Source organism: Streptomyces sp. NPDC037290, from assembly GCF_055603245.1.
The window spans coordinates 52,508-106,998 of record NZ_JBVJVZ010000005.1; the positions used below are offsets into that span (position 1 = coordinate 52,508).

A 54,491-nucleotide genomic window follows, 5' to 3' on the forward strand; every position below is an offset into this window, starting at 1 on the left:
CGTCCAGCCGGGCGCGGTCAGCCGCGACGAGCAGTGGTGGCAGGTGGTCACCGGCGTCGTCCGTCTCCACGACGACTGGACCGAGCCCTTCTACGCCGTCCACCGGGCGGCCGACGGCGAGGTCCAGGGCCTGGTGGCGTACCGGTCGGACCAGACCTGGAACGGCAAGCAGCCGGACCAGACCGCCAGTGTGCGGGGGCTCATCGCCACCACGGTGGCGGCCGAGCGTGCCCTGTGGCACTTCCTGTGCTCGATCGACTGGATCACCAGGGTCGAGAGCGGCTACCGCGGCCCCGACGACCTCCTCGCCCAGTACCTCCCCGACCCCCGCGCGGCCCGGATCGCCGGGCACGCGGACTGGCTCTGGGTGCGGATCCTGGACGTCGTACGGGCCCTGGAGGCGCGGACGTACGAGGGGGCGGGCACGGTGGTGCTGGAGGTGCGGGACCCGGACGGCCTCGGCGGGGGCCGGTTCCGGCTGGAGGCCTCGCCCGAGGGGGCGTCCTGTGTGCCGACGCGCGCACAGAGCGCCGATCTCACCCTGGAGGTGGGGGAGTTGGCCTCGGTCTGGCTCGGGGGCGAGTCCCTGCTGCGGCTCGCCGCGCTCGGCCGGGTGCGGGAAGAACGAGAGGGCGCCGCCCGGAAGGCCGACGCCCTGTTCCGCTCGTCCGGGCGACCGTGGTGCCCGGACATGTTCTGACCGCTCCCTCCTGCCGGTGACGCTGACCGTTCATCCGTAGCGAGCTGTTCAGTTGTGGCTGTGCTGCGGTGTTCAGTTGTGGCTGTGCGATGTCGTGTTCAGTTGTGACTGTGCGCTTCGGTGGCCGTCCCCTGTCCGGGCTCCCGGCTCCCCTCCGGAAGGGAGCCCGATCGGCCAACCACTGGGAAGCTTGACCATGTCGTGCGAGTTGGCAGCCAACTCCACTGTACTTATCTCCGTTGGGAAGCGGCTCATAACCAGCCGTCGGCGAACTGCCGCAACTTGGCGGGAAGTTGTAGTGTTTGTCCGTGGACCCGGAGCACGCCTCCGCCAGTGGAGGGACGAGGTCACAGCGGCCTCACGTGTCCCACCGCGACATCGCCGACGAACTGCGCACCCGGATCAGGTCCGGGGTGCTGCGGCCGGGCCAGCGCATGCCCACCCAGGCCGAGCTGGCCGTGGAGTTCGGCGTCGAACGGGGTGCCGTGCGGCAGGCGTTGCGCATCCTGCAGTCCGAGCGGCTGCTGACCAACGTTTCCAAGGGCAGCCCGGCCACGGTGGCGGCGGTGCCCGGGCCGGCCTGGCCGCCGGCCGGACCGGTGGCGCCGCCGCAGCCCACCATGGCCGGCCTCGCCCCCCGTATCGCGGCGGCCTTCGCCGCCCCGCACGTGCGGATCGACGCGCTGTGCCTGACCGCGGTCTCGCTCACGCTGGCCATCGGCGAGCCGCTCCGGCAGATCCACGCGGGGCGGCTGAAACCGGCCAAGATCGACGTCCGGGTGCTGCTGCCCAGCCGTGACATCGACCTCGCCTTCCCGGCGCCGGTGGCCGCCGACGACAAGGGTCTGCTGCACCGCCGCTGGCTGGCCCAGCGCAACGCCCAGGGCCAGGTCCTGCGGCAGAACCTGCTGGCCCTGTACGCCACGCACGGCGTGGAGGTGCGGGTCCGCTTCCGCGCCCTGCCGTTCACCCCGCCGGTCAAGCTGTATCTGCTGGGCGGCTCGGAGGCGCTGTTCGCGTACTACACGCTGAAGCGCCGCGAGCGGGAGATCGAGCACGAGCACCTGGAGCTGTACGACGCCGACGGCACGCGCTCGGTGCTGTTCGCGTTCGAGCGGCGGGCCGGGCGGCGGGACGCGGCGTTCGTGGAGCAGTCGCGGCTGTGGTTCGACGCGCTGTGGGAGACGATCAGTTCGGACCTGGTGCTCGGTTCATAGGGCCGGGCCCGCGAGGAGCACGGCGAGCAGGACGGCGCCGGCGGAGGCGGCCTTCGGGCTCCTGGTCTCGATGCCACCCGCGAACAGAAGCATGCCGACGGCACCGGCGACGCCGTACTTCCACTGGACGAGCTGTTCGAGCAGGAAAGCGAGGGCAGGCATGGTGATTCCCCCTTACGAAGATTGGCCAACTTGCAAAAGTTGGCAACCAACTCCACCTAAGTTGTCCCCACTTGGTCTTAGTTCATAAACAACTTGCTGGTAACTCCCCATAGATGGATCAGAGTTGTAGCGTTTGGTCGTGACCCAGGAGCATGTGGCAGTGAACGGCAGCGGAAGACTCTCGCCCCAGCAGATCGCCGACACGCTGCGCGAGCGCATCCGCACCGGCGTGCTGCGGCCCGGCGAGCGCCTGCCGACCCAGGCCGAGCTGGCCGGGGAGTTCGGGGTCGAGCGGGGCGCCGTACGCCAGGCGCTGCGGGCCCTGCAGGAGGACGGGCTGCTCAGCAACGTCACCAAGGGCAGCCCGCCCCGGGTCGCCGAGCCGCAGCCCGCGCGGGAGGAGCCCCAGCCGACGATGGTGGCGCTCGCGCCCCGGCTGACCGAGGCGTTCTCGGCACCGCACGTGCGCATCGACGCCGTCTGCCTGACCGCGCAGAGCCTGATCCCGGCGCTCGGCGAGCCGCTGCGCCTGGTGCACGAGGGCCGGCTGCGCCCCGAGCGGATCGACGCCCGCATCCTGCTGCCCTCCCGTGACATCAACCTCGCCTTCCCGGTCTCGGTCGACGCCGGGAGCGAGGAGGACGACGCCGTCCACCAGCGCTGGCTGGCGATGCGCAACGCCCAGGGGCAGGTGCTCCAGTACAACCTCCAGGCGCTGCGCGGCACCCACGACATCGACGTCCACGTCACCTTCCGGGCGCTGCCGTTCACCCCTCCGGTCAAGCTGTACCTGCTCAACGAGGTGGAGGCGCTGTTCGGCTACTACAAGATCGAACGCCGCGAGGAGCCCACGGACAGCGGGACGCTGGAGATGTACGACGCCGTCGGCTCCGAGTCGCTGCTGTTCTCCTTCGAGCGGCGGGCCGGGCAGCAGGACGCGGCGTTCGTGGAGCAATCGCAGAAGTGGTTCGACGCCCTCTGGGAAACCATCACGACGGACCTGACACTCTCCTAGTGACTTCTGATGCGACTTCTGATGCAACGTCTGGTGCGGCGTCTGGTGCGAAGGAGATCGAGAAGCTTCGGGAACTGATCACACGGGCCCGGGTCGTGCTGTGGGACTTCGACGGCCCGATCTGCCGCCTCTTCGCCGGGCACAAGGCGGAACGGGTGGCCGCTGACCTGGTGGAATGGCTGGAGCGGCAGGGCCTGCACGGTCTGCTCACCGACACCGAACGGGACACCCTGGACCCGCAGGTCGTGCTGCGCGCCGTGGGCCGCAGGCGTCCCGGCAGCGACCTGGTCGCCGGGCTGGAGGAGCGGCTCACCCAGGAGGAGCTGCGGGCCGCCGCCTCCGCGCTGCCCACCGCCTACGCCGACCCGCTGATCCGCACCTGGACGGCCGTCGGCGCCCGGCTCGCCGTCACCACCAACAACTCGCCCCGCGCGGCCCGTACCTACCTGGAGACCCGTGGCCTCACCGGCTGCTTCAGCCCGCACCTGTACGGCCGCACCGAGCACCTGCACCACCTCAAGCCGCACCCGCAGTGCCTCAACCGCGCCCTGAGCGCGATGGGCGCCGCGCCCGCGGCCGCCCTGATGATCGGCGACTCCCCCTCGGACCTCGCCGCCGCCCGCGCCGCGGGCGTTCCGTTCCTCGGCTACGCGCGTGACGAGGCGAAGGAGAAACTGCTGCGCGCCGCGGGCGCCCCACACGTCGTACGGTCGCTCCAGCCCCTGCTGCAGATGCTCCGGAGCGGCCGCCCGGTCGGCTAGCATGCCGACACGTCCGAGTCACCGCTCGGACGCGTGCGCACCCGTGCGGGAGGAACGGCAACGAGCCCGCCCCCGGCCCGGCACAGACGAGTGGCGGACCACCCGCCCGGCTGCTCGACTGGGCCCGACCCTTCCTTTTCGCGCGATCGACCCCGGAGCGGCCAGTGGGCGCACCGCCTGTTCCCCGTGCCGCGGCCGGGGGACACGCCGGCAGAGTCCGGACGGACGCCGTCCGGGCGTTCCTGGCCCGCGCGCTGGCCACCCGGCCGAGCGGCGCCGGCTTCCACCACGACAACCACGTGCTCCCGCTGACCGAGCCGCTGGCCCGGCTGCTCGACCGGGACCCGGGCACCCTGGTCACCGTACGGGTGCCGCGGGCGGACGTGCCACCGGTCGTGATCCGCACCTGGGCCGACGAGCCGGCGATCCTGCGGGCGGTGCGAGCCGTGCTGCCGCATGTGCCCGAGTGCCTGCTGGAGGGCGACGGCTTCGCCGTCCACAGCCATGTCGAGGGCACCCCGCTGGCCGAGCTGTGCGGCCCCGGCACCCCGCTCGACGGCCCCCTGCTGACGGAACTCGCGGAGCTGCTCGCCACCGTCGTCCAGGTGCGCGGCGCGGCCCTGCCGCCGCTCCCGGCGTCCTGGCCGGGCAACCACACCGACTCCCAGGCCTTCCTGCGCGCCCTCGCCCACCAGGCCGACCAGCAGATCCGCCGGCCCAACTGGCGCCGCTACGGCGGTCTGTTCACGGCCCTCGGCGTGCCCGAGGACGCCCTGCTGCGGTTCGCCGACCGGGTGCCGGCGATGACCCGGCGGCCGTACGGCCTGCTGCACGGGGACCTGCACCGCGGCAACCTGGTGGTGCCGGCCGCCGGCGCCCCGCCGCTGCACTGCGTGGACTGGGAACTGGCGGGCTACGGCGACCCCTTGCACGACCTCGCCGTCCACCTCGTGCGCATGCGCTACCCGGACCACCAGTGGGGCGAGGCCACCGACGCCTGGGAGCGGGCCGTACGCCGGGTGCGGCCCGCCGCGGCGGCCGGACTGCGCAAGGACCTGCGCCACTACGTCGCCTTCGAGCACGCGCAGTCCCTCTACGCGGACGTGATCCGCGCCGCCCGCTCGCTGGAGGACGCCTTCGGCCGGCGCCCCCTGGACGAGGCGACCGCCGCCGTCCACGCGGCCCTGCGCCGCGCCACCGAGCCGTTGCGGCTGGGCCGGGTGCCGGAGAAGCCGGAGATCGAACGGATCCTCTTCCGGCGCGGGGTCTCGGCCGGCGCCCGGCGGCCCGCCGCGGCGCGCCGCGCGCGCCGGGGCATCGACTGGACCCCGGACCGGCGGGTGCCCGAGCACCCCGCGTTCGGGCACCGCGCGGTCGCCGACGCGCTGTACTTGGAGGGCGCCGCACCGGCCGAGCGGGTGTTCAAGGGCGCCGCGCACCTCAACACGGTCATCCAGGTCCCCGACGCCCCCTTCCCCGTCGTCCTACGCCGCGAGGCGACCGTCGTCCTGCGGCGCGAGCGCAGCTTCCTCAGCGAGCACGCGGTGCTCGCCGCGATCGAGCGGTCCGGGGTGCCCGTGGCCGCGCCCCGGGTGCTGGCGCTCGGCGAGAGCCACGCCACCGACCCCGCCCACCGCTACCGCGGCGACCGGTTCGCCGTCCACACCTACGAGGCCGGCCGCGACCTCGGCCGCAGGCCCGAGCACCCGGTGCACGGGCTGCGGCCGCACGAGGCGGACCGCCTGGTCGACCAGCTGGCCGCGCTGGCCCGGATCGACTACGCCACGGTCGACCCGGTGGCCGGCCGGCCCGGCTTCTACGAGTGGCTCAGCGACCAACTGGTCGCGCTGGTGGCCGGGCTGCCCCGCCCGTCCCAGCAACTGGCCCGCTTCCTGGGCCTGCCCGACGCGCCCAGGCTGCGCGAGATCCTCGCCCGGCACCAGGTCACCGACCGCGCCCCCGCCCTGCTGCACGGCGACCTCAACCCCTGGAACCTGGTGCGCCGCGACGACGACCTGGCGCTGACCCTCATCGACTGGGAGCTGGCCCTGGTCGGCGACCCGCTGTACGAGCTGGTCCGGCACATGCACCTCACCCCGACCCGGCCGGAGATCCGCGACCGCATGTTCCGCCGCTGGGAGAGCCTGCTGCCCGCGGAGTGCACCGGTGACTGGCAGCGGGACTGGCGGGTCTACCGGTGGATCGAGATCGTCCGCTCCGCCTACGTCGACCTCGACCGTCTGGTCACCGGGGCGAGCCTGGACGCTCCCAACGTCCGCCGGGCGGTGGAGTCGTACGCGATGACCCTGGCGGCGGCCACCGCGTCCCTGGGCCTGTCGTCCCCGCGGCGGACCGCCCCCCACCTCACCCGCACCCTGGGCCGGCCCACCCGCCCGGACGGCACCGACAGCGTGCCGTCATGACCGACGCCGCCATCCACCGGGCCGCACCCGGCTCGGTCGTCGTGGTCGGGTCCGGCGACCTCGGCGAGGTCCGCGCCAAGGAGGCCGAGGAGACCCTGGGCGACTGGGAGAAGGACCACCGGGAGCGGATCGACCGGATCCTGGCGGCGGGGGGATTCCAGGACTGACCGGGTCCGGGGCACGGATCACGCGCCGACGTACGCCGCCAGGTGCTCCCCCGTCAGCGTCGAGCGCGCGGCGACCAGGTCAGCCGGGGTGCCCTCGAAGACGACGCGGCCGCCGTCGTGGCCGGCGCCGGGGCCGAGGTCGATGATCCAGTCGGCGTGGGCCATGACCGCCTGGTGGTGCTCGACCACGATGACCGACTTGCCGGAGTCCACCAGGCGGTCCAGGAGGCCGAGCAGCTGTTCCACGTCCGCCAGGTGGAGTCCCGTCGTCGGCTCGTCCAGCACGTAGACACCCCCCTTGTCGGCCATGTGCGTGGCCAGCTTCAGCCGCTGGCGTTCACCGCCGGAGAGGGTGGTGAGGGGCTGGCCCAGGGTGAGGTAGCCGAGGCCGACGTCGGACATGCGGTCGAGGATCCTGTGCGCCGCCGGGATGTGCGCCTCGCCCGCGCCGAAGAACTCCTCCGCCTCGGTCACCGACATCGCCAGCACCTCCGCGATGTCCCGCCCGCCGAGGGTGTACTCCAGCACCGAGGCCTGGAACCGCTTGCCCTCGCACTCCTCACAGGTCGTGGCGACACCGGCCATCATCGCCAGGTCGGTGTAGATGACACCGGCGCCGTTGCAGGTGGGGCAGGCACCCTCGGAGTTGGCGCTGAACAGGGCCGGTTTCACGCCGTTGGCCTTGGCGAACGCCTTGCGGATCGGCTCCAGCAGCCCGGTGTACGTCGCCGGGTTGCTGCGGCGCGAACCACGGATCGGCGTCTGGTCGATCGACACCACACCCTCGCTCGCCGGGACCGACCCGTGCACCAGCGAACTCTTGCCGGAGCCGGCGACCCCGGTGACGACGCACAGCACGCCCAGCGGGATGTCCACGTCGACGTTCTGCAGGTTGTGCGTCGTCGCGCCCCTGATCTCCAGCGCACCGGCCGGCTTGCGCACCGTGTCCTTGACGGCGGCCCGGTCGTCCAGGTGACGGCCGGTCAGCGTACCGCTGGCCCGCAGCCCCGCGAGGGTGCCCTCGAAGCAGACGGTGCCGCCCGCCGTGCCCGCGCCGGGACCGAGGTCGACGACGTGGTCGGCGATCGCGATGGCCTCCGGCTTGTGCTCCACGACCAGCACGGTGTTGCCCTTGTCGCGCAGCCGCAGCAGCAGCTCGTTCATCCGCTGGATGTCGTGCGGGTGCAGCCCGATCGTGGGCTCGTCGAAGACGTACGTCACGTCGGTGAGCGAGGAGCCGAGGTGGCGGATCATCTTCACGCGCTGGGCCTCGCCGCCCGACAGGGTGCCCGCCGGCCGGTCGAGCGAGAGATAGCCGAGACCGATCTCCACGAATGAGTCGAGGGTGTGCCGCAGGGAGGTCAGAAGCGGTGCCACCGACGGCTGGTCCAGCCCCCGCACCCACGCGGCCAGGTCGCTGATCTGCATCGCGCACGCGTCGGCGATGCTGACGCCGTCGATCTTCGAGGAGCGGGCGGCCTCGGTGAGCCGGGTGCCCGCGCACTCGGGGCAGACGGTGAAGGTGACCGCACGGTCCACGAACGCGCGGATGTGCGGCTGCATGCCCTCCTTGTCCTTGGCGAGCATCGACTTCTGGATCCGCGGGATCAGACCCTCGTAGGTCATGTTGATGCCCGCGATCTTCATCCGGGTCGGCTCGCGGTGGAGGAAGTCGTGCAGCTCCCGCTTGGTGAACTCGCGGATCGGTTTGTCGGGGTCGTACAGGCCGGACTCGGTGTAGAGGCGGTAGTTCCAGCCGCCCGTCTTGTAGCCGGGCACCGTCAGCGCGCCCGCGTTGAGGGACAGGGAGTCGTCGAAGAGCTGGGTGAGGTCGAGGTCGGAGACGGTGCCCCGGCCCTCGCAGCGCGGGCACATCCCGCCGGTGACGCTGAAACTGCGCCGCTCCTTCACCTGCTGCCCGCCGCGCTCCACGGTGACCGCGCCCGCACCGCTGACCGAGGCCACGTTGAAGGAGAACGCCTTCGGCGAGCCGATGTGGGGCGTGCCGAGCCGGCTGAACAGGATGCGCAGCATGGCGTTGGCGTCGGTGGCGGTGCCGACGGTGGAGCGGGGGTCGGCGCCCATCCGCTGCTGGTCCACGATGATCGCGGTCGTGATCCCGTCCAGCACGTCGACCTCGGGCCGCGCCAGCGTCGGCATGAAGCCCTGCACGAAGGCGCTGTAGGTCTCGTTGATCAGCCGCTGGGACTCGGCGGCGATCGTGTCGAACACCAGTGAGCTCTTGCCGGAGCCGGACACGCCGGTGAACACGGTCAGCCGCCGCTTGGGGATCTCGACGCTGACGTCCTTGAGGTTGTTCTCCCGGGCGCCGTGCACACGGATCAGATCGTGACTGTCGGCAGCGTGCGGTGCGGTGAGGTCCATGGCGGCCACGCTAGCGGGGGCGGTCCGGCGGGCGCTTCTCGAATTCTGACCGGTCATGTCGTCCGGGCGGGCCCCGAGGTGTCGATGGCCAGCGAGACGGCAAGGGCGCCGAGGACCGTACCCATGACGTACCGCTGCACCTTGAGCCAGGAGGGGCGGCGGGAGAGGAACACGGCGATCGTGCCGGCGGCGAGAACGATGGCCGTGTTGACCGCGATGCTCACCACGATCTGGAACGAGCCGAGGACGATGCCCTGCAGCAGGACGTGGCCCTTGTCCAGGTCGATGAACTGGGGGATGAGGGAGAGGTACATGATGGCGATCTTCGGGTTGAGCAGGTTCGTCATCAGGCCCATGGTGAACAGCTTGCGCGGCGAGTCGTGCGGCACGTCCTGCGGGTCGAAGACGGAGACACCGCCGGGCCTCAGCGCGTTCCAGGCGAGGTGGGCCAGGTAACCGGCGCCGGCCAGCTTCACCGCGACGTACAGCCCCGGCACCGCGAGGAAGACGACCGACAGGCCCAGGTTCGCGGCGAGCAGGTACACCAGGAAGCCCAGTGCCACACCGCCGAGGGAGGTCATTCCGGCGCGCCGGCCCTGGGTGATGCTGCGGGAGACGAGATAGATCATGTTCGGTCCGGGCGTCAGCACCATGCCGAGTGCCACGACCGACACGCCGAGGATCCCGCTCAGTTCCACCATGAGAACCCTTCCTAGCCTCAGAGCAATGCCTGGAGGGTATTGCAGTGCAATGACTCGATGCAATCAATAAATTGCACCGAGTGCAATGCTGTGGTTGGATGGAGGTGCCCGCACGGACGAGGGAGCGCCTTTCTTGAAGGACTACCGGAGCGTCGCCGACGCGGTGGCCGAGGAGATCAGGACCGGCGCCCTGCGGCCCGGCGACCGGCTCCCCCCACAGCGGGAGTTCGCCCGCCGGCACGGCATCGCGGCCTCCACCGCCACACGCGTCTACCAGGAACTGGCCCGGCGCGGCCTGACGGTGGGCGAGGTGGGACGCGGCACGTTCGTGCGCGCGGGGTCCGCGTGGTCCGGCGCCCCGGGCCCCGCCCTGACGGAGCCCGCGGCCGGCCGGGTCGATCTCGAGCTGAACTACCCGGTCGTACCGGAACAGAGCGCCATGCTCGCCGACGGGCTCGGCGGCCTGCTACGACCGGACGCCCTCGGGTGCGCCCTGCGGCCGGTCGGCACGGCGGGGCTCCCGGCCTTCCAGGAGTCCGCCGCCGACATCCTCGCCCGGGGCGGCTGGCGCCCGGACCCCGCGCGGATCCTGTTCGCCGGCAACGGACGGCAGGCCATCTCGGCGGTCGTCGCCGCCCTGGTGCCGCCGGGCGGCCGCCTCGGCGTCGAGGAACTGACGTACCCCGTTGTGCGGGCCGTGGCCGCGCGGCTCGGCATCACCCTCGTCCCGCTGGCCGTGGACGGCGCAGGACTCGTCCCGCAGGCCGTCGAGGAGGCCCACGCGGCGGCCCCGCTGCATGCCGTCTATGTGCAGCCGACGCTGCACAACCCGCTGACGCTCACAATGCCCCAGCAGCGGGTGGAGCACCTGGCCGAGGTCCTGCGGAGGCTGGACCTCGTCGCGGTCGAGGACGCCATCTGGGCCTTCCTGCGCGACGAGTTGCCGCCACTCGCCGCCCACGCCCCCGAGCGGACCGTCCTGATCGACAGCCTCTCCAAGCGCATCGCCCCCGGCCTCACCCTCGGCTTCGCGGTGGCGCCGCACGCCCTGTCCGGCGAGATCGGGGCCTCGCTCCGCTCGGGCGGCTGGGCCCCCGTGCGCTTCGCCCTGGAGGCCGCCCACCGCTGGCAGCAGGACGGCACCGTGCGGAAACTGGTGGCCGCCAAGCAGCGGGAAGCGGCCGTACGGCAGGAGATCGCGGCCCGGCACCTCGCCGGTTTCGCCGTGCAGAGCCATCCGCGCTCCTATCACTGCTGGTGGCAACTGCCCCGCCCCTGGCGCGCGGACACGTTCGTCGCCGCCGCGGCGCGGCACGGCATCGGCGTGGTGCCCGCGGCCGCGTTCACTGTCGGCAGCCACACCCCCGACGCGATCCGCCTGGGCCTCGCCTCACCACCACCGGACGTCCTCTCCCAGGCCCTCGCCGCCCTCGCCGCCCTCGCCCGCTCCACCCCGGACGACCTGGTCGCCGACTGACGCCGTGCCGCGCGCACGGTCTCGAGCGACACCGGATGCGGGCCAGGATGCCGCCGAGCTCGCTGTCCCGAATCGCCGGCGAGGTCATCGGGCCCCCTCGAAGCTCAGTCACGCGGGATGTCGTTCCCCGGGGAGCGGAGTTAGAGGCCAGCCGCTGCAGTGCTGACCGGATGCCTTGCCCGTAGCCGTCGTCGCCGAGTGCGTCGACGTACCTCTGTGCGTGGGCCAGGTGGCCGCGGGCGCGGTCATCGTCCTCCAGCTTGTGGTAGTCAGCAGCGAGGTTGAGGTGCAGAGACGGGTAGAACCCCCGGATCGCCAGTGACGCGTCGTGCTGTTTGGCCCGGTCGTCGGTCACGGCACCGGCCGCTTCCAGTGCCCGCAGGTCCCAGGCGAGTTCGTCCCGCGGGTCCTCCTGGAGGTCGGCCATGTAGTGAGCGAGAACGCAGCGGTGGAAAGGGTCACCGTCCGGCGTGATCTCCTCCCAGATCCCGGCGAACCGGTGCCGGGCGCCGGCGCCGTCCCCCGCGTGCTGCAGGCCGATGGCTTCCTCGATCCGCCGCATCGTCGTGTCCTCGGTGGTCACACGAGCCTCCCCTTGATCGTCAGCGACGCGAGGAAGCGTAGGTACGACCACTGACACCGACTCGGCCTGTCCGCGCGACACACTCTTGCAAGCAGGGTGCTTGCAATTGTTAGCGAGAGTGGGGCAAGGTGGGGGGCATGGCATCGCTGAACGTCGGCAATCTCGGTGAGTACCTGCGCGAGCAGCGGCGGAACGCCCAGCTCTCGCTGCGGCAACTCGCCGATGCCGCCGGGGTGTCCAATCCGTACCTGAGCCAGATCGAGCGCGGGCTGCGCAAGCCCAGCGCGGAGGTGCTCCAGCAGGTCGCCAAGGCGCTGCGCATCTCCGCCGAGACGCTGTACGTCCGCGCCGGGATCCTCGACGCCGAGCGGGACCGGGACGAAGTGGAGACGCGCGCCGTCATCCTCGCCGATCCCTCGCTCAACGAGCGGCAGAAGCAGGTGCTGCTCCAGATCTACGAGTCCTTCCGCAAGGAGAACGGATTCGGGGTCGGCGAGCCCGCCGCGGACGAGGACGGGGCAGGGGACGCGGACGAGGACACCGGCGGCACCGCCGTGCGCGGCACCCGCACGGTCGACGCAGGCGATGCCGATGCCGGCCCGCGGCGGTCGGCCGGATAACCGGACCAGGGCGCCGGCCCCCACCGCGGACCACACCAACCTCAGCCGAACGCGAATCCGGGAGGACCATCACCATGGCCATCACCGACGACCTGCGCAAGACCCTCAGCGACCCGACTCCGCTCTACTTCGCCGCCGGCACCGCCGACCTCGCCCTCCAGCAGGCCAAGAAGGTGCCCGCCCTGGTCGAGCAACTGCGCGCCGAGGCCCCCGCCCGCATCGAGGCCGTGCGCAACACCGACCCGAAGGCCGTGCAGGAGAGGGCCGCCGCCCGAGCCAAGGAGGCGCAGGAGAACCTCCAGACCAAGGTCAACGAGTTCATCGGCACCCTCGACGTCGACCTGAAGAAGCTCGGCGAGCAGGCCCAGGACCTCGCGCTGCGCGGGGTCGGCGTCGCCGCCGAGTACGCCGTCAAGGCCCGCGAGACCTACGAGAAGGTCGCCGAGCACGGTGAGCAGGCCGTGAAGAGCTGGCGCGGCGAGGCCGCCGAGGAGATCGAGGAATTCGCGATCGCCGTCGAGGGCAGGCCCGAGCCGGCCGGGGACGAGCCGAAGCCGGCCGAGGCCCAGGCCGAGCCCGCCGGGGAGAGGAAGCCGGCGCCGAAGAAGACCCCGGCGCCCCGCAAGACCACGACCGCGAAGAAGACGACGCCGCCGGCCAAGTGAGCGGGACCGACGGGATGACGGCGGGCCGGGCACCTTCGGGGTGCCCGGCCCGTTGTACGGGTACGGTGGCTGTACGGACGACTCGACTCGGGTGGTGGGCATTGTGCTGATGACGGCAGTCGGCGGAGTGATGTGGCTGATCTTCACCGCCATACTGGCGCTCGCCATCGTGGCGTTCGTGATGGCCGCCTTCTTCCGCGAGGACGCGTACCGCGCCGCGGACAAGCAGAACAAGGGCTTCTGGCTGATCATCCTCGGCATCGCGGTCGCCGTGAACCTGTTCGTCCCGATGCTGTTCCTGCAGCTCGCGGGCCTGGTCGCCACGATCGTCTTCTTCGTGGACGTACGGCCCGCGCTCCAGCACGTGTCGGGTGGGAAGGGGTTCCGCCGCCGCAGAGGAAGCAGCAGCGACGGCCCCTACGGCCCCTGGAACGGCGGGCGGTAGACACCTCCCGCGGCGAGACCCCTACGGCGCCCGGTCCAGCAGCACCACGGCCACGTCGTCGGTCAGTTCCCCGCCGTTGAGGTCCCGCACCTCACTCACCGCGGCCCGCAGCAGCTCCTCGCCGCGCAGCCCCTCGGCCAGCTGCCGGCGGATCATCTCCACCATGCCGTCCTGGCCGAGCCGCTCTCCGCCCTCGCCGACCCGGCCCTCGATCAGACCGTCGGTGTAGAGCATCAGGCTCCACTCCGGGCCCAGCTCCACCTGCATCCGTGGCCAGCGGGCGCCGGAGAGCAGGCCGAGGGCGGGGCCGTTGTTGTCGTACGGCAGCAGCCGCGCCGTGCGGCCGGGGCGGGCGAGCAGCGGGGCCGGGTGGCCGGCCAGGCACAGGCCCGCGCGGCGGCCGTCCGGTGCGATGTCCACCGTGCACAGCGTCGCGAAGATCTCCTCGTCGGCGCGCTCGTGCTCCAGCACCTCCTGGAGGGTGCCGAGCAGCTCGTCCCCGCACAGGCCCGCCAGCGTCAGCGCCCGCCAGGCGATGCGCAGCTCCACGCCGAGCGCGGCCTCGTCCGGGCCGTGGCCGCAGACGTCGCCGATCATGGCGTGCACGGTGCCGTCGGGCGTGCGGACGGCGTCGTAGAAGTCGCCGCCGAGCAGGGCGCGCGAGCGGCCGGGGCGGTAGCGGGCGGCGAAGCGCAGCGAGGAGCCCTCCAGCAGGGGCGTGGGCAGCAGCCCGCGCTCCAGCCGGCGGTTCTCCTGTGCGCGCAGCCGGCCCTCCGCCAGCCGTCGCTCGGCCGTGTCGGAGCGCTTCCGCTCCACCGCGTAGCGGATGGCGCGGCTGAGCAGCCGGCCGTCCAGCTCGTCCCGGAAGAGGTAGTCCTGCGCGCCCACGCGCACGGCCTCAGCGCCGCGCTCGGCGTCGCCGGAGGCGGTCAGCGCCAGCACGGCATGCCGGGGCGCGAGCTGGAGGACGTGCCTGAGCACGGCCAGCTCGTCGTCGGTGTCGCTGCCGCCCGGCGCCGGGAGCGCCAGGTCCAGCAGGATGCAGTGGACGTCGTCGGTGAGCAGCCGCCCGGCCTCGGTGAGGTTGCGGGCGGTGCGGACGCGCATCGGCTTGCCGGACGGGTCCAGCAGGTCGGGCACGATCGGCGAGGCGGCCGGATCGTCCTCGATCAGCAGCAGGGTGAGAGTGGCGCCGGTGCCGTGCACGGTCGTGGCGTCGCGGTGGGCCTCTTCCTTGAGGGGGCCGCCGACTGCGGGGGCGGCCTGCGCCTGACCACTCTCCACGGCCGGGATCGCTCTCTGCCGCGGTACGGGTACGGGCATCGTGTTGGGTTCCTTCCCTCCCCCCGAGGGCATGGCGGCGTCGAGGGTCTCGAAGCCACCGACGGGGACCATAGCGGGTGCTCCCGCCCCGATGGAATGGTGTGAGCCGCGTCGCTGCCGCGCAGGCCGCTGTCATATGCCGCGTTCCGTACGAGAGTTGGACAGGTCGCCGGGTCGGCGGGGATGACGAAGCTCACGTACGGCCCGGGTTTGCCCGGGGGTTGGAGGTGCGGTGGGTCACATCGTGTGCGTCCCGTGAGGAAATGGCGCGCGTCACATGACCTGGCTCACGCGTCCGGTCGTACGACGCCCAGGATCGGCATGGAGCCGGCGCCCGCCACCGTGATCGTACGGCCGGGGCGCGGGGCCTGGATGATCGCGCCGTCGCCGACGTAGATGGCGACGTGGCTGGCGTCGTCGAAGTAGATGATGAGGTCGCCGGGGCGCATGTCCTTGATGTCGACGTGCCTGAGCTGCTTCCACTGCTCCTGGGAGGTGCGCGGGATGGGATGGCCGGCCGCCGCCCAGGCCTGGGAGGTCAGGCCGGAGCAGTCGTAGGACTTCGGGCCCTCGGCGCCCCACACGTACGGCTTGCCGAGCTGGGCGCTGGCGAAGGCGACGGCCTTCTCGCCCTGTGCGGAGGCCTTGCCGTGGATCCTCTTGAGGATGCCGGTGTCCAGCCAGTCCGTCTGTGCCTTCAGGGCGGCCTGCTGCTCCAGCTGGTCGAGCCGCTCCTTCTCCTTCTTCTCCAGCCGCGACTCCATCTCTTCCGCGGCGGCGATCTGCTGCTGGACCTTCTTCTTGGCGGCGGCCCTGGCCTTGCGCTCGGCGTCCAGCTTCTTCCACTGCTCGGCGGCGTCGTCGGCGTAGTCCTGCAACTGCTTCTGGGTGGTGGCCAGTTCGCCGATGAGGGTCTTCGTCGCCCGCTGGCCCTGGAGTACCAGTCCGGCCCCGTCCAGCACCTGGCCGGGGTCGTTGCTCAGCAGGAACTGGGCGGTGGGCGGGACGCCTCCGGTGCGGTACTGCTCCCGGGCGGCCGCGCCCGCCTGGTTCCTGAGCCTGGCGAGCGTCTGCTGCCCCTGGTCGATCTTCTTCGCCAGCGCGACGATCGTGGCCGACTGCTGCTTCGCCTTCTCCTCGGCCGCGTTGTAGGCGTCGGTGGCGACGGCCGCGTCGTGGTAGAGCGCGTCGAGCTTCTCGCGGACCTTCTCAAGGTCCTTGCCCGGCGGGGGAGTCGGGGAAGTGCTCGCAGTGGGTGACGGGTCGGCGAAGGCCGTGCCCGGTGCGCCCAGCACGGTCACCGCGCAGACCACGGTCACGGCGGCCGAGAGGATGCTGCGCTTGCCCCAGCCCATCACAGATGCCCCCAAGCTGATTTACCGTCAGTAACTTACGGTGCTCCGGGGATGGTGCCATGCCACGGCACAAAGCGACAGAGGCAGGCGGCAGAGGTGGCTGCACCCCGTGCCCACCCCAGCATGACGAGCTCCCCGCCGGTGTGACGAACGACGCGCGAGGATCGTTCCGTCCCACCGCCCCCGAACGGGTGAGGCCGGCTCAGCGGCGCCCGTGCCGGTGAGCTCAGACCAGCGGCGCCAACGCCCCCCACGCCACCGTCACTTCGCCCTGCCGCCAGCGGGCCGGGGAGTCCGTCACCGGCCAGTCGGCCGTCAGGTCCCGTACCGCGCGCAGCCACCGCTGGCGGGCGCCGTAGGAGGCGTAGGGCGCCGCGGCGGCCCAGGCGCGGTCGAAGTCCCGCAGAAAGGCGTGCACGGGCTCGCCGGGGACGTTCCGGTGGATCAGTGCCTTCGGCAGCCGCTCGGCGAGGTCGGAGGGCCGCTCCAGGGAGCCCAGCCGGGTCGCGAACGTCACCGTCCTCGGCCCCTCGGGACCGAGCGCCACCCACACGTGCCGCCGCCCGATCTCGTCGCACGTCCCCTCGACCAGCAGCCCGCCGCGCGAGCCGCCGCCCGCCGGGGCGAGCCGCGCGCACAGCCGCTCCCAGACGGCGGCGACCTCGGCCTCGTCGTACTGGCGCAGCACATTGGCGGCCCGGATCAGGGCCGGCCGCCCCGGCACGGGGACCTCGAAGCCGCCGTGCCGGAAGACCAGTCCCTCGCGCTCGTACGGCCGCGCCGCCGCGACCCGCTCCGGTTCGATCTCGATGCCGGTCACGCGCGCGTGGGGCGCGACCGTGCGCAGCCGGCCGAGCAGTTCCACGGCGGTCCAGGGGGCGGCGCCGTAACCGAGATCGACGGCCAGTGGATCAGCGGCGCGCCGCAGTTCGCCGCCGTGGGTGGCGGCGATCCAGCGGTCCATGCGGCGGAGCCGGTTGGGGTTGGTCGTCCCGCGCGTCACGGTTCCCACCACGGCCCCGCCGCTCGGGCGAGGCCGGGAGCGGGGGAGGGTCGCTGCGCGGGCTGTCATGGGTACGAGGGTAAGCGGGAGTCCCCCGAGGGCGCGGGACTCCGTCCGTGAAGGTAACGATTGGGCAAAGCGGCGTGTTCGGGAAATGGCAGGACACCCGTCCGCTGTTGGACCACCTCGGAGGGCGACGTCGTTCCTCCGTCCGGCATGCCCGCAGCAAGGAGGACCGCCACGTGAGCCAGTACGTCAGCAGGCTCGGGCGACGCTCCCCGTCGGCCGCGTCACGGCTCCGTCTGCTCCGCCGGCCCCGCCGGGTCGCGATGCTCTCCGTGCACACCTCTCCGCTCCACCAGCCCGGCACCGGCGACGCCGGCGGCATGAACGTCTACATCGTGGAGCTGGCCCAGCGGCTCGCCGCGATCAACATAGAGGTCGAGATCTTCACCCGGGCCACGGCCGGCGGCCTGGAGCCCACGGTCCAGCTGGCCCCCGGTGTGCTGGTCCGGCACGTCGACGCCGGTCCCTACGAGGGCCTGGCCAAGGAGGACCTCCCGGCCCAGCTGTGCGCCTTCACGCACGGCGTGATGCAGGCCTGGGCGGGGCACCGCCCCGGCTACTACGACCTCGTCCACTCCCACTACTGGCTCTCCGGCCACGTCGGCTGGCTCGCCGCCCAGCGCTGGGGCGTGCCGCTGGTGCACGCCATGCACACCATGGCCAAGGTCAAGAACGCCAACCTGGCCGACGGCGACAGCCCCGAGCCGGCCGCCCGGGTCATCGGCGAGACCCAGATCGTGGCCGCCGCCGACCGGCTCATCGCCAACACGGCGGAGGAGGCCGACGAACTGGTACGGCACTACGCCGCGGACCCCGCGAAGGTCGCCGTCGTCCACCCGGGCGTGAACCTCGACCGCTTCCGCCCGGCCGACGGCCGCGCCGCCGCCCGCGCCCGCCTCGGCCTGCCGCAGGACGCCCTGATCCCGCTCTTCGCCGGCCGCATCCAGCCCCTGAAGGCCCCGGACGTCCTCCTGCGCGCGGTGGCCGCTCTGCTCGACGAGCGCCCCGAACTCCGCTCCCGCATCCTCGTCCCGGTCGTCGGCGGGCCGAGCGGCAGCGGGCTCGCCAAGCCGGAGGGGCTGCAGAAGCTCGCCGCGCGGCTCGGCATCGCGGACGTCGTACGGTTCCGCCCGCCGGTCGGCCAGGAGCAGCTCGCGGACTGGTTCCGGGCCGCGTCCGTGCTGGTCATGCCGTCCTACAGCGAGTCCTTCGGCCTGGTCGCCATAGAGGCGCAGGCGGCCGGCACACCGGTGCTCGCGGCCTCGGTCGGCGGACTGCCGGTGGCCGTGCGCGACGGCGGCACCGGCTTCCTCGTGCACGGCCACGACCCGGCCGACTACGCGCGCGTGCTGCGCCGGTTCGCCGACGAGCCGTCCCTGGCGGCGAGCATGGGGGAGGCCGCCGCCCGTCACGCCCGGTCCTTCGGCTGGGACACGGCGGCCGCCGCGACCGCCGACGTCTACACGGCCGCGACCCAGTCCCACCGCCGTCGCGTACGCTCCCACCATGGGTGAGGGTGAGAAGGCGGTCGGGCAGGTCCTGGAAGCCGTCCTGCGGGATGCCGAACTGGAGTGGGAGAGCCCCGGGCCCGGTACCTACGTGGTCAAGCTCCCCGGCACCCGCAAGCTCTCCACGACGGTCTCCTTCCTGGTGGGACGCCACTCGCTCTCGCTGAACGCCTTCGTGGTCCGCCACCCCGACGAGAACGAGGCCGGCGTGCACCGCTGGCTGCTCGAGCGCAACCTCAAGCTGTACGGCGTGAGTTACGCCGTCGACCGCCTCGGCGACGTCTACGTCACCGCCCGTCTGCCGCACGCCTCCGTCACCCCCGACGAGATCGACCGCCTCCTCGGGCAGGTCCTGGAAGCGGCCGACGGCGCCTTCAACACCCTTCTGGAACTGGGCTTCGCCTCCTCGATCCGCAAGGAGTACGCCTGGCGGGTCTCCCGTGGCGAGTCCACGCGCAACCTGGACGCGTTCAGGCATCTGATCGAACGCCCCGCGGACTGACGCCTGCGGACCGACTTGCGTCCGCCCTCTTCCCCCTCGGGTAGGGCAGTGGCATGCTCACGGCCGACGTAATGCTGAACGTCATTCATATGCATGAATATGAAGGGGCGGGTGGACATGAGCGGCACGCACCTCACGAGACGGACCCTGCTGGCCGGTGCCACGGCCGTGGCGCTCGGCGCGGCGGCGGGCAGGGCGACGGCGGCCGGACCGGCGGAAGTCCCCGCTCTGTGGCGGGAGTTCCTCCGCACCCCGTTCACCCACCCGCAGATCCCGTACGTCGGCCGGGCGGGCTGCCGCACCCGGAGCCGCGCCCGGGTGGTCGCCGACGTCACCGACCACGGCGCCGTACCCGACGGCACCACCGACTGCGCCCCCGCCATCAACCGTGCCATCGCCGCCGCCGGAAGGGCCGGCGGTGGCACGGTCACCATCCCGCCCGGCACCTTCCGCATCGACGGCCTGATCCGCATCGGCGACTCGGGCGTCGTCCTGCGCGGCGCGGGCAGCGGCCGTACGACGCTCCACGCGACGAGGAACCTCACCGAGCTGATCGGCGCCTACGGCTCCCGCTACGGCGGCGACAAGTCGGCGTGGTCCTGGGCGGGCGGCCTCATCTGGCTGGCCCCGCACGCCCGTTGGGACTCCCTCGTCGCGGCCATCAGGTCCCGCGCCTGGCCCTTCGAGGGCTGGACCGGCAACCAGCGCGACGAGTGGACGCCCCTGACGGCGCTGGAACCGGCCGAGCGGGGGTCCTGGACGGTCACCGCCGCCGACGCCTCCGCCCTGCACCCCGGCCGGCTCGTCCTGCTCCGCCTCCTGGACGACCCCGGCCACACCCTGCTGCAGCACATGGCGGGCGGCGGCCCGGGGCCGGCGTCGTACTCCTGGGACGACAAGACGAAGCTGCTGTCGTACGTCCCCTACGAGTGGCCGGTCCGCATCGCCCGCGTCCAGGGCCGCCGGATCACCCTCGAACGCCCGCTCCCGCTCGACCTGCGCCCCGAATGGAACCCGCAACTCACGACGCACGTCACCGAGCTGACCGGCTCCGGCGTCGAGGGCCTGACCCTGGAGGCGGTCGAGACCCCCCAGTCCCCGCACCTGCTCGACAAGGGCTACAACGGGGTGGTCCTGCAGTGCGCCTACGACTGCTGGGTGGACGACGTCACGGTCACGAACGTCGACAACGGCTTCGGCCTGGTCGCCGCCTCCTCCTGCACCCTGCGCCGCACACGCGTCGCCGGGCGCGGCTCGCACCACCCGTACTTCTGCCGCGAGGGCTCCCACGACAACCTGATCGAGGACTTCACCGTCGAACAGCGCACGGTCCCGGCCCCGCCCGGCACGCAGTTGCACGGCATCAACGTCGAGGGGCTGTCGTCGCACAACGTCTGGAGCCGCGGCGAGATGCGGATGGGCACCTTCGACAGCCACCGCGGCCTGCCCTTCGCGAACGTCCGCACCGACATCACCGTGAACAACAACGGCCGCCACGGCGGAGACGCCAGCGCGGGCCCGCTCTTCGGCGCCCGCTTCACCCACTGGAACATCCGGGTCACCAACGGCCGCGCGGGCCTGATGAAGATCGACGGCCTGGCGCCGTACTCGGCGACCGCCGGCATCGACGCGGTGACCGAGTTCGACCAGATCGACGTCCCCGACTTCACCGGCGACCTGCACTCCCGCCTGGAGCTGTACGGCACCACGGACGCCGTACGCCCGCGCAACCTGTACGACGCTCAGCGCGAGCTGCTGCGATAGCGCCCCGGGGGCACCCCGACCAGCTTCTTGAAGTGCCGGGTGAGATGGGCCTGGTCGTAGAACCCGGTGGCCGATGCCACCTCGCCCGGCGCCAGGCCGTCCAGCAGCAGCCGCCGGGCGCGCCCGACCCGCCGCGACATCAGGTACTGGTGCGGGGCGATGCCGTAGGCACCGCTGAACGCCCGCACCAGATGGGCGGGATGGGCGTGCAGCAGGCGTGCGGCCTCCGCCAGCGGGACACCCTCGACGACCCGGGCGTCGAGCAGCTCCCGCAGGGTCCGGGCGAGCACGGGATCCGCACGGTGTGCCCAGCCGGACGTGCGGCGCAGGTGGTCGCGCAGCCGCTCCCCGACGAGGGTCAGCCTGCTCTCCGCCTCCAGTTCGTCACCGGGCCGGGCGAGGGCCGAGTGCACCTGTTCGACGCGCCGGCGCAGCAGGGGGTCCCGCAGGCCGGGCGTGTCGACGGCGCGCCCGATGAGATCGTCGCCGAGACGGCTGCTGTCGAGGTAGACGACCCGTTTGCGGAAGCCGCCCGGGGTGGCCGGTGAGCCGTTGTGCGGCACGTGCGGCGGGAGCAGGCTGACCGTGTCGTGCGGGGTGCCGTGCTCGTGCCGGTCGAGGTCGTACCGTACGGCCCCGTCGTCCACGATGAGCAGCGTCCAGGCGTCGTGGACGTGCATGGGGTAGGCGTACTCGGTGAAGTGGGCGTGGAAGACCTCCACGACACCCGGTACGCGCGGGCGCCAGGCGCTGACTTCCTGCCGGGCGGCCATGCGAAGAACGTACAAGACAGCGCGGGACGGCGCCCCGCAGTCTCGTTCCATGAGCGCTGAACCCATCCGTTTCGCCACGAAGATCGCCGTGCTGCTGCGTGAGGACCTGGAGCCCTGGCAGCGCCTCAACGTCACCGCGTTCCTGGTCAGCGGCCTAGGCAGCCAGGTGCCCGAGGTGATCGGCGAGCCCTACGAGGACGCGGAAGGGGTCGGCTACCTGCCCATGTTCCGCCAGCCGGTGCTGGTCTTCGAGGGCACCAAGGAGACCCTCACCGCGGCCCACGGCAGGGCGCTGAGCCGCGCCCTGCCCCGCGCCGTGTTCACCTCGGACCTGTTCACGACGGGCAACGACCGCGACAACCGCGCGGCGGTCCGGGCCGTACCGACGGCGCAGCTGGACCTGGTGGGGCTGGCGGTGTACGGCCCGCGCAACGGCGTGGACAAGATCCTGAAGGGTGCGCGGATGCACCCCTGAGGCCGGGGCCGCCGGAGCTGCTCGCCGGGGTCAGCCGAACATGCCGGGCACGTAGTCGCCGGCGGGCTGCTGGACGATGACGTTGATGCGGTTGTAGGCGTTGATGAGGGCGATCAGCGAGACGAGAGCGGCGAGCTGGTCCTCGTCGTAGTGCTTGGCGGCGTTCGCCCAGACCTCGTCCGGGACGCCGCCGGCCGCGTCGGCGATCCGGGTGCCCTGCTCCGTGAGCTCCAGCGCGGCCCGTTCGGCGTCGCTGAACACCTTGGCCTCCCGCCAGGCCGCGACCATGTGCAGCCGCTGCGCCGTCTCCCCGGCGGCGGCCGCGTCCTTGGTGTGCATGTCGAGACACATCCCGCAGCCGTTGATCTGGCTGGCGCGGATCTTCACCAGCTCCTGCGTCACGGCCGGCAGACCGGAGTCCGAGACCGCCTTCCCCGCCGAGTTGACGTACCTGAAGAACCTGCCGGAGACGGGGTTCTCGAAGAGGTTCAGACGAGCGTCCATGATCTGCTCCCATGAGGTGGCCGGTGGGCTACACCTCTGTGACGGAACGGTCCGGGGAGATGTGACACGACCCCCCGTGACGCGCACCACGCCCGGCGCCGCGCACCCGGACGGCCTGCCCTCTCAAGAGATCGCGGCCGAATCTGCACAGCGCGTCCGCAACTGCGGAACCGATGGTTCCGTTGGTACGGAGTTGTCCCGGTCGGCGTGACGGTGGCAAGTCCTGTGGTCCGCCCTGTTCGGCGCGGTGTGTGGAGAAACCGCCGCCAAAGCGTGACCGTGCCCGCACGGATCGGTCACCGGGCGCGGCCAACTGTCGCGGGGCGGGCGGCGGTTGGCTGGCTGCCCCGGCGCGCTCCGTGGTTTGATCGCTCGCGCCGCCGGGTTCGCGCCACGGTGTCCTGAAAGGGACGGCGCATGCCCGCGGTCGCGGTCCACCGCCCGTCCCCGGCGGTGCCGCTCCCCCTGTGGACCACCCATGCGAAGGGCAGTTTCCCCATGAACTCCGCTCACCAGGTTGAGACCCTCGAGATCTCCGACGCCGAGCTCGACACCGTCGCCGGCGGACTGGCCCCCGAGGTCAGCCTCACGCTCGACTCCACCACCCTCAGCAGCGCCGGCCTGGTGTCCCAGCTCGGTGCCGTCCAGGGCGAGGCGCTGGGCGCCCTCGGCCAGTCGCACCAGGTCGGCTTCAACGCCGCCCTCTGATCGCCGCGATCAGCGCACCGAGCCCCTGCCGGCGGACAACTCCCGGCAGGGGCTCAGTCATTCCGGTCCCATAAGACCTCCGCGACGGCGGCGGCGCCACCCCTCGACGCCGACCCGGCCGGCGGCCTCACCCTCCTGTGGGCCACCACCGGCGGCCCCGTCCGCTTCGCCCGCAAGGCCGCCCCCGGTGACGCGTGGAGCGCCGCCGAGCCGACCGGACTCACCGGCTGGTACGCCCCCGGCGCCCTGCCCCGTCCGCTGACCGCCCCGAACGGCGACGTCACCCTCGTCGGAGCCGCGGACAAGGCGGTGGTCTCCGCCACCCGCTCCGCCCGCACCGGCGTCCGGGGCGCCGTCGAGCAGGCCGACGACCGCCGTCCCGGCACGTCCCCCACCTCCGGTACCGCCTCCGACGGCACGGTGCACGCTGCCTGGAGCGTGTCCACCGGCAACGGCTCGTACCGCTTCGTGCCCGCCTTCCGCACCCGCGGCGGCTGGCCGGCCCCCGAGACGCCGGCCACCACCCCCGGCGACCGGACCGTCGGCGGCGCCCTCACGGTCGCGGGCACCCGTCCCACCGCCCTCTGGTACGACAGCTCCGCCCTCGGCGGCCCGCTGTACGCCGTCTCCGGCACCACCCGCCCGCTGCCCCGCGCCCGGGACTACGGCGACGACCGCCGCGCCGACGTGCTCGCGCTGACCGGCACCACCCTGACCCGGTACGACGGTGACGCGGCCGGCCACCTCGCGGCGGGCTCCGTGCACAGCGGCGCGCTCACCACCGGCTGGCCCTCCGGCACCCGGTTCACCGGCTTCGGCGACCTGAACGGCGACCGCGTCCACGACGTCCTCGCCGTACTGCCCACGGGCGAGGCGCGCATGTACGAGGCCCCGGCGGGCCGGCTGCCCGCGCCGACGTCCCCGTACAGGAAGACCGGCGGCGACTGGCGCGGCTACGACGTCCTCACCACCCCCGGCGACCTGACCGGCGACGGCCGCGCCGACCTGCTGGCCCGTTCCGCCCCGACCGGTGACATCTACCTGTACGCGGGAGCCGGCAGCGCCGGATTCGCCCCGCGCGTCAGGATCCGGTCCGGCTGGAAGGGGTACACCCGGGTGACCGGCGCCGGGGACCTGGACGGCGACGGGCACGGGGACGTGCTGGCCCTGGACGCCTCCGGCGGACTGTGGCGCTACGACGGCACCGCCACCGGCAAGCTCGCCGACCGGGTGCCGGTCTTCCGCGACTGGGGCAAGAGCCACCGCCAGGTGCTCGGTGCCGCCGACCTGAACGGCGACGGCGACGCCGACCTGCTCTCGGTCGGCTCGGGCGGCGTGGCCTGGCTCAACCCGGGCACCGGCCACGGCACGTTCGGCGGCCGGGTCCGCCTCGGCTCGGGCTGGGAGGGGCGCACGCTGTCCTGACCTCGGGTGGCGCCCCGGGCGCCGCCTATTCGGGTGCTTGTGTGCACGTCAACGCTTCTCGCCTGTGGGTCGGCGGCATACCTCTGGCGATCACACAATCGACCCAAGGAGACGCTTATGCGTGTACGTGCCGCACTCGGCGCCATCGCTCTCGCCGGGACCGTTCTGCTCGGAGGAGCGGCCCACGCCCTGGCCGACGACAACGACGACATGGGCAGCGCCGGAGTCGACTCCGGGAGCAGCGCGCCGGCCATGTCCGATTCCGACATGGGCATGTCCGACCCCGACGAGGGCGCGTCCGACATGGACAAGGGCGCAGCCGGTTTCGGCAAGGACGCGTCCGGTTTCGGCTCGGCCGGATCCGTCTTCGACAAGTCACCGGCCGCCCACCACTAGGCCGTGCACCAGGCCTTGCACTAGGCCGTGCCGTCCGTCCCGGCGGACGCCCCGCACCGTGCTGCTCTCGGTGCGGGGCGCGGGACAGCCGCCGGCCCAGGCCCGCAGGGGCTCGGCGTTCGGTCCTTCAGGGGCCTGGACTTTCAGGCTTCGCTGACGCGGACAGAGGTGGACGGCCGCCGGGCGGGGACCGGCGCCGCGGCGGGCAGACCCCGCATGAGCAGCCCGTACCCGATCCCGGCCACCGTCCCCACCACCGCGCACATCCCCCACAGCCACGGGGCGCCCAGCCGGTCGATGACCGTGCCGGACATCAGCGGTGCGATCAGTGAGGCGACGGACCAGGACAGCGTGTAGACGCCTTGGTACCGCCCGCGCCCGTGCACCGGGGACAGCCGGACCACGAGCCCGGTCTGGGTCGGGGCGTTGACGATCTCGGCGAGGGTCCACACGCACACGGTCAGCGCGAAGACGCCGACCGACCCGGCGAACGCGGTGAGTCCGAAGCCGTATCCGGCGAGGACCGAGGAGACCACCAGCAGGGTGCGCGGGTCGCGGTGCTCGATGAACCGGGTGACCGGGATCTGCAGGGCGACGATCAGGATGCCGTTGACGGCGATGGCCAGACCGTAGTCGGCGGCCGAGAACCCGGCCCGGCCCATGGCCACCGGCAGCCCCACGGAGCCCTGCTGGAAGACCAGCGCGACCAGGAACGACAGGCCGACGACGGCCATGTACCGCCCGTCGCGCAGCACGGTGCCGAGGCTGACGGCGCCCTCCTTCTCCTTCACCTGTGCGGCCGGCCGCGACTCGGGCAGCTTGAGGAAGACGACGAGGGCGCAGACGGCCGTCATCCCGGCCTCGATCAGGAACCCGGCGAGGTAGCTGAACTCGGCGATGAAACCCGCGGCCATGGAGGAGACGGCGAACCCCAGGTTGATGGCCCAGTAGTTGAGCGAGAAGGCCCGTACCCGGTCCTCGGGCCGGACGATGTCGGCCATCATCGCCTGCACGGCCGGCCGGGAGGCGTTGGAGGCCATGCCGACGAGGAAGGCGACGGCGGCGATGGCGACGGGGTCGTGCATGAAGCCGAGCAGTGCGACCGAGGCCGCGGTCGAGGTCTGCGCGATGAGCAGGGTGGGCCGCCTGCCGAGCCGGTCGGCCATCACCCCGGCGCCCAGCGCGGAGACGACCCCGCCGAGGCCGTGCAGGGAGGCGACGAGGCCGGCGTACGAGGCCGAGTATCCGCGGTCGAGCGTCAGATAGAGCGCCATGAAGGTGGCGACGAAGGCGCCCAGCCGGTTGACGAGGGTGCTGGTCCACAGCCACCAGAACTCGCGGGGTAGCCCGGAGACGCTCTCCCGGGCTGCTCGTCGGAGACGGGTGACGGACATGGCAGGACCCCCATGGATACAACGGCGACGTAAGCGGCTCGACCCGCATGCGCAACTTACATACATGGAGTTGATCGTGGCCACTCAATTAACGGATGCCGTCAACTGTCCGGCTGATGGGCGCGGGCTCGGGGCGCCGAATGCGTGGATTACGCTCTGAGGCATGGCCGACGCACCGTACAAGCTGATCCTCCTCCGCCACGGCGAGAGCGAGTGGAACGCGAAGAACCTGTTCACCGGCTGGGTGGACGTCAATCTGAACGAGAAGGGCGAGAAGGAGGCAGTCCGCGGCGGCGAGCTCCTGAAGGACGCCGACCTCCTCCCCGACGTGGTCCACACGTCCCTCCAGAAGCGCGCGATCCGCACGGCCCAGCTGGCCCTCGAGGCCGCGGACCGCCACTGGATCCCGGTCCACCGCAGCTGGCGCCTGAACGAGCGCCACTACGGCGCCCTCCAGGGCAAGGACAAGGCGGCCACCCTGGCCGAGTTCGGCGAGGAGCAGTTCATGCTCTGGCGCCGCTCCTACGACACCCCGCCGCCCCCGCTCTCGGACGACTCCGAGTTCTCCCAGGCGCACGACGCCCGCTACGCGACGATCCCGCCGGAGCTGCGCCCCGACACGGAGTGCCTGAAGGACGTCGTCGTCCGCATGCTCCCCTACTGGTACGACGGCATCGTCCCCGACCTCCTGACCGGCCGCACGGTCCTGGTCGCGGCCCACGGCAACTCGCTCCGCGCCCTGGTCAAGCACCTGGACGGCATCTCCGACGCCGACATCGCGGGCCTGAACATCCCGACCGGCATCCCGCTCTACTACGAGCTCGACGCCGACTTCAAGCCGGTCACCCCCGGCGGCACGTACCTCGACCCGGAGGCGGCCGCGGCGGCGATCGAGGCGGTCAAGAACCAGGGCAAGAAGAAGTAACCCTGACTGATCAAGCCCTCTACCTGCGAGTTGTCCGCTGGTGGAGGGCTTGATGCTGTCCTGGGGCTGTCTCTGGGCCGACGGCGTACGGGACGGGAGCTGGGGAGGGCGGTGGCTTGGGAACGCCCTTGCCTGCGGGCCGCTTGCCTCTGGATCATGCGTACGGACCAGGAGAGACCTAGGGAGACCGACGTGAAGGCGCAACGAGCGCAGCTGTTGCTGTGGAGCACGGTTGCCGCAGGGCTCCTGGTAGCAATCCTGCTGACACCATTGGCCCTTGAACTAGCAGCGCCGACTCACAGGGACTGGGGCCGGCTGAGCGATGTCAGTCAGACCTACGGCGCCCTGTCGGTTCCGCTTTCCGCGATCGCGCTGCTGGGTGTGGCCGCTTCTCTGGCCTATCAAGCTCGACAGACGAGGATGGCCAACGAGGAGTCGCAACGGTCGGCGCATCGGCAGCTGCTGATGTATGCGTTGGACAACCCGGAGTTCCTTGTGTGCTGGGAACCCGTGAGCGGCATGTCGCCTGTCGAGATGCGACGGCTGATCTTCACCAACATGATCATAAGCAACTGGCACTCGGACTATGTGCTGCGCAGGTGGAACGATCAAGAGGCCCGAGCAGCGTTGGGCATTCACTTTCAAGGAAAAGTTGCCCGTTCACACTGGGAGAAGACCGCTTCCAACTGGCGGCAGGTTGTTGAAGCTTCGGGTGACGTCCGGAGGATTCGGTTCGTTGACCTGGTGGACGAGAGTTACGCAGAGGCTGTTGCCGCAGGGCCCGGCGTTCCTCCCGAGGAGTACTTCACCGCTTCCGAATGAACGCGACGTACGAGGAAGAGGTGCGCGGCCGGCGCTGGCAGGTCTCGCTCTTGGCCATCGACGAAGCCCGACCGTCGGTTGGGTCCCGGTCCGTTCCCGGGCCGCCCCCAGACAGAGCCGGGGATGCAGCTGCACTACAGAGCTGGGCACCTCGGATGCCGACCGCGCATCGGCGACCCTAGCTGCGGCCACTGACAACGCCCACCGGCTCCGCACGCTGCCGGTCTGTGCGCCCTTGGCCGGCGGCGTGCAGTGGCCGCGGATGCGGTCGCCAGGAGTCAGCTCGAGGCGGCTGCCTGCATGATCGCGTGCCAGCGGGTGGCGTCGAAGATCAGGCGGATGGTGTGCCGGTGCCCGGAATTCGTCCAGCCAGGCCAGACCGGCGGGGGTGATGCGGACGAGGGTGGACCGGCGGTCATCGGGGTCAGGGCCGCGTCGGACGAACCCTTCGCGTTCGAGTGTGCCGACCAGACCGGTGGAGTTGCGGGGAGTCATGCCTCCGGGATTCGCACCGGCTTCGCCGAGCGTGCGCAGCCGGATGAGCACGTCGTCGGCTCCAGCGCTGAGGCCACGGCCTTCCGATCCATGGGTGCGAAGCCGCTCGACGGACCTGTGCGCGGCGCGCGCCGCGGCCGTCGCCTCCAGGCGCAGGGTGTCACCTCCTGAGGTGAACGCGGCCATGGCTGGTAGGTGATCGAATCGGGTACTCGTCAAGGTCCCTCAGCTGAACTCGACCGCGTGGTCGATGGCCCACCTCGCGAAAGTGCCGGCGGGTCGGCCGGTGAGGCGCTCCACGTGATCGGTGGTGCGGTGTGACTCAAGCCGACGCAGCGAGGCGGCAACCAGCGCTTCCACCAGCCGCTCCGGACGTCCGTCCGCGAGCATGCGGGACCGCGCCCGCTCAGCGGTGAGCGCTTGGAAGCGCAGACGGCGCCGGAGCGCGACACCGAGAAGAGCGACCTGGTCGGCGCGACTGAGCACCTCGGGGCCTGTCAGCAGGTATGGCCGGTGCGGGAGTTGGCCGGGGTGCGCGAGCAAGGCCGCTACGACGGCATCGGCGACGTCGCGCTCGTCGACGACGGCTGTGCGCGCGATGTCCGGGCCTGACACCACGTCGCCCGCCCGCAACTGGGGGATCCAGCCACGGGCGTTGGACGCCAACGTGTCGCTACGCAGCACCATGGGGCGCAGGCCGGCACTGTGGAGCAGGGCTTCCATGTCCGCGTGCACCTGAACGATGGGATCACTCTGACGAGCGGCTTGGTCGTCGATGGCTGTCGAGGACAGGTAGACGACACGGGGTGCCGCTGCGACGAGTTCCGCGACCAGGCCGTGGGCAGGGGCGGAGTCGAGCAGTGGCCAGATCAGAAAGACGGCGTCGACGCCCACGAGCGCCGCTCGCACGGCAGCGGGGTCGGTGAGGTCGCCCACCGCCCACTCGGCTCCGGGGCGCGGACCGGTCTGATCGCGCACAAGGCATCGCACGCGCGCACCGTGTGCTCGGAGGCGGTCGACGACCTCACGGCCGAGATTGCCGGCCGCGCCGGTGACCAGGATCGATGAACGGCAAAGGGAGCCCGTGGGGCCAGTGGCATCAGGCATGATCGAGACGCTAGGGGTTCAGGCCGACATGAAGGCAAGGCGCATGGCGTGAAGACGATCGGAGAAGCAGCCGCAGAACTCGGAATCGAGGCCCACGTGTTGCGGCACTGGGAAGACGTCGGGGCACTCACCGTGCGTCGCGATGGCAACGGCTACCGCATCTACGACGACAACACCGTGGAACAGGCCCGCACGGTACTGAAGCTGCGGCGCGTCGGTCTCTCGTTGCCCGAGGTCACCGCCGCCATGGCGGCCAAGAAGTCGACGGCGCAGGCGGTCGTGAGGGCCAAGATCGCTGAACTCGAAGGCGAAGTCGCCCAGAGGCAGGAGGCCATCACCTTCCTGCAGCACACCGTTGAGTGTCGGCATCGCTACCTCGACGACTGTCCGGACTGCGCGACCTTCGTCCGTGAAGCCTGAGCCGCCCACCCGCTGGGAAGCTGGTTGCGGCCGTTGGAGCCGTGGCGGGCCGAGGAGTTCCTGGCGCATACGGACCGGGGCCGGGACTTCATCTCACTGTCCTGGGGCCGGCCGTTGTTCGAAGACGAGGAGCGGTTTGGCGCCGTGGGCGGGTGTTTCGGCTGACGCGATGGCTTCGGCGAAGCGTTCGAGGGGGAACGGCCGGCCCTGGGGGATGCTCAGCACGTCAGCGGTGACGAGGCTGCGGACCTCGGACAGCGCGAGCAGTACTTCCGTGGGTGAGGTGGTGCCGAACCAGCGGTTCAGCCAGAAGCCACGGACCACTTTGGTCTCGTAGATGACCGAGCGGGCCGGCAGCGGAATCGTCAGTGCCGTCGGGTCGGTCTGCCGATGGGTGGAGAGCGCGCCGTAGACGACGACCTCTCCTTGCGGGGCCAGTGCCTGGCACACCTGGGCGCCCACCTGGCCCGCGACACAGTCGACGGCCTTGCGCACGCCGGCCGGTCCTGCGATCTCAGCCACCCGCTGCACCAGGTCCTCGTCCTCGGTGCAGATGACCTCGTCGCCACCCAGTGCCTTGATCTCCTCGACGGCAGCGCGCCGCCGCACCACATTGATCGTGCGCACACCCAGATGCCTGGCCAGCTGAATGACGAGCCGGCCGACGGTGGAGCCCGCCGCGGTCTGCACCAGCCATTCACCCGGCTGTACGTCGAGTTCGCGGGTCACCAGGAGCAGCGCGGTCAACGGGTTGACGGCGAGCTGGCAGGCGCTGGAGTCGCTCAGACGGTCGGGGACCGGCAGAAGCCTGTGGGTGTCGGCAACGAGATATTCCTGCCAGGTGCCGGACACATGCGCCCCGGGTACGGCCGGGACGGCGGCGACCACCACGCGCTCGCCGATCTTCAGTCCCTCGGTGCCCGGACCCAGGGCCTCGATACGGCCCACGCATTCCATGTGCCCCCCGACCGTGGGGAACTCCGGGGAGAAGCCGTAGCGACCCCGCAACACGTGCAGATCGCTGGCGTGAATCGGAGTCGCCGTCACGCGGATCAACGCCTGACCGACGTCTGCCGTGGGAACGGGCCGGGATTCCAGCCGCAGGACATCGTCCGGCTCGCCGACCCCTCCGGCTACGAGCGCACGCATGGATCGCGGCATGAGTGACCTTTCGAGCAACCTCCGCCAGCCCGGCACTGTCCCCAGCTTGCGCTGCGCCGGGGGCGCTGTCATGTCGTGAGCGGCGTCAGCGCGTCAGGGTCAGCAGCCCGCCCACCAGAAAGAAGACCCCCGCGATCCCGGCGTAGATCCGCATCACGGTGAGGCTCCTCCAGGGCGTTCCGTACGCGGTGCGCTGCTCGACCACCACGCCCGCCCAGTCCCAGGCCGGCGACGGCGAAAGAGCGGTACGTCACTTGGCCCAAGCTGGGCACTCGGGCGTGGAGCAGCCGGTTCGGGTTTGTCCGACGGGACACGGGTGGATCATGTCCGCTGACTACGCGTCGCGAGGGAGATGGTGATGACCATGCCGTCCGAGGGGCCGGAGGCATCGGCCGGCGGTCCGGAGGGACGGGCGCGGCTGTGGGTCGGTGAGACACTCGCCGCCGCGGCGCGAGGTGTCTGTGATCCTCAGCAGGTGCCGGGCGCGCTCTGTGCGGCGTGCGTACGGCTGCTGCCGGTCAGCGGGTCCTCCGTGACGATCTCCGGCGGGCGGGGCGTACGCGTCACCTGGTGCGCCAGTGACCGGGTCGCCGCCCGGCTCGCCGAGCTGCAGTACACCGTGGGGGACGGGCCCTGCCAGAGCGCACTCGACCAGGGCGCACCGGTGGTCGCGGCCGACCTCACCGGCGGAGCCGACGCCCGCCGCTGGCCGATCTTCGCGCAGGAGGCGGTGGCGCTCGGCGTGCGCGCGGTCTTCTCGCTGCCGCTCGGCGTCAGTGGCGCCGCGGTCGGCACCCTCGACCTGTACAGCGAACGTGCCGGCGGGCTGACCGAGCCGGACATGCGGACCGCGCTGTGGGTGCGCGACGCGGTCACCTACGCGCTCATGGGCCTGCCCGCTGCCGAACACGACAGCGCCGAGGAGGAGGCCCCGGACGAGGTGGCGTCCTGGGTGGCGTACTCCGAGGCCGACCACACCGAGGTCTACCAGGCGGTCGGCATGGTGATGGTGCAGCTCGGCCTGGAGCCCGAGCAGGCCCTGGACCGGCTGCGGGCGCGTGCGTACGTGGACGGCCGCACGGTCAGCCAGGTCGCCCGCGAGGTCCTGGCCCGCAAGCTCCGCTTCCAGCGGGAGCCGGAGGCCGACGGCAGCGGTGACCGGCACGACTGAGCCGCCGTACACGGAGAGGGCCGGTGTGAACGGCGTTCACACCGGCCCTACGACGCCGTACGGTCCGTCAGCCGCACTGGCAGGGCGCGCCCGACTGGCACCCGCAACCGCAGCCCGAGCCGCAGCCGCACGCACCGATCAGCGGAAGGCTCGTGGGGGCGGCGGGCTGGTCGGTGTCACGGTCCTGAGTGGGGTCGGGCATGGTGCTGGGGGATTCGGCCATGGGTCCCTCCTGGACACGGGGGCAGGGATGCCCTCGTCCATTTCATGCCCGTTTCCCTGGGCGCATCAACGGCGCACGGATGCGCTCACACGCCCCGGGGTCACGCCCCCTCGACGCCCGTCACCGGCTGGATGTCCTGCTGGAGTTCGTCCGCGTGCTCGCCCGTGACCAGGTAGACGACGCGCTTGGCGACGGCCACGGCGTGGTCGGCGTAGCGCTCGTAGTAGCGGCCGAGGAGGGTGACGTCCACCGCCGTCTCGATGCCGTGCTTCCAGCGGTCGTCGATCAGGTGCTGGAACAGCGTGCGGTGCAGCAGGTCCATCTCGTCGTCGTCCTGCTCCAGCTGGAGCGCGAGGTCGATGTCCTTGGTGATGATCACCTCGGCCGCCTTCGCCATCAGACGCTGCGCGAGCTGGCCCATCTCCAGGATGGTCGCGTGCAGGTCCTGGGGGACGGCCCGCGCGGGGAAGCGCAGGCGCGCCAGCTTCGCCACGTGCTGGGCGAGGTCGCCGGACCGCTCCAGGTCGGCGGACATCCGCAGGGAGGTGACGACGATACGGAGGTCGGTCGCCACCGGCTGCTGCCGGGCGAGCAGGGCTATGGCCCGCGCCTCCAGGTCGTGCTGGAGCTCGTCGACCTTCTTGTCGGCCTCGATCACGCTCTCGGCCAGCTTGAGGTCGGCGTCCAGGATGGCGGTCGTGGCGCGTCCGATCGCCGACCCGACCAGCCGGGCCATCTCCACCAGACCGTCGCCGATCGAGTCAAGTTCCTCGTGGTACGCGTCCCGCATCAGGGTTCCCTCTCATAGGTGTGCTTGGTCCCCACGCTCCCACGTTGTGCCCCGCACGCGTCCGTTTCCGCCACCACAAATGAACCAATACTGGCTCCCAGGTGAACTCTGGGCGACGAGTGTCCGAGGTCCCACCTCGACGGCTGTGGTCATGTCGTAGGCCCTGCTTAACCTGGATGCATGGACGTGAACGCGGCGGTCGCCGCAGCGGCAGCGATCGCCGGGGTGCTCACCGGTGTCATCGCCATGCTGGCGTTCCGCTGGAGCGAACGCGACCAGAAGCGACCGACCAGGACTTCCTTGCACACCGATCCCGTACTCCCGCCCGGCGTGGACACCGTACTGTCCGTGCTCCGCTCCTCGGCCGTCGTCCTCGACGAGGCAGACGCCGTGGTCAAGGCCAGCTCCGCCGCCTACGCCCTCGGGCTGGTGCGGGGCGGCAAACTCGCCGTCGAGCCGATGCTCCAGATGGCCCGTGACACCAGACGGGACGGGGAGATACGGCAGGTCGAGCTGGATCTGCCCCGCCGGGGCACCGGACGCGGCGAGGCCCTCGCCGTCTCCGCCCGCGTGGCCCCGCTCGGCTCCCGCCTGGTCCTGCTGCTGGTCGAGGACCTGACCGAGGCCAGAAGGATCGAGGCCGTACGGCGTGACTTCGTGGCGAACGTCAGCCACGAGCTGAAGACGCCCGTCGGCGCGCTCTCGCTCCTCTCCGAGGCCGTCATGGACGCCTCCGACGACCCCGAGGCCGTGCAACGCTTCGCGGGCCGCATGCAGATCGAGGCGACCCGGCTGACCAATCTGGTCCAGGAGCTGATCGACCTCTCCCGGGTGCAGAACGACGACCCGCTGGAGGACGCCGAGCCCGTCCGCGTGGACGAACTGGTCGCCGAGGCCGTCGACCGCTGCCGCCACCAGGCCGGCACCAAGCAGATCACCATGGCCGCGGGCGGCACCGAGGATCTGGCGGTCTGGGGGAACCGCGGCCAGCTGGCCGCCGCCCTCGGCAACCTGGTCGAGAACGCGGTGAACTACTCCCCGGCCCGCACCCGCGTCGGCATAGCCGCCCGCCGGGTCAACGCGCCCGGTGGCGACATGATCGAGCTGGCCGTGACGGACCAGGGCATCGGCATCTCCGAGAAGGACAAGGAGCGCATCTTCGAGCGCTTCTACCGCGTCGACCCGGCCCGCTCCCGGGCGACCGGAGGCACCGGCCTCGGCCTCGCGATCGTCAAGCACGTGGTCGCCTCGCACGGCGGGGAGGTCACGGTCTGGAGCGCCGAAGGCCAGGGCTCCACCTTCACCCTCAGGCTGCCGGAGGCGGGCGCGGCCCGCGACCGCGCGCAACAGCACCCCGACCTCGACGAAGAAGACGAGGACGGCGGCGCCCCCGAGTCATCCCCGTACGAACCGCTTCCCGCCCCGGAGGTCCTTCCGTGACCCGAGTGCTCGTCGTCGAGGACGAGGAGTCCTTCTCCGACGCCCTGTCGTACATGCTCCGCAAGGAGGGCTTCGAGGTCGCCGTGGCGGCCACCGGCCCCGACGGACTCGACGAGTTCGAGCGCAACGGCGCCGACCTCGTCCTCCTCGACCTGATGCTGCCGGGCCTGCCCGGTACGGAGGTGTGCCGCCAGCTGCGCGGCCGCTCCAACGTCCCCGTGATCATGGTGACCGCCAAGGACAGCGAGATCGACAAGGTCGTCGGCCTCGAAATAGGAGCCGACGACTACGTCACCAAGCCCTTCTCCTCGCGTGAGCTGGTGGCCCGTATCCGGGCCGTCCTGCGCCGCCGCGGCGAGCCGGAGGAGGTCACCCCGGCCGCGCTGGAGGCGGGCCCGGTCCGCATGGACGTCGACCGCCACGTGGTGACGGTCGCCGGCTCCAAGGTCGACCTCCCGCTGAAGGAGTTCGACCTCCTGGAGATGCTGCTGCGCAACGCCGGCCGCGTCCTGACCCGCATGCAGCTCATCGACCGCGTCTGGGGCGCCGACTACGTGGGCGACACCAAGACCCTCGACGTCCACGTCAAGCGCCTGCGCGCCAAGATCGAGCCGGACCCGGGCGCACCGCGGTACCTGGTGACGGTGCGGGGGCTGGGCTACAAGTTCGAGCCGTAAGCCGTAAGCCGTAAGCCGAAGGGCGGCGCCCCTGCACGGGGTGCCGCCCTTCGTGTGTGTCCTGGGTGCTCAGCGGCCGGCGGCCGACTGGGACGCGGAGTCGCTCGGGCTGGCACCGGTGCTCGCGGTGCCGCCCGCCGGGGCGCTCGCGGAGGACGACGGGCTCGCCTTGCCGCCCTTGTGCGGCTTGCCGCTGGTGGAGCCGGAGGCACCCGGCGCCGGGGAGCTCGTCGCCGGGGCGGACGGGATCTGGCTCGGGCCCCACTTGTCGAAGTAGCTGGTGGCCGGCACCACGAAGGCGCGCAGGCTCACGTCACCGGTCTTGCTGAAGGTGAAGGTGACGTTCTGGGCGTTGCCGTCCTGGACCGCCTGGCGGCCGCTGGGGATCTCGGCGGAGGCGTTGTCCTTGCCGCCGAGGATCAGGGAGCCGTGCGCCGGGACGGTCAGGCTCTGGCCCTTGGGGGCGGTCAGCTTGACGGCGCCGCCGCTGCCCGGGACGGTGATGGACTGCAGGGTCTGCGGATCCTTGCCCATGTTGAACAGGGTCGCGGAGATCACGGCCGGGCCCGTCGACTTCAGATCGGGCTGGGTGATGATCAGAGCGTTCTGGACCTTGATGTCCCCGACGCTGGTCGCCGCGTTGTCCGGCTTGACCTCCAGGGTCTGTGAGTCGTTGCCGGCGCCGCAGGCGGCGAGCGAGGCGATCGAGAAGACGATGGCGGAGGCGGCGAGAGCGCCGCGTCGAAGGCTGCTGCTCACGGCGGCGGCAACTCCTTGAACGCGCGGGCGGCTCCTCTTATAAAGCCACCCTAAGTGTCTGTCAGCGGCCTTAGGTTACCGAGCCGTTCCCGGGCCGCCGCACCCGACCCTCCCCGAGCGCCCCGCTTGCCTCCGGCTGGGGGTACCCCGCCCCGTTCGTCACTCCCGTCACAGGTGACTCTCCAGACTCCCGTCACAGGTGACTCTCCAGCCACTTTGCCGGGCGCTCGTCCGCCATTCACATAACCGCTCGCAAAATTTCCGTGAAGGAATGCGCGCGGCCCTCGATATTGATCACGCGCCACCCCGTCCGGCAGCCGTTGATCAATTTTGGAATCGCCCCGGATGCGTCCCGGGTCACCGAACGGAGTAGCGGAAGTCGCACGCTTGGAACCGGACAAAACGGGACGTTCATCCACTTGGTGACGACTCCGAAGGTGTGTAGCGTACGCGTTTCACCTCGCCCGAAGAGCCCCTCCGACCTGCGAATTCCTCGTTCCGCAGGCCCCTCGCAGCACGTTCCTGTCGCAGTTGTCAAGCCCCGAGATATGCCCTGACCTGCGAAAACGCCATTCAGAAGACGCCGTATCCGTGTTACCCTGGATAGCCACGGAAGGGGTACCTGTCACATGACGTTCAAGGTTGGCGACACCGTGGTCTATCCCCATCACGGGGCCGCGCTGATCGAGGCCATCGAAACTCGCCAGATCAAAGGCGTGGACAAGACCTACTTGGTGCTGAAGGTCGCCCAGGGTGACCTGACGGTACGTGTGCCAGCGGACAATGCGGAGTTCGTCGGCGTGCGTGATGTGGTCGGTCAGGACGGGCTGGACCGGGTCTTCGAGGTGTTGCGCGCGCCGTACGCCGAGGAGCCCACGAACTGGTCGCGCCGCTACAAGGCAAACCTGGAGAAGCTCGCCTCCGGCGATGTCATCAAGGTCGCGGAAGTCGTGCGTGACCTGTGGCGTCGTGAGCGCGAGCGCGGTCTCTCCGCCGGTGAGAAGCGCATGCTGGCCAAGGCCCGCCAGATCCTGGTGAGCGAGCTGGCTCTCGCGGAGAACACGAACGAGGACAAGGCCGAAGCCCTGCTCGACGAGGTGCTCGCCTCCTGACGCGCCACGGCGGCGATCCTTCGCTTCCGACACGCTCAGCACAGTAAATGCCGCGGTGCCCGATGACACTCCCTGTCGCCGGGCGCTGCGGCATGTTCGCACCCGCGGCGCCGGATCCCGGAAAAGCCCCGCTCTTCTCTGCTCTTCCGTGTTCTTCGGAAAGCCCCCGAGAACAAAGCCCCCCGATACTTGACGTGCCGGGCCCGGGCGGATGGCTCGACCAGGGTCACGGAAAGGGTCCGGTCAAGGCGTCGCGCCCGGCACTCCTCCAGGCCATACCCACCTAGGTCGAGCACACAAACCTGACAGGAACCGATGTCTGACGAATCGCGCCCTTCGCCCGCGCCGACCCCCGTCGCCGCCGTGATCCCCGCCGCCGGCCGGGGCGTACGCCTCGGTCCGGGCGCCCCCAAGGCGCTGCGCACGCTGAACGGCACCCCCATGCTCATCCACGCGGCCCGCGCGCTCGCCGCGTCCCGCCATGTCTCCCTCGTGATCGTCGTGGCCCCGCCGGACGGCGCCGCCGAGGTCAAGTCCCTCCTCGACGCCCACGCGCTGCCCGAGCGGACCGACTTCCTGGTCGTCCCCGGCGGAGACAGCCGCCAGGAATCGGTCAGGCTCGGCCTCGACGCGCTTCCCCCCGAGTACGGCATCGTCCTCGTCCACGACGCGGCCCGCCCGCTGGTCCCGGTCGACACGGTCGACGCGGTCATCGAGGCCGTGCGCGACGGCGCCCCCGCCGTCGTCCCGGCGCTTCCGCTCGCCGACACCGTCAAGGAGGTCGAGCCCGCCGCCGAGCCCGGCGCGCCCGAGCCGGTCGTCGCCACCCCCGAGCGGGCCCGCCTCCGTGCCGTCCAGACGCCCCAGGGCTTCGACCGGGCGGTCCTGGTCCGCGCCCACGAGACCGTCACCGGCAACGTCACCGACGACGCCGGCATGATCGAGCAACTGGGCCTGACGGTCGTCGCCGTCCCCGGCCACGAGGAGGCCTTCAAGGTCACCCGGCCCCTCGACCTGGTTCTCGCGGAGGCGGTCCTGAACCGCAGGAGGTTGAACGATGGCTTCTGAGTACGTACTGCCGCAGGTGGGCATCGGCACCGACATCCACGCCTTCGAGGAGGGTCGCGAGCTGTGGTGCGCGGGCCTGAAGTGGGAGGACTCCGGCTCGGGCCTGGCCGGGCACTCCGACGCGGACGTCGTCGCCCACGCGGCCTGCAACGCCCTCTTCTCCGCCGCCGGACTGGGTGACCTGGGACAGCACTTCGGCACCGGCCGCCCCGAGTGGTCGGGGGCCGCCGGGACCACCCTGCTCACCGAGGCGGCCCGGATCGTCCGCGAGGCGGGCTTCACCATCGGCAACATCGCCGTTCAGGTCGTCGGCCCCCGCCCCAAGATCGGCAAGCGCCGCGACGAGGCCCAGAAGATCCTCTCCGAGGCGGCCGGCGCCCCCGTCTTCGTCTCCGGCGCCACCACGGACGGCCTCGGCTTCCCGGGCCGTGAGGAGGGGCTGATGGCGGTGGCGACGGCGCTGGTGGTCCGTACGGGCTGAGACCGCCGCCGCTGCTGCCCGTGGTGCGAGTGAGCGCAGAGCGTGCGAGGGTACCCGGAGAGTCACCGCTGACCGAGGAGGTACCCATGCCCGCCACCCTGCCCGACCGGCTCAAGTCCCTGCTCGACGGCCCCGTCTTCATCGTGGTCGGCACGATCCAGCCCGACGGCCGTCCGCAGCTGTCCCCGGTATGGGTGAAGCGGGACGGTGAGCAGGTCCTGTTCTCCACGACCGTCGACCGCCGCAAGAAGAAGAACCTCGACCGTGACCCCCGGGTGAGCGTCATCGTCCAGGACCCCGAGACGCCCTACGTCTACGGCGAGATCCGGGGCACCGCGGAGTGCAGCACCCAGGGCGCCGAGGAACTCATCGACGAACTGTCGCTGAAGTACACCGGCAAGAAGTACGCCGAGTTCAACCCGGAGTCCGTCAACGACGCCGACCGTGTGATCGTCAGGGTCACGCCGGAGAAGGTCGTCGGGATGTTCTGAACCAAGCGGCACGAGGCACCACCCGGCGCCCACTACCCTGGAGTGGTGACTATTCGCCTGTACGACACCAGCGCCCGGCAGATCCGTGACTTCGCCCCGCTCAAGCCGGGTTGTGTCTCGATCTACCTGTGTGGCGCCACCGTGCAGGCGGCACCGCACATCGGGCACATCCGTTCGGGCCTCAACTTCGACATCATGCGCCGCTGGTTCACCTACCGCGGCTATGACGTGACGTTCATCAGGAACGTCACGGACATCGACGACAAGATCATCGCCAAGGCCCATGAGCAGGGCCGCCCGTGGTGGTCGATCGGGTACGAGAACGAGCGCGCGTTCAACGACGGCTACACCGCGCTGGGCTGCCTGCCGCCGACGTACGAGCCGCGCGCGACCGGCCACATCACCGAGATGGTCGAGATGATGCAGCGCCTCATCGAGCGCGGGCACGCCTACGCGTCCGACGGCAACGTCTACTTCGACGTACGGTCCTTCCCGGGGTACCTGCAGCTGTCCCGGCAGGAGCTGGACAACCTGCTGCAGCCGTCCGGCGAGGGCGAGACCGGCAAGCGGGACCCGCGGGACTTCGCCATGTGGAAGGCCGCCAAGCCCGGCGAGCCGACCTGGCCCACCCCGTGGGGCGAGGGCCGGCCCGGCTGGCACCTGGAGTGCTCGGCGATGGCCCACAAGTACCTGGGCAGCGCGTTCGACATCCACGGCGGCGGCCTCGACCTGATCTTCCCCCACCACGAGAACGAGATCGCCCAGGCCAAGGCCTACGGCGACGACTTCGCCCGGTACTGGGTGCACAACGCCTGGGTCACCATGGCCGGCGACAAGATGTCCAAGTCGCTCGGCAACAGCGTGCTGGTGAGCGAGATGGTCAGGCAGTGGCGGCCGATCGTGCTGCGCTACTACCTCGGCACCCCGCACTACCGCTCGATGATCGAGTACAGCGAGGAGTCGCTGCGCGAGGCCGAGTCGGCGTTCGCGCGGATCGAGGGCTTCGTACAGCGCGTGACCGAGCTGGCCGGGAAGACCGTGGAACCGGCCGCCGAGGTCCCGCCCGCCTTCGCCGAGGCGATGGACGACGACCTGGGCGTCCCGCAGGCCCTCGCCGTCGTGCACACCACCGTCCGGCAGGGCAACAGCGCACTGGCCGCCGACGACAAGGAGGCCGCCGTGGCCCGGCTCGCCGAGGTGCGGGCCATGCTCGGCGTCCTCGGCCTCGACCCGCTCGACGAGCAGTGGGCGGGGGGTTCCGACCAGGGCGAGGACCTGGTCGGCGTGGTCGACAGCCTCGTCCGCCTGGTCCTGGACCAGCGCGAGTCGGCCCGCGCCCGCAAGGACTGGGCCACCGCCGACGCCATCCGCGACCAGCTGGGCCAGGCCGGCCTGGTCATCGAGGACAGCCCGCAGGGACCACGCTGGACCCTGGGCCCGCGCTGAGGCAAGGGCCTTGATCGATTGTGCCGCCCGGCCCCCTGGGCGGCACACTGCATAGACGTACGCACACTTTTTCGTAGAGAACAGGTAGGTCATGGCCGCGAACAACCGCCGCATGTCCGGCAAGAAGGGCGCGCAGGTCGGCAGCGGCGGCCAGCGGCGCCGGGGCCTGGAGGGCAAGGGTCCGACCCCGCCCGCCGAGATGCGCAAGGGTCACAAGAAGAACCGCATCGCCACGGCCAAGGCGAAGCAGGCCGCGCGCCGCCCCGTGGCCCGGGGCCGTGGCGGCAGGTCGACCTCCGAACTGGTCGTCGGCCGCAACCCGGTCATCGAGGCACTCCGCGAGGGCGTCCCCGCCTCGACCCTCTACGTCCAGCAGTTCATCGACAACGACGAGCGCGTCCGCGAGGCCCTCCAGCTCGCCGCCGAGCGCGGCGGCATCAACCTGATGGAGGCCCCGCGCCCCGAGCTGGACCGCATGACGAACGGCCTCAACCACCAGGGCCTGGTCCTGCAGGTCCCGCCGTACGAGTACGCCCACCCCGAGGACCTGCTCGACGCGGCCGCCGACGAGGGCGCGGACCCGCTGGTCGTCGCGCTCGACGGCGTCACCGACCCGCGCAACCTCGGCGCGGTCGTCCGCTCCGTCTCCGCCTTCGGCGGTCACGGCGTGGTCGTGCCCGAGCGCCGCTCGGCCGGCATGACCGCCGGCGCCTGGAAGACCTCCGCCGGCACCGCCGCCCGTACCCCGGTCGCCCGCGCCACCAACCTCACCCGGACGCTGGAGGCCTACAAGAAGGCCGGCCTCACGGTGGTCGGCCTGGCCGCGGACGGCGAGGTCGAACTCGGCGAGCTGGAGGCCCTGCAGGGCCCCGTCGCCATCGTCGTCGGCAGTGAGGGCAAGGGCCTGTCCCGCCTGGTCGGCGAGACCTGCGACTTCCGCGTCCGCATTCCGATGCCGGGTGGCGCGGAGTCCCTCAACGCCGGTGTGGCGGCGGGAATCGTCCTCTACGAGGCGGCCCGCAGGCGGAGCTGAACACCCGTCCGCAACTTCACCCGCGCGGGGTAATTTCGGCGGCCATATGGCGTTCGAGGCTGCTTTGACGGGGTCCGGACACATCCGCCCGGTCAAAGCAGTGTCCTAACAGCACGTCACTCGGTTAGATCCGTGTGGACACCAGAACACCCCGCACACCCACGGGGGACCGCTCGTCGGGATACGACGACGCTCCCGCGCTGAGCATGGTGAAGGTGCCGAGCGATCCGGCGCAGGTCATCGTCAATCACGTCAGCTTCCGCGTGCAGCTGGGCGCGTCGGCGAAGCGCGCCCAATCCCCGCGGATCGCCCGGCACCTGAGCGCCGCCCAGGACACCGCCCGCAGGCCCGTCGTGGGCACCGCGGGCGGGGCCGGCCGCCGCCGCCCTGTCGTGTGGAGCGGCAAGTCCGCCCCGGACGACACCGGCGCCCACCGGCTCCTCCAGGCCGTGCGGGGCAGCAGCGTCCGCCACGCCGAGGAGCCCGAGGCCGGAGCCACCCAGGTCATCCCACGCGTCCAGACCGGCTACGCCGACACCTACGACGCGCTGGACCAGACCGTCGAGACCCCCGTCGTCGGCCACCAGCGCACCGCCCCCGACGCCGACGGCACCCGCCTGCTGCCGCACATGCGCACGGTGAGCGGTGCCTACGACGACCGCCCCTACGCGGACGACGGCCTGGAGCCGTACGACGGTCACGGCGGCCACGACGACCTCTACGACCTCTACGACCCCGACGACACGGACCCCGACGCGCGGCCCGCCAGACGCCACGCGGACGACCCGTCCCGGCACGCCTACTACCCCGGCCGCCGGATGAACCTGGGCGTCGTCCTGCTCCCGCTGCGGATCTTCCTGGGCTTCATCTCCATCTACGCCGGCATGGGCAAGCTGTGCGACCCCGTCTACTTCGACGGCGGCAAGCGCGGCTCGATGGTCAAGTGGCTCAACACCCTGCACCCGTGGGACGTCGCCGAACCGCTCCGCCAGTTCGCCCTGCACCACCCGGTCGGCTCCGGCCTGGTCATCGCCTTCCTCCAGGTGGTCGTCGGCGTCCTGACCGTCCTCGGCTGCTGGCAGCGCGTGGCCGCGGTCGTCGGCGCCCTGCTGTCCGCGGCGCTGATCGTCACCGTCAGCTGGAAGACGGTCCCCGCCTACGACGCCCCCGACATCATCTACCTGGCCGCCTGGTCCCCGCTGGTCATCGCCGGCGCCCCCGTCTACTCCGTGGACGGCCGTATCGCGGCCAGCGCCTGGCGCCGCCTCGGCCCCCGCGCCGACATCTGGGACCTGCGCCAGTACGTCCTGCGCCGTGGCGCGCTGATCACCTTCGTCACGGTCGGTGTCACCCTGCTGGTCGGCTCCCTGCTCGGCGGCGCCGTACGCGACTCCAGCCGCGTGGTCGTCCCCGGCCCCGGCGAGGCCCCCCGCAACAACCTCCCCGGCTCCCCGCTCCCGCAGGACACCGGCAAGCGGGACAAGAGCACCCCGTCGGCCTCGCCCACGGGCGGCGCGACGGCCGGTGCGAGCCCGTCCGGTGCGGCGACGACCCCGGGCGCCACCCGGACCGCCGGCGGTACGACCACGGCGCCCAGCCAGACCCAGGGCACCACGGGCCAGATCCCGCCCCGCCAGTCCTCCCCGACCGGCGGCGCCCCCAGCACGACGGCCGGCCCGACGAGCACCGGTGGCTCCTCGACCGGGGGCGGCTCGTCCTCGGGCGGCTCGAGCGGCTCCGGCGGCAACTCCTCCGGCGGCCAGGAGGGCCTGGTGGGCGGCCTGCTCGGGTAACCGTCCCAAGAAGAGGAGGCCCCGCACCCGGTGAGGTGCGGGGCCTTTTCGCGGTCGGCTACCGGCCCAGAGCCGCGAGCTCCTTGGCCGCCTCGGTCAGGTCCTTGGCCGTGTCGATGGCCCGCCAGTACGCCCCCTGCGGAATGGGGAACCCGAAGAGCTTCCGCTGCCGGGCCAGCCCGGGAAACGTGGTCCGCTCGTGATCGCCCCGCTCGGGCAGCGTCTCGGCGAACTCGGGCGAGAACACGTACACACCCGCGTTGATCTCGAACGTCGACGGCGGAGCCTCGATGAAGTCCGTGATGTGCCCGAACCCGTCGGTCTTCACCGCCCCCCAGGGGATGCGCGGCCGGGCCAGGGCCAAGGTCGCGACGGCGTCCCGCTCGGTGTGGAAGTCGGCCATGTCCCGCAGGGAGAAGCGGGTCCAGATGTCGCCGTTGGTGGCGTACCAGGGCCGGTCGGGGCGGGGGAGGTGTGCGGCGGCGTACTTGAGGCCGCCGCCACGGCCGAGGGGCTCGCTCTCCACGACGGTGGTGACGGAGACGGGCAGGTCGGCGGAGTCCAGCCACTTCTGCAGGACGTCGGCGAGGTGGCCGCAGGAGACCACCACGTCGGTCACGCCTTCCTCGGCGAGCCAGGTCAGCTGGTGGCCGATGATCGGAGTGCCCGTGCCGGGGATCTCGACCATCGGCTTGGGCCGGTCGTCGGTGTAGGGACGCAGCCGGGAGCCCTGGCCACCGGCCAGGACCACGGCTTGGGTGGGGCGCGACGCGGCGTTGGGATGGGTCATGACCGCACTGTACGTGGCGCCCCGCCCGGGCCTTTCGGGGAGACGTCAGCCGCGCGCGGCGAGCACGCCGGAGGCGAACGACGTGTCGCACACCGGGCGGGCGTAGGACTGGGCGCGCGGAACGCCGTAGATGCGGGCCGCGGCCTGGCCCAGCGAGCGGGCGATGGCGGCGCAGTGCCGGGCCAGCGAGGGGTGGCCGTTGACCGCCTGCTGGAGGTGGGTCAGGACGACGCCCGGGTCCTTCTTCTGCAGCTCGGTGATCAGCTGGTCGCGGAGCACGTCCTGCGGGGCGCGGGAGACCGTCTTGGCGGAGACCTCCGCCGAGGAGACGTCCGAGGCGGCCAGCACCGAGCTGGAGGGGCTCCCCGTCCAGTTGACCCGGGTGACCGCGAGGGTCCCGGAGAGCACCAGGACGACGGGCAGGACGAGGGCGAGAGTGCGGCCGATGTGGCGGGCAGGGCCGCCCCGATGGCCGCGTCGCGTCTGTGGAGTGGTGGAGTGCTTCACGCGTGTGAGGGTAGCGCGGGGTAATGATTTGGCGACATTTAGTCACCCCTTCGGGGGATGAGAAGCCGCATCTTTCTGGGTAAGGGGTTGACGCGCCCCGCCCGAAATGATCGCTGTGCCGGGATATATCCGAGGGGATGTCTCACACGAAAGGGGCCCCGCGGCACTCCGCGGGGCCCCTTTCGTCAACTTCGGCGCAAACGTGCTGCTCAGTCGGAGAGACGCTCACCCGAGGACGTCGAGAACACGTGGATCTCGCCCGGCCGCGGCACCACGTGCAGGGTGGAGCCCTTCTCCGGCACCTGGCGGCCGTTGACGCGGACCACCAGGTCCTTCACCTCGCCGCCGACCTCGGCGGTGCCGTAGACGTAGCCGTCGGCGCCCAGCTCCTCGACCACGTTCACGGAGACGGCGAGACCGGCCGGCGCGTCCTCGCTGTCCTTCGTCAGGGAGGCGGCGGCACCGCCGCCCAGCTCGACCACGTCGAAGTGCTCGGGACGGACACCGACCGTCACCGTGCGGTCGCCCTTCTCGGAGGCGGCCGTCAGGGCGTCCCGGCTGACCGGGACGACGCTGTTGCCGAACTTCACGCCGCCGTCGGTGATCGGGACCTCGACCAGGTTCATGGCCGGGGAGCCGATGAAGCCGGCGACGAAGAGGTTGGCCGGGCGGTCGTACATGTTGCGCGGCGAGTCGACCTGCTGGAGGAGGCCGTCCTTGAGGACCGCCACGCGGTCGCCCATCGTCATGGCCTCGACCTGGTCGTGGGTGACGTAGACGGTGGTGATGCCGAGCCGGCGCTGCAGCGACGCGATCTGCGTACGGGTCGAGACACGGAGCTTGGCGTCCAGGTTGGACAACGGCTCGTCCATGAGGAACACCTGCGGCTCACGGACGATCGCCCGGCCCATGGCGACACGCTGGCGCTGACCGCCGGACAGGGCCTTCGGCTTGCGGTCCAGGTACTCGGTGAGGTCGAGGATCTTCGCGGCCTCCTCGACCTTCTGCCGGATCTCCGCCTTGTTGACGCCGGCGATCTTGAGCGCGAAGCCCATGTTGTCGGCGACCGTCATGTGCGGGTAGAGCGCGTAGTTCTGGAACACCATGGCGATGTCCCGGTCCTTGGGCGGCAGGTGCGTGACGTCGCGGTCGCCGATGCGGATGGCGCCGCCGTTGACGTCCTCCAGGCCCGCGAGCATCCGCAGCGAGGTGGACTTTCCGCAGCCCGACGGGCCGACCAGGACGAGGAACTCGCCGTCCTCGATCGCGATGTCGAGACCGTCGACGGCGGGCTTGGTGGAACCCGGGTAGATCCGGGTCGCCTTGTCGAACGTGACAGTGGCCATGCTGAATGGGCCCCCTTCTACCGGCAGGAACGTGCCGGACGATCCGTTGTAGGAAGGTGGTGGTGTAGTCCACGCAGGTGAACCGCGCGAACTGGCTCAGGACGCTACCTGGCGTTCACGCGGTCTGTCAGTACCTGGGCGACCATGAACTTCGCGGAAATTTTCGACAGGAGGCGGGCCAGACCTGGGTACACTGCACGGGCGCCCACGCGCAGGCCTCCTTAGCTCAGCTGGTCAGAGCGCCGCTCTTGTAAAGCGAAGGTCGTCGGTTCGAATCCGACAGGGGGCTCTTGGTACTACCTGCATCAACGCCCTCACGGTCCATGATCGTGAGGGCGTTGACGGTAGTTCTTGACGGCGGTCCCGGCTATCGGCGCCGCCTGAGCAGGCGATCCATGTGCCCCATGGCCTCGCGCCGGTCGTCGTCGCTCACATGGGTGTAGACGTTCATCGTCACCGCGATCTGCGAGTGCCCCAGGATCTCCATCACGGTCCGGGGCGCGACCCCGGCCGCGAAGAGGAGCGAGGCGCAGCCATGACGAGTGTCGTGCAAGCGGATCTGCGGCAGACCGGCAGAGGACGCGATGCGCAGGAACGACCGGTACAGGTTCCGCGGCTCGATCGGCCGACCACTCCTTGTGGTGAACACCTGGTCGCTCTCGTGCCACTGTGCGCCGGCAGTCGCACGCCGGTCTGCCTGGCGTAGTCGCTGCCACCGGAGCGGCGCCACACACATCAGTGGCACCGGGATCACCCGCGCTCGCCGGTTCTTGGTCGTGTCCAGGTACAGCTCCGTGCCGCCACGGTGCAGCGTGGTCCGGACCGTGAGGGTGCGCCGGTCAAGGTCCACGTCCTTCCACTGCAATCCCAGGATTTCGCCACGCCGCAGGCCGAGCGCCACGGCGAGGACGAACGCCGTGTACAGCGGATCGGTTCGCGCGGCCTCGAGGAACGTCAGGGTCTCGTCCAGAGACCAGGGGTGCAGCTCGCGCGGCTCGACTCTGGGAGCGGGGACCAACTGGACGACGTTGCGGCTGATCAGCTCCTCACGGCACGCAGCCGCCAGAGCCGTGCGAAGCACTCGGTGCGACTCCTTCGCCGTTGCCGCCGATGACTGCCTGGTGACCTCGGAGAGCATCCGGCGGACGTTCGCCGTGGTGAGCGACTCCAGACGCCGGGTGCCGAGCAAGGGCGCGAGATAGAGCCGCACGTGCATCTCGTACTTGATGTACGTGGTGCGCTTCCGGTTGGGCTTGATGTGCTCCTCCAGCCAGTAAGGCAGCCACTCGGAGAGCTTGGCGGACCGGGATGGCGTCGGGATGCCCTGGCGGTCACGGCGCACGAGTTCTTGGCGCTTCTCGTCGCACTCCTCCCAGGTCGCCCCGTAGACCGTCTTGCGCTTGCGGGTGCCGTCGGGCTGCGGGACGTAGACGCGGGCCTCAAAGCGCCCGTCCTTGCGCTGCCAGATGCTGCCGGCGCCGTTCGGATTCCTCTTGCGGGATGCCATCAGGCTGCTTCCTCCAGGCGGTCGTTCATGTACTGACGGACGGCGGCTACGGGGATGCGCCGGCTTCGCCCTTCCGTGTAGGAAAGGAGCCGACGGGAGCGGATGAGGTCGTAGACCTTGCTGCGGCTCATTCGCAGGTGGGTCATGACTTCGGGCACGGTCCATGCGGTCGGGACGTCGTTGTCGGGCTCGAGCGAGAGCACGCGGCTACCTCCGGTTGGGGGCGGGGCCTGCGAACGGCGTTGGTTTTCGGGACCTCTCAGGAGCCCGCGCCTGTCCGAGGCGCGGATTTCTGCGTCATCGCGTCACTCACGTCATCTCTGGCTTTGACCTGCGGCTATTCGGTGACGCGGGCAACTCAGCGCGTGTCACCGGGCGGGGCGGGGCTCTGTCACCGGTGACGCTGGTGACGCGAGGTGACGCAGGTGTCGGCCGTCTGCGTCATCGCTGTAGCCGCTGGTCAGGGGCCGGTTTCGGGTGGCTGGTGACGTGGGTGACGCAGCGTCTCTTCTCTTAGGAAAAAGAGAGGGGGTGGTGTCTGTGGTGGTGCGTCGGCTCAGGACGTGAAGAAGGAGCCGCTTCGCGGCGCGACTTGTGCAGCGGCGGCGGTGCCGCCGGAACAGCAAGAGGAGCACGCGGGGCGGGGGGTGCTCCTCTTGCTGTTCGGTGCGGTGCCGGGTGGCGCGGGTCAGAACGCCGCTTCCTGCTCGTGCGGGGATGGGAGCGTGAGCGGGGTGGTGCGGGTCATTTCGATGTAGCGGGCCGTTTTGGTGCGGCCCCAGTCGATGAGGACGCCGCGTGCGGCGAGGGTGGGCTGTAGCCGCTTGAGCCGGTCGGAGAGCACCTTGCCGGTGGTGGGCCAGCCCTTGGGCAGGGGACGGCACTCCTCGCCGCTGTAGAGGGTGGTGAGGCAGTGCAGCCACTCCGATGACGTCATGCGGACTTCCGCGCCGGGGTCGAGTCCGGCGGCGTGCTGCAGAACCGTCTGGGCGAGGAGGTCTCCTTCGATGACGTCGTCGTTGAGGTCGTCGAGGCTGGCCCGGTAGGCGCTCAGCGAGCCGAAGCCGGTAGCCGCATCGAGTTGCGCGCACAGGTGGGCGAAGTCGGCCATCCGCAGGTCGGTGGGGGTGTCCGCCTGGGCGGCCCGCACCTTCACCGTCAGGTCCAGCAGGGAGCCGAGAACGACGGGGAGGATCTCCGCGTACTCCGCCCACAGCTCCGCTTCGGTGCGCCGTACCCGGGGGCGTACGAGGCGGAGCGGGAGGAGGCGTTCTGCGAGGTCGGGGCGGATGACGCCGACGTCGATGCCGGTCAGGAGCATGGGGCGTCGGTAGCGGGAGCGGACGACGTCGCCGTCGGTGAACAGTGCGCGTTTGATGCTTTCGGCGCCGGTGACGATGCAGCACATGAGGTCGGACAGGTCGGGGGGCAGGTGGGAGAGGTTGTCCAGGGCGGTGACCCATCCGGCGGCGACGGCCGTGATCATGTTTTCCTCGTCCTTCGGTGCCCGGCGCAGGTCGCCGCTCATCCCTTCGATGATCCGTACCAGCATCCGGCCGCCGGTGGACTTGCCCGCGCCCTGGGGGCCGGTGAGGAACGGTGCGGGGACGGGCACGGACGGTTCCAGGCAGCCGATGAGCCAGGCGAGGGCCAGGCATTCGGTCTCGGCGCTGGCGAAGTTGCACAGGCGGAGCAGGAGGTCGATGCCCTTGCCGTTGGTGTCTTTGGCCGGCAGGGGGAGTTCGCCGGTGAGTTGGGTGCGTCGCCAGCAGACTTCCTGTGGGTCGGGGGTGAGGATGTCCCAGCCGGTGGGGTGGATGCGGACGGACTTGCCGTCGTTGCGGCCCAGGTCGAGCCAGGTCGCGCCGTCGAACCCGGGGGCGACGCGGATGTGGGTGGGTTGTACGTCCTCGGTCAGGGCGAGTGCTTCGATCAAGTCCAGCGCCTCCTTGAGTGCCGTGCCGTTGAACACGCCGACCCCGTCCCTGTACATGCCGACGATGAGTTCCTGCCGGTGGCTCCCGGTTGTGCCCTGGGAGCGGATGGGCCGGGCGACGGGGTGGCCGTTCTTCTGCGCGTAGACGGTGCCGTCGATGGTGCGGAAGTACCGGAAGTGGGCTTGGGCGTAGTCGGTGATGATCTGGCGGGCCGGGGTCTTCTCGTCCTCGGACATGGCTACATCCCCAGTGCGGTGCGGGCGTTGGTCCACGCGTCGGTGCAGTGCCGGGCGGTTTCACCCTTGGCCTGCGCGGCGGTGAACAGCCGCGCGATGTGTGCCTCGGTGAGGCAGCCGCACCGGCCGTGCGTCGACAGCACGGCCAGGAAGGTGCGGTAGACGGTGGTGTGAATTGCGCTGCTGGCTTCGGTGATGCGCTGCTCGGCCATGGCGATCCCGCGTTCCAGGTAGGCGGGTGTGCGGTGGCGGCACGCTCCGCCCCCGGCCGGCGCGGGCACCATGGTGGCCTGAGATGCGGCCCGGACCGGACACGGCTTGCCCAGGACCAGCGCACGCACGGCATCCGGCAGGTAGGTCATGGTGCCGGTACCGAACCCGAGCCACCGGGCGTAGGCCATGGTGGACTTGATGTCCACGCCAGGCCGGACCGCGTTCGCGGACTGCATCCGCCCGAAGTAGAGCCAGTGCTCGCCCCGGGTGGTGGGCACGATCTGCGTGGTGGGCAGGTTCTCGCGGGCCCACGCGATCGCGTCGGCGTCGTCCAGGTCGACGACCGTCAGCCCGGCCCCGCTCGGGTGGTAGGCGACCGCCTCGGCTTGCATCCACGCGCGGCGCCAGGGCCCGGAGCTGATGACGTGCGGGTCGGTGGTCGCGGCGGCCCACGCGTGGCAGGGCCCGGGGCAAGCGCACGGTCCGGGGTTCTTCATGTTCGGACGGCCGCCACACACGTTGTCCTGGCAGCGGCGACAGTTGCCGAACGGGACCTTGCCCGCCCGCAGCGGCAACACGGGAATCTGCGAGGCCGCCAGGTCAAGGGCGGTGCGCAGGTGCGCGCTCATGTCTGACAGGGCGATGACTCGCCCGATGTCGGTGGGTTGGGTCATCCTGGGTGTCTCCAGTTCCTTGGTTGGTGACTGGCTGGACAAGGGCGGCCCCGGTTCTTTGGCGAGACGGGGGCCGCCCTTGGCCTTGCTAGTGGTAGAAGGCGTGCAGGGCGTAGCGGCGCTGGTCGTGCGGTCCGTGCTCGGTCAGGACGCCGCAGCGGGCCAGTGCCTTCAGGTCGCCGCGGGCCGTAGCCCGTTTCGGGGCGATTCCGAGCTGGGCGTACAGGCGCATGACGCGACCGGTGGTGATGGGGCGGAGTGGGTGATGCATGGCGTCGGTCAGCAGCGCGCTGACGCGTCGGGCCTGGTTACTCGTCACTGCTGGGCACTCCGTTCAGCGGGTCAGGTTGTTGCGGTTGCGGGCGATCAGCCCGTACGCGGGCGCGGTGATCGTGTTGGCCTCCTGCCGGACCGGGCCGGCGTAGTGGTGGTGGCTGACGGTGTGCGTGGCCTTGAGCGAGCCCACGGCGGAGCCGATAGCGGCGGCGACCGCGGCCACCGCGGCGATTGGGAGGGTGACGAACAGGATGCTGGTCAGGGTCACTGCGGCGAATCCCTGGCAGGCGAGCCAGATCCCGCAGCCCAGGCCGACGCAGGTGGCACCGACGCCGATCCCGGCGACCGCGGTCCCGACGGCCCACGCGGGGACGATCCGGCGGTCCGGCTGCGGGACGGGCGGCGTGGGGCCGTAGGTGGGCAGCGGAGTGGTGTCGCGGTAGGCGGTGGGCATCTGCGGCACGGGCCGGTAGGCGTCGGCGATGATCCGTCGGGCCTCGGCGGTGGCTTCGGCGTCGGTCATGCGCGGCTGCCAGGCCGCGGAGTCGTGGTTGGGCATGGCGGGGTCTCCTGCCGTCAGGTGAGGTGGCGGGCGGCGTCGGCGATCACGGCGCATAGGGCGTGGATGGTTGCGGCGGCGCGGGTGCCGGCGGTGAAGAAGCCGAACAGGAAGAGCACGAGGGCGCTGAACGGGCCGATGTAGCGGCCGCGCAGCAGGACAAAGGCCAGCACGCCGAAGAGGGCGACGGCGGAGAGGGTCAGGATCACGAGCGGCCTCCCGGGGAACGGGGAGCGGGCGGCATCGCTCCGGATGCCGCCCGCGGCTGGTCACACTGGGTTACGGATCTAGTGGGGCGTACTGGGTAGTGGGTAGTGGGGTCCCCAGTGGGGGATGCCTGATCAGACGCCCTGTGTGCCCCAGTAGCGGCCTTACTGGGTAGTGGGGCGTTCCCCACTACCCACTACTCAGTAGCTCCGTGTGAGCGCGTTTCAGGCGTGGTCGGGGTGGACGTAGACCGAGTGCGGCCCGTTGTCCCGGTAGACCAACTCGCCCCGATCGACGGCGGCCTGGAGAGCGGCGCGGACCGTCTTGCGGTCCTTGCCGACCAGTTCCGCGACCGCGGACGGCTTCATGCCTTCCGTGCCGGTTGCCTGGATCGCCTCCAGCACCTTGGGCAGCCACGCGGGCCCCTGCTCCCGTTCGCGCCGCAGCGCGGACAGGTTCAGCCCGCCCGACACGGGCGGCGCGTCGGCGACGTCGAGGGCGTGCGGGTCGGGTGCGGTGCCGAACTGGGCATCGATCTGGGCCCGGAACTGCCGCATGATCTCGTCTTGCGGCGAGCCCTGCTTGGCCGGCTGCTCGCTCCGCAGCGCGGACAGGTTCAGCCCCGCCCTTGCCCCGGCTGGCGCCGGGCCCGTGTGCGGGGTGTCGTCGGCGGGGGTGTGGTCGGTGGGGGTGTGGTCGCGCATCCATGCGGTGCGGTCGGTGTCCCAGCGGCGGGCGTAGGCGGGCCCGGCTGCCTTGGCGGAGATGTCGTCCAGGCAGGGGTGCCTGTCAGAAGTGGCGGCGGTGATCTCCCGGATCTGGTTGGGGAGGATCCGCCAGGCCTTGAACAGCGCGGCCGCCGATTCCGGAGTGGCCATGAAGCCGGCTCCCTTGTGGGGGGCCTGTTCCACGCGCAGGCCGCGGGAGCCGGGGAACATCTTGGACAGGTCCATGCCCTCGGTCTCACCGCCCGTGAGTGCCACGCGGACCTTGGCTTCCCGCCGGATCATCAGGTTGCCCAGCACACTGCCCGTGGCCCCGAGAGCGGTCAGGACGGTGCGGATGCCCATGGCGCGGGCGATCCGGATGACTTCCAGGATCTTCTCGGCCAGCTTGCGCATGTCGCGATCCCCGCTGGCCAGGATCTCCGCGCCCTCGTCGATCACGAGCATGATCTGGGGAATCTTTGCGCTGATGGGTAGCAGGTCGGTGTTGTGGCGGGCGAGTAGGTCCTGGTAGCCCATCTTGCGCTGCTTGGCCACCCGCACGGCGCTGTCCAGCATGGTCATGGCCTCATCGAACGTCCCTGCCAGCCAGTCGATGCCGGGCCGTACGGGCTTGCCATCCTCAGCCTTGATCTCGCCGCCCAGCGCGGGCAGGACCCAGGGCAGGCCGGCCGACCCGGCGTTGAGGTCGATGACCCAGGTCAGCATGTCCTCGGCGCGGGCGAACCCGGCCAGGATCAAATGGACCAGGTTCGTCTTGCCCGAGCCGGTGGGGCCGACGACCAGCGCGCACTGCTCACGCAGATAGGCCCGGATCTCCTGGGCGTTGGTGCGATACCCCCAGGGGATGCCGGTGTGCACGGACAGCGGCCCGTACTCGGCCGGGTAGGTGCGTTCCTGCTCGAGCACGTTGACGGTGGTCACGTCGATGATGACTCGCCCCTGATGGATACCGGGGGAGGCGGTGGCGGTGCAGCCGTGCGGGAGGCGGGCGTCCGCGGACAGGCGGGGCGACTCGGCTGCGATCTTGTTCCAGGTGGCGCCACCCGGAGGGAGTTCGGCATCGAGGGAGTACCCGGTGCCGGTTTCCCACGTCTCGACACCCACCACGCGGACGCTGATGGAGCACACCCGCTGGATCCGGTCGACCCACTCCGCGGCGATCGCCCGCCGCTCCGCGGACAGCTCACGCGCGATGGCCCGCTGCTCGGCTGCGATGGCCTCCTCTTCTCGGGCTTCTTCGTAGAGGGCGACCGAGCGGGTGGCGGCGCCGATGCCGACGCCGATGGTGGCCAGGGAACCGAGGGCGGCCCAGGTGAGGGGGCCGTGGGTGATGGCCCAGGTGGTCCAGCCTGCGCCGATGAGCCAGGAGGCGGCGTGGGTGGCGAGGGTGCGGCCTGCGTTGCGGACGCGCAGGCCTGCGATGGTGTGGCCGAGGGCTCCGGCGGTGCCGATGGCGAGGGCCCAGGCGGGGGGCATGCCGGTTGCGGCGCCGGTGGTGGCGACGGCGAAGGCTCCGGTGGTGGCGGACAGGGCGCCGGTCACGGGTCCGTGACCGGCACTCCAGTCCAGCACCGGGCCAC

The 54,491-nt window shown here is 71.3% G+C and carries 55 protein-coding genes, 1 tRNA gene and 2 pseudogenes (2 of these 58 running past the window's edge); 32 read left to right on the forward strand and 26 right to left on the reverse strand.

Going from position 1 to position 54,491, the window contains the following annotated elements:
* Together ACZ7HQ_RS18785 and ACZ7HQ_RS18790 are read left to right on the forward strand one after the other, a co-directional pair.
* A protein-coding gene (locus ACZ7HQ_RS18785; RefSeq protein ID WP_470990828.1) for a GNAT family N-acetyltransferase crosses the window boundary here: on the forward strand, positions 1-700 show its 3' portion. It extends 539 nt beyond the left edge of the window; the window shows 700 of its 1,239 coding nt (coding positions 540-1,239); its start codon lies beyond the left edge, outside the window; its stop codon occupies positions 698-700.
* A 302-nt stretch (positions 701-1,002) separates the two neighbouring features.
* Positions 1,003-1,917, forward strand: a complete 915-nt coding sequence (locus ACZ7HQ_RS18790) for a winged helix-turn-helix domain-containing protein (RefSeq protein ID WP_470990830.1) — start codon at positions 1,003-1,005, stop codon at positions 1,915-1,917.
* On the opposite strand, the gene ACZ7HQ_RS18795 is transcribed toward ACZ7HQ_RS18790, so the two are convergent.
* Positions 1,912-2,079, reverse strand: coding sequence for a hypothetical protein (locus tag ACZ7HQ_RS18795; protein ID WP_470990832.1), 168 nt, complete (start codon positions 2,077-2,079; stop codon positions 1,912-1,914). The two genes, ACZ7HQ_RS18790 and ACZ7HQ_RS18795, sit on opposite strands and share 6 nt — an antisense overlap.
* Positions 2,080-2,212: 133 nt before the next feature.
* Here ACZ7HQ_RS18795 and ACZ7HQ_RS18800 point away from each other — a divergent pair, with 133 nt between their 5' ends.
* The 4 genes from ACZ7HQ_RS18800 to ACZ7HQ_RS18815 all read left to right on the forward strand — a co-directional run bounded on the left by ACZ7HQ_RS18800 (position 2,213) and on the right by ACZ7HQ_RS18815 (position 6,445).
* Positions 2,213-3,094, forward strand: coding sequence for a GntR family transcriptional regulator (locus ACZ7HQ_RS18800; protein WP_470990834.1), 882 nt, complete (start codon positions 2,213-2,215; stop codon positions 3,092-3,094).
* The gene (locus ACZ7HQ_RS18805) at positions 3,094-3,855 is read left to right on the forward strand and encodes an HAD family hydrolase (protein WP_470990836.1); all 762 of its coding nucleotides are present in this window, start codon (positions 3,094-3,096) and stop codon (positions 3,853-3,855) included. Before ACZ7HQ_RS18800 ends, ACZ7HQ_RS18805 begins: the two co-directional genes overlap by 1 nt.
* A gap of 164 nt (positions 3,856-4,019) precedes the next feature.
* Positions 4,020-6,278 (forward strand): phosphotransferase, encoded by a 2,259-nt coding sequence (locus ACZ7HQ_RS18810; protein ID WP_470990838.1) that lies wholly within the window; start codon positions 4,020-4,022, stop codon positions 6,276-6,278.
* Entirely contained in the window at positions 6,275-6,445 is a 171-nt protein-coding gene (locus tag ACZ7HQ_RS18815; RefSeq protein ID WP_470990840.1) for a hypothetical protein, read from the forward strand. The genes ACZ7HQ_RS18810 and ACZ7HQ_RS18815 overlap by 4 nt, the downstream gene beginning before the upstream one ends.
* Positions 6,446-6,463: 18 nt before the next feature.
* On the opposite strand, the gene ACZ7HQ_RS18820 is transcribed toward ACZ7HQ_RS18815, so the two are convergent.
* Both ACZ7HQ_RS18820 and ACZ7HQ_RS18825 read right to left on the reverse strand, forming a co-directional pair.
* The gene (locus ACZ7HQ_RS18820; RefSeq protein WP_470990842.1) at positions 6,464-8,830 is read right to left on the reverse strand and encodes an ATP-binding cassette domain-containing protein; all 2,367 of its coding nucleotides are present in this window, start codon (positions 8,828-8,830) and stop codon (positions 6,464-6,466) included.
* A gap of 53 nt (positions 8,831-8,883) precedes the next feature.
* Positions 8,884-9,531 carry a LysE family translocator gene (locus tag ACZ7HQ_RS18825; RefSeq protein WP_470990844.1) on the reverse strand — a complete coding sequence of 216 codons (648 nt, stop codon included), beginning with the start codon at positions 9,529-9,531 and terminating at the stop codon, positions 8,884-8,886.
* A 133-nt stretch (positions 9,532-9,664) separates the two neighbouring features.
* Here ACZ7HQ_RS18825 and ACZ7HQ_RS18830 point away from each other — a divergent pair, with 133 nt between their 5' ends.
* On the forward strand, positions 9,665-11,008 hold the full coding sequence (locus tag ACZ7HQ_RS18830) for an aminotransferase-like domain-containing protein (protein ID WP_470990846.1): 1,344 nt from the start codon (positions 9,665-9,667) through the stop codon (positions 11,006-11,008).
* Positions 11,009-11,135: 127 nt separating this feature from the next.
* Here ACZ7HQ_RS18830 and ACZ7HQ_RS18835 read toward each other — a convergent pair.
* Positions 11,136-11,591 (reverse strand): annotated as a pseudogene (locus ACZ7HQ_RS18835) (hypothetical protein); the annotation flags it as partial.
* Positions 11,592-11,728: 137 nt separating this feature from the next.
* On the opposite strand from ACZ7HQ_RS18835, the gene ACZ7HQ_RS18840 reads away from it, so the two are divergent.
* The 3 genes from ACZ7HQ_RS18840 to ACZ7HQ_RS18850 all read left to right on the forward strand — a co-directional run bounded on the left by ACZ7HQ_RS18840 (position 11,729) and on the right by ACZ7HQ_RS18850 (position 13,321).
* A complete protein-coding gene (locus tag ACZ7HQ_RS18840) occupies positions 11,729-12,211 on the forward strand; it encodes a helix-turn-helix domain-containing protein (RefSeq protein WP_470990848.1) in 483 nt (160 codons plus the stop codon).
* 74 nt (positions 12,212-12,285) lie between these two features.
* The gene (locus tag ACZ7HQ_RS18845; protein ID WP_470990850.1) at positions 12,286-12,876 is read left to right on the forward strand and encodes a hypothetical protein; all 591 of its coding nucleotides are present in this window, start codon (positions 12,286-12,288) and stop codon (positions 12,874-12,876) included.
* A gap of 109 nt (positions 12,877-12,985) precedes the next feature.
* Positions 12,986-13,321, forward strand: coding sequence for a DUF2516 family protein (locus ACZ7HQ_RS18850; protein ID WP_470990852.1), 336 nt, complete (start codon positions 12,986-12,988; stop codon positions 13,319-13,321).
* A gap of 21 nt (positions 13,322-13,342) precedes the next feature.
* Here ACZ7HQ_RS18850 and ACZ7HQ_RS18855 read toward each other — a convergent pair whose 3' ends face one another.
* From ACZ7HQ_RS18855 to ACZ7HQ_RS18865, 3 genes are all read right to left on the reverse strand, one after another.
* Positions 13,343-14,644: a PP2C family protein-serine/threonine phosphatase gene (locus ACZ7HQ_RS18855; protein WP_470990854.1), complete on the reverse strand. Its 1,302-nt coding sequence runs from the start codon at positions 14,642-14,644 to the stop codon at positions 13,343-13,345.
* Between the two features lie 287 nt (positions 14,645-14,931).
* On the reverse strand, positions 14,932-15,999 hold the full coding sequence (locus tag ACZ7HQ_RS18860) for a C40 family peptidase (RefSeq protein WP_470992200.1): 1,068 nt from the start codon (positions 15,997-15,999) through the stop codon (positions 14,932-14,934).
* A gap of 226 nt (positions 16,000-16,225) precedes the next feature.
* Positions 16,226-17,071, reverse strand: coding sequence for a class I SAM-dependent methyltransferase (locus tag ACZ7HQ_RS18865; protein WP_470990856.1), 846 nt, complete (start codon positions 17,069-17,071; stop codon positions 16,226-16,228).
* A 173-nt stretch (positions 17,072-17,244) separates the two neighbouring features.
* Between ACZ7HQ_RS18865 and mshA the strand changes: the two genes are divergently transcribed.
* The 3 genes from mshA to ACZ7HQ_RS18880 all read left to right on the forward strand — a co-directional run bounded on the left by mshA (position 17,245) and on the right by ACZ7HQ_RS18880 (position 20,842).
* Positions 17,245-18,582, forward strand: a complete 1,338-nt coding sequence (mshA, locus tag ACZ7HQ_RS18870; protein WP_470990858.1) for a D-inositol-3-phosphate glycosyltransferase — start codon at positions 17,245-17,247, stop codon at positions 18,580-18,582.
* Positions 18,575-19,078, forward strand: coding sequence for a type III secretion system chaperone family protein (locus ACZ7HQ_RS18875; protein ID WP_470990860.1), 504 nt, complete (start codon positions 18,575-18,577; stop codon positions 19,076-19,078). The genes mshA and ACZ7HQ_RS18875 overlap by 8 nt, the downstream gene beginning before the upstream one ends.
* A 117-nt stretch (positions 19,079-19,195) precedes the next feature.
* Positions 19,196-20,842 (forward strand): glycosyl hydrolase family 28-related protein, encoded by a 1,647-nt coding sequence (locus ACZ7HQ_RS18880; RefSeq protein ID WP_470990862.1) that lies wholly within the window; start codon positions 19,196-19,198, stop codon positions 20,840-20,842.
* Here ACZ7HQ_RS18880 and ACZ7HQ_RS18885 read toward each other — a convergent pair.
* Complete coding sequence (locus ACZ7HQ_RS18885) at positions 20,821-21,615, reverse strand: helix-turn-helix transcriptional regulator (protein ID WP_470990863.1); 795 nt, start codon at positions 21,613-21,615, stop codon at positions 20,821-20,823. The genes ACZ7HQ_RS18880 and ACZ7HQ_RS18885 overlap by 22 nt on opposite strands.
* Before the next feature lie 49 nt (positions 21,616-21,664).
* Between ACZ7HQ_RS18885 and ACZ7HQ_RS18890 the strand changes: the two genes are divergently transcribed.
* On the forward strand, positions 21,665-22,090 hold the full coding sequence (locus ACZ7HQ_RS18890; RefSeq protein WP_470990865.1) for a DUF2000 family protein: 426 nt from the start codon (positions 21,665-21,667) through the stop codon (positions 22,088-22,090).
* 30 nt (positions 22,091-22,120) lie between these two features.
* Here the strand turns inward: ACZ7HQ_RS18890 and ACZ7HQ_RS18895 are convergent, their stop codons facing one another.
* The gene (locus tag ACZ7HQ_RS18895) at positions 22,121-22,594 is read right to left on the reverse strand and encodes a carboxymuconolactone decarboxylase family protein (protein WP_470990867.1); all 474 of its coding nucleotides are present in this window, start codon (positions 22,592-22,594) and stop codon (positions 22,121-22,123) included.
* A 417-nt stretch (positions 22,595-23,011) separates the two neighbouring features.
* Between ACZ7HQ_RS18895 and ACZ7HQ_RS18900 the strand changes: the two genes are divergently transcribed.
* The 3 genes from ACZ7HQ_RS18900 (at position 23,012) to ACZ7HQ_RS18910 (ending at position 25,123) form a co-directional block, all read left to right on the forward strand.
* Positions 23,012-23,302, forward strand: a complete 291-nt coding sequence (locus ACZ7HQ_RS18900; RefSeq protein ID WP_470990869.1) for a hypothetical protein — start codon at positions 23,012-23,014, stop codon at positions 23,300-23,302.
* 309 nt (positions 23,303-23,611) lie between these two features.
* The gene (locus ACZ7HQ_RS18905) at positions 23,612-24,727 is read left to right on the forward strand and encodes an FG-GAP repeat domain-containing protein (RefSeq protein ID WP_470990871.1); all 1,116 of its coding nucleotides are present in this window, start codon (positions 23,612-23,614) and stop codon (positions 24,725-24,727) included.
* A 117-nt stretch (positions 24,728-24,844) separates the two neighbouring features.
* Positions 24,845-25,123: a hypothetical protein gene (locus ACZ7HQ_RS18910; RefSeq protein ID WP_470990872.1), complete on the forward strand. Its 279-nt coding sequence runs from the start codon at positions 24,845-24,847 to the stop codon at positions 25,121-25,123.
* 143 nt (positions 25,124-25,266) lie between these two features.
* Here ACZ7HQ_RS18910 and ACZ7HQ_RS18915 read toward each other — a convergent pair whose 3' ends face one another.
* The gene (locus ACZ7HQ_RS18915; protein WP_470990874.1) at positions 25,267-26,517 is read right to left on the reverse strand and encodes an MDR family MFS transporter; all 1,251 of its coding nucleotides are present in this window, start codon (positions 26,515-26,517) and stop codon (positions 25,267-25,269) included.
* A 163-nt stretch (positions 26,518-26,680) separates the two neighbouring features.
* On the opposite strand from ACZ7HQ_RS18915, the gene ACZ7HQ_RS18920 reads away from it, so the two are divergent.
* The gene (locus ACZ7HQ_RS18920) at positions 26,681-27,442 is read left to right on the forward strand and encodes a phosphoglyceromutase (protein WP_470990876.1); all 762 of its coding nucleotides are present in this window, start codon (positions 26,681-26,683) and stop codon (positions 27,440-27,442) included.
* 192 nt (positions 27,443-27,634) lie between these two features.
* Positions 27,635-28,264: a DUF6082 family protein gene (locus tag ACZ7HQ_RS18925; protein WP_470990878.1), complete on the forward strand. Its 630-nt coding sequence runs from the start codon at positions 27,635-27,637 to the stop codon at positions 28,262-28,264.
* Between the two features lie 720 nt (positions 28,265-28,984).
* Here the strand turns inward: ACZ7HQ_RS18925 and ACZ7HQ_RS18930 are convergent.
* Positions 28,985-29,866 (reverse strand): NAD(P)H-binding protein, encoded by an 882-nt coding sequence (locus tag ACZ7HQ_RS18930; RefSeq protein WP_470990880.1) that lies wholly within the window; start codon positions 29,864-29,866, stop codon positions 28,985-28,987.
* 48 nt (positions 29,867-29,914) lie between these two features.
* Here ACZ7HQ_RS18930 and ACZ7HQ_RS18935 point away from each other — a divergent pair, with 48 nt between their 5' ends.
* Positions 29,915-30,286, forward strand: a complete 372-nt coding sequence (locus ACZ7HQ_RS18935) for a MerR family transcriptional regulator (RefSeq protein ID WP_470990882.1) — start codon at positions 29,915-29,917, stop codon at positions 30,284-30,286.
* 12 nt (positions 30,287-30,298) lie between these two features.
* A pseudogene (locus ACZ7HQ_RS18940) lies at positions 30,299-30,382 on the forward strand (GNAT family N-acetyltransferase); the annotation flags it as partial.
* On the opposite strand, the gene ACZ7HQ_RS18945 reads toward ACZ7HQ_RS18940, so the two are convergent.
* Both ACZ7HQ_RS18945 and ACZ7HQ_RS18950 read right to left on the reverse strand, forming a co-directional pair.
* Positions 30,380-31,435 carry a zinc-dependent alcohol dehydrogenase family protein gene (locus ACZ7HQ_RS18945; protein ID WP_470990884.1) on the reverse strand — a complete coding sequence of 352 codons (1,056 nt, stop codon included), beginning with the start codon at positions 31,433-31,435 and terminating at the stop codon, positions 30,380-30,382. The pseudogene ACZ7HQ_RS18940 and the gene ACZ7HQ_RS18945 sit on opposite strands and share 3 nt — an antisense overlap.
* Positions 31,436-31,532: 97 nt before the next feature.
* Positions 31,533-31,655: a hypothetical protein gene (locus ACZ7HQ_RS18950; RefSeq protein WP_470990886.1), complete on the reverse strand. Its 123-nt coding sequence runs from the start codon at positions 31,653-31,655 to the stop codon at positions 31,533-31,535.
* 150 nt (positions 31,656-31,805) lie between these two features.
* Between ACZ7HQ_RS18950 and ACZ7HQ_RS18955 the strand changes: the two genes are divergently transcribed.
* On the forward strand, positions 31,806-32,618 hold the full coding sequence (locus ACZ7HQ_RS18955) for a GAF and ANTAR domain-containing protein (protein ID WP_470990888.1): 813 nt from the start codon (positions 31,806-31,808) through the stop codon (positions 32,616-32,618).
* 323 nt (positions 32,619-32,941) lie between these two features.
* Here ACZ7HQ_RS18955 and phoU read toward each other — a convergent pair whose 3' ends face one another.
* Positions 32,942-33,631: a phosphate signaling complex protein PhoU gene (gene phoU, locus ACZ7HQ_RS18960; protein ID WP_470990890.1), complete on the reverse strand. Its 690-nt coding sequence runs from the start codon at positions 33,629-33,631 to the stop codon at positions 32,942-32,944.
* 180 nt (positions 33,632-33,811) lie between these two features.
* Here phoU and phoR point away from each other — a divergent pair, with 180 nt between their 5' ends.
* On the forward strand, positions 33,812-35,071 hold the full coding sequence (gene phoR, locus ACZ7HQ_RS18965; protein WP_470990892.1) for a two-component system sensor histidine kinase PhoR: 1,260 nt from the start codon (positions 33,812-33,814) through the stop codon (positions 35,069-35,071).
* Positions 35,072-35,076: 5 nt separating this feature from the next.
* Complete coding sequence (phoP, locus tag ACZ7HQ_RS18970; RefSeq protein ID WP_466437636.1) at positions 35,077-35,748, forward strand: two-component system response regulator PhoP; 672 nt, start codon at positions 35,077-35,079, stop codon at positions 35,746-35,748.
* Between the two features lie 69 nt (positions 35,749-35,817).
* Here phoP and ACZ7HQ_RS18975 read toward each other — a convergent pair whose 3' ends face one another.
* Positions 35,818-36,507, reverse strand: a complete 690-nt coding sequence (locus ACZ7HQ_RS18975; RefSeq protein WP_470990894.1) for a copper chaperone PCu(A)C domain-containing protein — start codon at positions 36,505-36,507, stop codon at positions 35,818-35,820.
* 629 nt (positions 36,508-37,136) lie between these two features.
* Between ACZ7HQ_RS18975 and ACZ7HQ_RS18980 the strand changes: the two genes are divergently transcribed.
* From ACZ7HQ_RS18980 to ACZ7HQ_RS19010, 7 genes are all read left to right on the forward strand, one after another.
* The gene (locus tag ACZ7HQ_RS18980; RefSeq protein WP_003953493.1) at positions 37,137-37,619 is read left to right on the forward strand and encodes a CarD family transcriptional regulator; all 483 of its coding nucleotides are present in this window, start codon (positions 37,137-37,139) and stop codon (positions 37,617-37,619) included.
* A 315-nt stretch (positions 37,620-37,934) separates the two neighbouring features.
* Positions 37,935-38,687, forward strand: a complete 753-nt coding sequence (gene ispD, locus ACZ7HQ_RS18985; RefSeq protein ID WP_470990895.1) for a 2-C-methyl-D-erythritol 4-phosphate cytidylyltransferase — start codon at positions 37,935-37,937, stop codon at positions 38,685-38,687.
* Positions 38,677-39,168, forward strand: coding sequence for a 2-C-methyl-D-erythritol 2,4-cyclodiphosphate synthase (gene ispF / locus ACZ7HQ_RS18990; RefSeq protein WP_470990897.1), 492 nt, complete (start codon positions 38,677-38,679; stop codon positions 39,166-39,168). The genes ispD and ispF overlap by 11 nt, the downstream gene beginning before the upstream one ends.
* Positions 39,169-39,254: 86 nt before the next feature.
* Positions 39,255-39,659, forward strand: coding sequence for a PPOX class F420-dependent oxidoreductase (locus ACZ7HQ_RS18995; RefSeq protein WP_470990899.1), 405 nt, complete (start codon positions 39,255-39,257; stop codon positions 39,657-39,659).
* Between the two features lie 45 nt (positions 39,660-39,704).
* A complete protein-coding gene (gene cysS / locus ACZ7HQ_RS19000; RefSeq protein ID WP_470990901.1) occupies positions 39,705-41,105 on the forward strand; it encodes a cysteine--tRNA ligase in 1,401 nt (466 codons plus the stop codon).
* Positions 41,106-41,196: 91 nt separating this feature from the next.
* A complete protein-coding gene (gene rlmB / locus ACZ7HQ_RS19005) occupies positions 41,197-42,138 on the forward strand; it encodes a 23S rRNA (guanosine(2251)-2'-O)-methyltransferase RlmB (protein ID WP_470990903.1) in 942 nt (313 codons plus the stop codon).
* Between the two features lie 134 nt (positions 42,139-42,272).
* Positions 42,273-43,931, forward strand: coding sequence for a DoxX family membrane protein (locus ACZ7HQ_RS19010; RefSeq protein ID WP_470990905.1), 1,659 nt, complete (start codon positions 42,273-42,275; stop codon positions 43,929-43,931).
* Between the two features lie 58 nt (positions 43,932-43,989).
* Here the strand turns inward: ACZ7HQ_RS19010 and ACZ7HQ_RS19015 are convergent, their stop codons facing one another.
* The 3 genes from ACZ7HQ_RS19015 to ACZ7HQ_RS19025 form a co-directional block, all read right to left on the reverse strand.
* Positions 43,990-44,721 (reverse strand): nucleotidyltransferase family protein, encoded by a 732-nt coding sequence (locus tag ACZ7HQ_RS19015; protein ID WP_470990907.1) that lies wholly within the window; start codon positions 44,719-44,721, stop codon positions 43,990-43,992.
* Positions 44,722-44,766: 45 nt separating this feature from the next.
* Positions 44,767-45,228 carry a hypothetical protein gene (locus ACZ7HQ_RS19020; RefSeq protein ID WP_470990909.1) on the reverse strand — a complete coding sequence of 154 codons (462 nt, stop codon included), beginning with the start codon at positions 45,226-45,228 and terminating at the stop codon, positions 44,767-44,769.
* A 209-nt stretch (positions 45,229-45,437) separates the two neighbouring features.
* Positions 45,438-46,574 carry an ABC transporter ATP-binding protein gene (locus ACZ7HQ_RS19025; protein ID WP_470990910.1) on the reverse strand — a complete coding sequence of 379 codons (1,137 nt, stop codon included), beginning with the start codon at positions 46,572-46,574 and terminating at the stop codon, positions 45,438-45,440.
* A 215-nt stretch (positions 46,575-46,789) separates the two neighbouring features.
* On the opposite strand from ACZ7HQ_RS19025, the gene ACZ7HQ_RS19030 reads away from it, so the two are divergent.
* A tRNA-Thr gene (locus ACZ7HQ_RS19030) sits at positions 46,790-46,863 on the forward strand.
* Between the two features lie 78 nt (positions 46,864-46,941).
* Here ACZ7HQ_RS19030 and ACZ7HQ_RS19035 read toward each other — a convergent pair.
* The 8 genes from ACZ7HQ_RS19035 to ACZ7HQ_RS19070 form a co-directional block, all read right to left on the reverse strand.
* Positions 46,942-48,081, reverse strand: coding sequence for a tyrosine-type recombinase/integrase (locus ACZ7HQ_RS19035; protein WP_470990912.1), 1,140 nt, complete (start codon positions 48,079-48,081; stop codon positions 46,942-46,944).
* On the reverse strand, positions 48,081-48,284 hold the full coding sequence (locus ACZ7HQ_RS19040; protein ID WP_470990914.1) for a helix-turn-helix domain-containing protein: 204 nt from the start codon (positions 48,282-48,284) through the stop codon (positions 48,081-48,083). Before ACZ7HQ_RS19040 ends, ACZ7HQ_RS19035 begins: the two co-directional genes overlap by 1 nt.
* A 485-nt stretch (positions 48,285-48,769) precedes the next feature.
* Positions 48,770-50,254 (reverse strand): ATP-binding protein, encoded by a 1,485-nt coding sequence (locus ACZ7HQ_RS19045; protein WP_470990915.1) that lies wholly within the window; start codon positions 50,252-50,254, stop codon positions 48,770-48,772.
* Positions 50,255-50,256: 2 nt separating this feature from the next.
* Positions 50,257-51,141, reverse strand: coding sequence for a bifunctional DNA primase/polymerase (locus tag ACZ7HQ_RS19050; protein WP_470990917.1), 885 nt, complete (start codon positions 51,139-51,141; stop codon positions 50,257-50,259).
* Between the two features lie 88 nt (positions 51,142-51,229).
* Positions 51,230-51,460: a hypothetical protein gene (locus tag ACZ7HQ_RS19055; RefSeq protein WP_470990919.1), complete on the reverse strand. Its 231-nt coding sequence runs from the start codon at positions 51,458-51,460 to the stop codon at positions 51,230-51,232.
* A gap of 15 nt (positions 51,461-51,475) precedes the next feature.
* Positions 51,476-51,976 carry a hypothetical protein gene (locus tag ACZ7HQ_RS19060; RefSeq protein WP_470990921.1) on the reverse strand — a complete coding sequence of 167 codons (501 nt, stop codon included), beginning with the start codon at positions 51,974-51,976 and terminating at the stop codon, positions 51,476-51,478.
* A 17-nt stretch (positions 51,977-51,993) separates the two neighbouring features.
* Positions 51,994-52,185, reverse strand: a complete 192-nt coding sequence (locus tag ACZ7HQ_RS19065; protein ID WP_470990923.1) for a hypothetical protein — start codon at positions 52,183-52,185, stop codon at positions 51,994-51,996.
* Between the two features lie 222 nt (positions 52,186-52,407).
* On the reverse strand, positions 52,408-54,491 hold the 3' portion of the coding sequence (locus ACZ7HQ_RS19070; RefSeq protein ID WP_470990925.1) for a hypothetical protein. The gene runs 25 nt beyond the window's last position; 2,084 of the gene's 2,109 nt are visible here — the last part of the coding sequence; the start codon falls outside the window, past its right edge; the stop codon is at positions 52,408-52,410.

Bases quoted from the DNA above. Each gene is read 5' to 3' on its own strand.
- ACZ7HQ_RS18895 (WP_470990867.1), bottom strand. From the start codon at position 22,594: ATGGACGCTCGTCTGAACCTCTTCGAGAACCCCGTCTCCGGCAGGTTC.
- ACZ7HQ_RS18890 (WP_470990865.1), top strand. From the start codon at position 21,665: ATGAGCGCTGAACCCATCCGTTTCGCCACGAAGATCGCCGTGCTGCTG.
- ACZ7HQ_RS18850 (WP_470990852.1), top strand. From the start codon at position 12,986: ATGACGGCAGTCGGCGGAGTGATGTGGCTGATCTTCACCGCCATACTG.
- phoU (WP_470990890.1), bottom strand. From the start codon at position 33,631: ATGCGGGACGCGTACCACGAGGAACTTGACTCGATCGGCGACGGTCTG.
- ACZ7HQ_RS18820 (WP_470990842.1), bottom strand. From the start codon at position 8,830: ATGGACCTCACCGCACCGCACGCTGCCGACAGTCACGATCTGATCCGT.
- ACZ7HQ_RS18915 (WP_470990874.1), bottom strand. From the start codon at position 26,517: ATGTCCGTCACCCGTCTCCGACGAGCAGCCCGGGAGAGCGTCTCCGGG.
- ACZ7HQ_RS18955 (WP_470990888.1), top strand. From the start codon at position 31,806: ATGACCATGCCGTCCGAGGGGCCGGAGGCATCGGCCGGCGGTCCGGAG.
- ACZ7HQ_RS18855 (WP_470990854.1), bottom strand. From the start codon at position 14,644: ATGCCCGTACCCGTACCGCGGCAGAGAGCGATCCCGGCCGTGGAGAGT.
- ACZ7HQ_RS18885 (WP_470990863.1), bottom strand. From the start codon at position 21,615: ATGGCCGCCCGGCAGGAAGTCAGCGCCTGGCGCCCGCGCGTACCGGGT.
- ACZ7HQ_RS19060 (WP_470990921.1), bottom strand. From the start codon at position 51,976: ATGCCCAACCACGACTCCGCGGCCTGGCAGCCGCGCATGACCGACGCC.
- ispD (WP_470990895.1), top strand. From the start codon at position 37,935: ATGTCTGACGAATCGCGCCCTTCGCCCGCGCCGACCCCCGTCGCCGCC.
- ACZ7HQ_RS19035 (WP_470990912.1), bottom strand. From the start codon at position 48,081: ATGGCATCCCGCAAGAGGAATCCGAACGGCGCCGGCAGCATCTGGCAG.
- ACZ7HQ_RS18845 (WP_470990850.1), top strand. From the start codon at position 12,286: ATGGCCATCACCGACGACCTGCGCAAGACCCTCAGCGACCCGACTCCG.
- ispF (WP_470990897.1), top strand. From the start codon at position 38,677: ATGGCTTCTGAGTACGTACTGCCGCAGGTGGGCATCGGCACCGACATC.
- ACZ7HQ_RS18865 (WP_470990856.1), bottom strand. From the start codon at position 17,071: ATGACAGCCCGCGCAGCGACCCTCCCCCGCTCCCGGCCTCGCCCGAGC.
- phoR (WP_470990892.1), top strand. From the start codon at position 33,812: ATGGACGTGAACGCGGCGGTCGCCGCAGCGGCAGCGATCGCCGGGGTG.
- ACZ7HQ_RS18920 (WP_470990876.1), top strand. From the start codon at position 26,681: ATGGCCGACGCACCGTACAAGCTGATCCTCCTCCGCCACGGCGAGAGC.
- ACZ7HQ_RS18815 (WP_470990840.1), top strand. From the start codon at position 6,275: ATGACCGACGCCGCCATCCACCGGGCCGCACCCGGCTCGGTCGTCGTG.
- ACZ7HQ_RS19045 (WP_470990915.1), bottom strand. From the start codon at position 50,254: ATGTCCGAGGACGAGAAGACCCCGGCCCGCCAGATCATCACCGACTAC.
- ACZ7HQ_RS18795 (WP_470990832.1), bottom strand. From the start codon at position 2,079: ATGCCTGCCCTCGCTTTCCTGCTCGAACAGCTCGTCCAGTGGAAGTAC.
- ACZ7HQ_RS19015 (WP_470990907.1), bottom strand. From the start codon at position 44,721: ATGACCCATCCCAACGCCGCGTCGCGCCCCACCCAAGCCGTGGTCCTG.
- ACZ7HQ_RS18840 (WP_470990848.1), top strand. From the start codon at position 11,729: ATGGCATCGCTGAACGTCGGCAATCTCGGTGAGTACCTGCGCGAGCAG.
- ACZ7HQ_RS19050 (WP_470990917.1), bottom strand. From the start codon at position 51,141: ATGACCCAACCCACCGACATCGGGCGAGTCATCGCCCTGTCAGACATG.
- ACZ7HQ_RS18980 (WP_003953493.1), top strand. From the start codon at position 37,137: ATGACGTTCAAGGTTGGCGACACCGTGGTCTATCCCCATCACGGGGCC.
- ACZ7HQ_RS18825 (WP_470990844.1), bottom strand. From the start codon at position 9,531: ATGGTGGAACTGAGCGGGATCCTCGGCGTGTCGGTCGTGGCACTCGGC.
- ACZ7HQ_RS18900 (WP_470990869.1), top strand. From the start codon at position 23,012: ATGCCCGCGGTCGCGGTCCACCGCCCGTCCCCGGCGGTGCCGCTCCCC.
- ACZ7HQ_RS18860 (WP_470992200.1), bottom strand. From the start codon at position 15,999: ATGGGCTGGGGCAAGCGCAGCATCCTCTCGGCCGCCGTGACCGTGGTC.
- ACZ7HQ_RS18880 (WP_470990862.1), top strand. From the start codon at position 19,196: ATGAGCGGCACGCACCTCACGAGACGGACCCTGCTGGCCGGTGCCACG.
- rlmB (WP_470990903.1), top strand. From the start codon at position 41,197: ATGGCCGCGAACAACCGCCGCATGTCCGGCAAGAAGGGCGCGCAGGTC.
- ACZ7HQ_RS18945 (WP_470990884.1), bottom strand. From the start codon at position 31,435: ATGCGTGCGCTCGTAGCCGGAGGGGTCGGCGAGCCGGACGATGTCCTG.
- ACZ7HQ_RS19025 (WP_470990910.1), bottom strand. From the start codon at position 46,574: ATGGCCACTGTCACGTTCGACAAGGCGACCCGGATCTACCCGGGTTCC.
- ACZ7HQ_RS18930 (WP_470990880.1), bottom strand. From the start codon at position 29,866: ATGCCTGATGCCACTGGCCCCACGGGCTCCCTTTGCCGTTCATCGATC.
- ACZ7HQ_RS18910 (WP_470990872.1), top strand. From the start codon at position 24,845: ATGCGTGTACGTGCCGCACTCGGCGCCATCGCTCTCGCCGGGACCGTT.
- ACZ7HQ_RS18995 (WP_470990899.1), top strand. From the start codon at position 39,255: ATGCCCGCCACCCTGCCCGACCGGCTCAAGTCCCTGCTCGACGGCCCC.
- ACZ7HQ_RS18875 (WP_470990860.1), top strand. From the start codon at position 18,575: ATGGGTGAGGGTGAGAAGGCGGTCGGGCAGGTCCTGGAAGCCGTCCTG.